Here is a 57,298-nt window from a genome sequence, read left to right on the forward strand (position 1 = left end):
GCGAAGGTTTGCACCAAGCTATTGAAGCAAAAGAAGGCGTAGAAATTCAAAATGAAAGTATGACACTCGCAACAATTACGTTCCAGAACTATTTCCGTATGTATGAAAAGTTATCTGGTATGACTGGTACAGCGAAAACGGAAGAAGAAGAATTCCGTAGTATTTACAATATGAATGTTATCGTAATTCCAACGAATAAAGATATTATTCGTGATGACCGTGCTGATTTAATCTTCAAATCAATGGAAGGCAAATTCAATGCAGTTGTTGAGGATATTGTAAATCGTCATAAACAAGGGCAACCTATTCTTGTCGGTACAGTTGCAATTGAAACATCAGAGCTTATTTCAAAAATGTTAACACGTAAAGGTGTACGCCATAACATTTTAAACGCGAAAAACCATGCGCGTGAAGCAGATATCATTGCAGAAGCTGGTATGAAAGGTGCTGTAACGATTGCGACGAATATGGCTGGTCGTGGTACGGATATTAAGCTTGGAGACGATATTAAAAACGTTGGTCTAGCAGTTATCGGTACAGAGCGTCACGAAAGCCGTCGTATTGATAATCAGTTACGTGGTCGTGCTGGTCGTCAAGGGGACCCTGGTGTAACGCAGTTCTACTTGTCTATGGAAGATGAACTAATGCGCCGATTCGGTTCTGACAATATGAAAGCGATGATGGATCGTCTTGGTATGGATGATTCACAGCCGATTGAAAGTAAAATGGTTTCTCGTGCGGTAGAATCTGCACAAAAACGTGTAGAAGGAAATAACTATGATGCACGTAAGCAGTTACTGCAGTACGATGATGTACTTCGTCAGCAACGTGAAGTTATTTACAAACAGCGTCAAGAAGTAATGGATTCTGAGAATTTACGCAGTATTATTGAAGGTATGATGAAATCTACAGTAGAACGTGCTGTTGCGCTTCATACACAAGAGGAAATTGAAGAAGATTGGAACATTAAAGGTCTTGTTGACTACTTAAATGCCAACCTTCTGCAAGAAGGCGATATAAAAGAAGAAGAGTTACGTCGTCTTGCTCCAGAGGAAATGAGCGAGCCAATTATCGCGAAATTAATAGAGCGTTACAACGACAAAGAAAAGCTTCTGCCAGAAGAGCAAATGCGTGAGTTCGAAAAAGTTGTTGTATTCCGTGTAGTAGATACGAAATGGACAGAGCATATTGATGCGATGGATCACCTTCGTGAAGGTATTCATTTACGTGCTTACGGTCAAATTGATCCACTTCGTGAGTATCAAATGGAAGGATTCGCAATGTTCGAGTCAATGATTGCTTCTATTGAAGAGGAAATTTCTCGTTACATTATGAAAGCTGAAATTGAACAAAACTTAGAGCGTCAAGAAGTTGTTCAAGGTGAAGCTGTTCATCCATCTAGCGATGGCGAAGAAGCGAAGAAAAAACCAGTTGTAAAAGGTGACCAAGTAGGCCGCAACGATTTATGTAAATGTGGTAGCGGTAAAAAATATAAAAACTGCTGTGGTATCGGGAAGTAATACAGGGCGGTAGCCCAGATTGCTTTGCAAAATTTTACATCAAAAATGTATAATTAAGAAAGTTTAAACTCTCTCCGTCATAAGTGGAGAGAGTTTCCCTTGTTCTCATAAGAAAGTAACAGCAATTACATAGAGGTGAAGGAAATGGAATTAGTAGAAATTAGACAAGAATTAGAGAAAATGGCTAAGAGATTAGCGGCTTTTAGGGGGTCTCTTTGACCTTCCTACTAAGGAGAAACAAATTGCAGAGTTAGAAGAGACAATGATGGGTGCAGGATTTTGGGATGACCAACAAGGCGCACAAGCTGTAATTAACGAAGCTAATGCACTGAAAGAGATGGTTGGAAAGTTCCGTCAGTTAGATGAGACCTTCGAAAATTTAGAAATCACGCATGAGCTTTTAAAAGAAGAGTATGATGAAGATTTACATGAGGAGCTTGAATCAGAAGTGAAAGGCTTAATTCAAGAAATGAATGAGTATGAGCTTCAGCTACTACTAAGCGATCCTTATGATAAAAATAACGCTATTTTAGAATTACACCCAGGTGCTGGTGGAACAGAGTCACAAGACTGGGGTTCTATGTTATTACGTATGTACACACGTTGGGCTGAAAAACGTGGGTTTAAAGTAGAAACGGTTGACTACTTACCAGGTGATGAAGCTGGTATTAAGAGTGTTACTTTATTAATTAAAGGTCATAACGCTTACGGTTATTTAAAGGCAGAGAAAGGTGTACATCGTCTTGTACGTATCTCGCCATTCGATTCTTCAGGCCGTCGTCATACATCGTTCGTATCTTGTGAAGTCGTACCTGAGTTCAATGATGAAGTTGAAATCGAAATACGTTCAGAAGACTTAAAAGTTGATACGTACCGTGCAAGTGGTGCAGGTGGACAGCATATTAATACGACAGACTCAGCAGTTCGTATTACACATACACCAACAAACACAGTTGTAACATGTCAGTCAGAGCGTTCACAAATTAAAAACCGTGAGCACGCGATGAAAATGTTAAAAGCGAAATTATACCAAAAGAAATTAGAAGAGCAACAAGCGGAGTTAGATGAAATTCGCGGTGAACAAAAAGAAATCGGATGGGGTAGCCAAATTCGTTCTTACGTATTCCACCCGTATTCTCTTGTGAAAGACCACCGTACAAATACAGAGGTTGGTAACGTGCAAGCAGTTATGGATGGAGAAATTGATCCATTTATTGATGCTTACTTACGTTCTCGCATCTAATAAGCGAAAAAAAGCCAACAAAGTTGTCGGCGTATGCTGAGGATAATCGAGGATATAAAGAATTTGATTTTATTTCTATAGATGAAGTAAAGAGGAAGAGAAGTTGGAAACGACAACTTCTCTTTTTGATGAGATTATATGTAGCATACAATGTTGTATATTGTATTGTAAAAAGTAGAGAATAGTAAAACAGAGTGGCAATAGAGTAAGACTTGAACAGAACTTTTCTGATTTTCTGTTCAACAAGAATTCTTTATAGAAGTTTTTATGTTGTTCACAGAATTGAAACAACTTATGAAAGCTTTATATTATCAGGGTTTTTACTGTATTTTTGAAAAATATGAAATATACCTTAGTTTTTCTATATAAAGATAATGCTTATAATGAAAATGAGTGTGTTAGGAATGAAAAGAATATCAACAATGGGGAGCGATAGAAGTGAAAAAGAAATTGTTGGCTATTGCGTTAGGAACATCAGTCGTTTTTGCTTTAGGAGCATGTGGAAATAAAGAAGAGAGTAAGCCTTCGAAACAATCTGCAAGCACAGATAGCGCAGAGCAAATTTACCAAAAAAGTTGTATAGGCTGTCACGCGAAAGATTTATCGGGAGCAACTGGACCGGATTTACGAAAAGTGGGACAGAAATATGATGCAGCAGAGATTGAAAAGATTATTGAAAAAGGTCGCGGTTCCATGTCACCAGGAATTATTCAAGGTGAGGATGCGAAAAAAGTAGCTGAGTGGTTAGCTGAACATAAATAAAAAGGGTGAACTGGACGGGTTGGTTATATAATCTTATCCCAAAATGATTTTGGGTAAGAACTATGACGACTCGTTTCCTTTTTTTTTGATGTAACATAACTGTAACAAAAATGTATCCGAACTGGAAACCGTTTGATGTTACAATGAGGTTTGTAGAATTTTGCTGAAATATATTACATAGAGTAGCGCTGCTAATAAAAAGCATGAATGGAAGCTACCTTCAACAAGAGTGGTTAAGCGAGAATAAAAGGTTATCTTTTATTTTCAGATGTACAGAAAAGTATTTCGAAAAAAATCATTAAGTATTGGGTGATAAATAATGATAAAAATGACGAATGTTTATAAGGAGTACCCGAATGGTATGAAAGCCATTGCTGGTCTCACAGTTAACATTAAACAAGGTGAGTTTGTATACGTAGTTGGACCGAGTGGAGCCGGGAAATCTACATTTATTAAAATGATGTATCGTGAAGAGAAGCCATCTACAGGATCAATTAATGTAAATGGACTTGTTATTGAAACATTAGCAGAAAGAGATGTTCCATATTTCCGTCGTCAATTAGGCGTAATTTTCCAAGATTTTAAATTACTACCTAAGTTAACGGTATATGAGAATGTTGCGTTTGCTTTAGAAGTAATTGAAGAAGAAAAAGAAGCCATTCGTGAGCGTGTAACAGAAGTTTTAGGTCTTGTAGGTCTTGAGGATCGTGCAGACGCACTACCAAGTGAACTTTCGGGCGGAGAGCAGCAACGTGTTGCGATTGCGAGAGCAATTGTTAATAGACCAAAGGTTGTAATTGCTGATGAGCCAACAGGTAACTTAGATATTGAAACAGCTCTTGATATTATGAAGATTTTTACGCGTATTAACGAGCGTGGTACAACGATTGTTATGGCGACACATAACTCAGATATCGTAAATACAATTCGTCATCGTGTAATCGCGATTGAAGGCGGAAAAATTGTTCGAGATGAGATTGAGGGAGGATACGGATATGAAGGCTAAGACCCTTAGTCGACATTTGCGAGAAGGTGTAAAGAATCTATCACGTAACGGATGGATGACATTTGCTTCTGTTAGTGCAGTAACAGTTACATTATTACTTGTAGGTGTCTTTTTAACAGCGATAATGAATATGAACCATTTTGCGACGAAAGTAGAGCAAGATGTAGAAATTCGTGTACACATTGATCCAGCAGCAAAAGAAGCTGATCAAAAGAAATTAGAAGATGATATGAGTAAGATTGCAAAAGTAGAATCTATTAAATATTCTTCTAAAGAAGAAGAGCTAAAACGCTTAATTAAAAGCTTAGGTGATAGCGGAAAAACGTTTGAGTTATTTGAACAAGATAACCCACTTAAAAACGTATTCATTGTAAAAGCAAAAGAACCAACAGATACAGCGACAATCGCGAAAAAGATTGAGAAAATGCAGTTTGTAAGTAATGTTCAATACGGTAAAGGTCAAGTTGAAAAATTATTTGATACTGTAAAAACAGGACGTAATATCGGGATTGCGTTAATTGCAGGTCTTTTATTCACAGCGATGTTCTTAATCTCTAATACAATTAAAATTACAATTTATGCTCGTAGTACAGAAATCGAAATTATGAAACTGGTAGGTGCAACAAACTGGTTTATTCGTTGGCCGTTCTTATTAGAGGGATTATTCCTAGGAGTATTAGGATCAATTATTCCAATTGGCTTAATTCTAGCTACGTATAATTCACTACAAAGTGTGTTTAACGAAAAACTTGGCGGAACAATTTTCGAACTTCTACCATACAGTCCTTTCGTATTCCAATTAGCTGGTTTACTAGTGTTAATCGGGGCTTTAATCGGTATGTGGGGAAGTGTAATGTCAATTCGTCGCTTCTTAAAAGTATAAAAAGTTGCAAACATAATTCGTACAAGCTTATCATATAGTAGAAATAGGTAAAGGCATCACACACTGTGTGATGCCTTTTGCTACACCACCTGTGTGTTTTGGAAAGGGGAATTCCGCATTGAAACGTAGAGTTGCAATTATTGGAATGGTTGTTGCATTTTTAATTGGTGCTGGCGGAATGTTTGCAGGTATGTCTTTATTTGGGGTTAACCCAGCAGAAGTAACGCAAACAATTTCGAGTGGAAACGCTAGCACCTCACAAGGGAATTTGGCAAAAATTAATGAGGCGTATGCACTAATTGATTCACGTTATGTGGAAGACGTGAAGGATGACAAGTTAGTCGAAGGTGCAATACAAGGCATGTTGTCTACGCTGAAGGACCCTTATTCCACGTATATGGATAAAGAAACGGCTAAACAGTTTAGTGAATCACTTGATCCTGAGCTAGAGGGGATCGGGGCTGAGGTGAACAAAACGGACGGTAAGCTTATTATCGTATCTCCAATTAAAGGCTCACCGGCAGAAAAGATTGGAATTAAACCGAATGACCAAATTTTATCTGTAGATGGAAATAGTGTGAAAGATTTATCACGTGAAGAAGCAGTATTAAAGATTCGTGGTAAAAAAGGAACGACTGTCGCGATTGAAATTAAGCGTGCAGGAGTAGCTGATCCGATTGTATTTAAAATTAAGCGTGAAAAAATTCCAATCTTCACGGTGTTTAGTTCTGTGAAACAAGAGAGCGGAAAAGATATCGGTTATATGCAAATCACTTCTTTTGCTGAAAATACAGCGAAAGAATTTAAGGATCAGTTAAAAGAGTTAGAGAAGAAAAACATAAAAGGCTTAGTTATTGACGTGCGTGGTAATCCTGGTGGCTACTTAAATAGTGTAGAAGAGATACTAGGGGAAATTATGACGGATAAAAAGCCGATGCTACAAGTAGAGCAACGAAATGGTGAGAAAAAGAAATTCTCTACGGAACTGAAAGAGAAAAAGCCATATCCAATTTCAGTATTAATTGATAACGGAAGTGCTTCTGCTTCAGAGATTTTAGCGGGTGCGCTAAAAGAGGGAGAAGGATACGATTTAATTGGTGAAAAAACGTTTGGTAAAGGTACTGTTCAGCAAGCCGTTCCATTTAAAGATGGCAGCAACATTAAATTAACGATGTTTAAATGGTTAACACCGGATGGAAACTGGATTCATAAAAAAGGAATCGCGCCAACAGTAGAAGTGAAGCAACCAGATTATTATCATGCGACACCAATTCAAATTGAAAAGACACTTTCATACAATTCAAATGATGTGCAAGTAAAACACGCGCAAGAAATGCTTAAGAGTTTAGGATATGTACCAGGGCGTGAAGATGGATACTTTAGTAAAGAGACAGAATCAGCGCTGAAAGCATTCCAAAATGCGAATGAGATGGAAGCGACGGGACAGCTTGATAAAAAGACAGCTGAGGCGATTCAAACTAAAATTATTGAAAAAATCCGTTCTGGAGAAAATGATCTACAATTACAGTCCGCATTAAAATTAATAGTGAAATAAAGTGAAACTTTAATCAGTGGGGGTTTTCTTCATCCCCACTAATTATTAGTTGAACCAATCGGACTTTTATGGGCAGTGGATCCCCCACCTAAATTCTTTGCTTTCGCTGAATTTTGAGGTGGGGGTCTTACTGCCCATTAAAGCGAAATAAAAAGAAATACAGGCAGTTTGCTGCCTGTATTTTTTTGTGTTAAACAAACGTTTGTCCAGTTATGATAATATAAAAAGAAAGAATGATATAAATGGTGGTGAATGAGTTCGTGGAGGCATGGATTTTTGAAATAATGCGGGCAGTTGGACGTTTTTTCTTACACCCTGCTGTCTATGTATTTTTAATAAGTAGTATCTTCGTTGGATACTTACGTATGTTACGAGAACGAAAGGATTTTTCCTTTAAAGTTTATGATATTTGGTTTGAACTGCGAACATCTCTATTTGCGGGAGTTGGATACGGATTAATCGTATCTATTCTTACAATTGGACTTGGCCTTGTCGTTTCCAAAGCGAGCTTATGGGTCATCTTACTTTGGACGTTATTATTTGGATTAACTGCTATGTATCGATATTTATCAGCAGCTTATACATTTAGTATCGCAATTGTATGCGTTCTAGTATCTTCTAAGCTACCAGTTTCCTTCTTACAGCTTGGAGAAGGGGAAGAGAGTACGATTGTATCTCTTGCTATTTTACTAGGTGTCATGCTCGTTGTAGAGGGCTTGTTGATTTCTAAAAATGCAGTAGGATATTCTACGCCGAAGATTAGGAAGGGTAAGCGTGGGCTAAAGATTGGTTTACACGAATCAAAGCGTTTATGGATCGTTCCTATTTTTATTCTTATACCAGGTGATGCAGTAACGCAGTTTATTTCATGGTGGCCTGTCGTTTCAATCGGTTCACATACCTATTCTCTATTCCTCGTTCCATTTTTAATTGGATTTATGAGAAAGATTAGAAGTTATGAGCCAACGGAAGCTTTATTATTTACAGGAAGGCGTGTCTACGGATTAGCAGGAATTGTACTTGTTTTAGGAATCGCAAGTTATTGGTGGCACGTACTTGCCATTATCGCAATGGGAGTCGCAATGCTTGGGCGTTTCACAATTTCCATGCAAGAAAAAATTGCCGATGAGACGAGACCGGCGTATTTCGCTGCACGTAATGATGGACTTGTTGTATTAGATACAATCCCGAATACAATTGGGGCAGAGCTGAATTTACTGCCTGGAGAAGTGATTACGAAAGTAAATGGAGTCATTCCAAGAAGCGCTGAGGAATTTTATGATGCGCTTCAAACGAAGACGACAGGAGCATTTTGTAAATTAGAAGTATTAGATACAAATGGAGAGCTTCGCCTTGCCCAAACGGCATTATACGCCGGAGGACATCACGAATTAGGAATTGTGTTTGTTCAGCAGGAGCATGAGTGGGATTCGGAAGCGATGTAATAGAAGAAAGGGTATCACCTTGTGGTGATACCCTTTTTGGTTGTGGGGGCGGGATTAGTAGTAAATGAAATTTATATCGGTGATTATTCAAATATATCGAATTTATGAAAAAAACGACAACCATCGCAAACATTCTTTTTAGTTTCATAGACGGATAACTTGAATAATTATTTGATAATGGTTATCATTTAGGGAGTCTTTTTAATTTTGGAAAATGGAGGTAAGATATGCTACGTAAATTTTTTTCTTACTATAAACCGTATAAAGGTTTATTTATACTCGACTTTTCTTGCGCAGTTGTCGCAGGGTTACTAGAACTTGGCTTCCCGCTTATCGTAAATCAATTTATTGATAAGTTATTGCCAGGACAAAACTGGACGCTTATTTTATGGGCTTGTTTCGGTTTACTTGCAGTGTATATATTAAATGCAGGCTTACAATATGTCGTTACATATTGGGGACATATGCTTGGTGTTAACATTGAAACGGATATGAGACAGAAATTATTTGATCACATTCAAAAGCTATCATTCAGATTTTTTGACAATAATAAAACAGGTCATTTAATTTCACGTCTTACAAACGACTTAATGGAAATTGGGGAAATTGCTCACCATGGGCCAGAAGATTTATTTATCGCTGTTATGACTTTAGTTGGGGCATTCTCATTTATGATGATGATCAACTGGAAGTTAGCGTTATTAACGTTCTTCGTTATTCCATTCCTATTGTGGTTGGCACTTTACTTCAATAAAAAAATGACAGGTACGTTTAGACGTTTATTCTCAGACGTTGCTGATTTCAATGCATGTATTGAGAACAACGTTGGCGGTATCCGTGTTGTACAAGCATTCGGAAATGAAAAGTTTGAGAAAGAGCAATTTGCTGTAAACAATGCTCGTTTCCGTACAACGAAATTAATGGCGTATAAAATTATGGCGTTAAATTCATCGATTAGTTATATGCTCATGCGTCTCGTAACGCTCTTCGTCTTAATATGCGGTACATGGTTTGTTCTGCAAGGTGAATTAACGTACGGTGGATTTATCGGATTCGTTCTATTAACGAATATTTTCTTCCGCCCAATTGAAAAAATTAATGCGGTAATCGAAAGCTATCCGAAAGGGATCGCTGGTTTTAAGAGGTATGTAGAGCTTCTTGAAACAGAGCCAGATATTGTAGATGCTAAAGACGCGATGGAAGTTAAACATGTACATGGTGATATTCAATATAGCAACATTACATTCGGATATGAAAATAAAGAACCGATTTTAAATGATATTAGTTTGAAAATACATGCAGGTGAAACAGTTGCTTTCGTAGGACCATCAGGAGCTGGAAAAACGACGTTATGTAGTCTATTACCACGTTTTTATGAACAATCGTCTGGATCGATTCAAATTGATGGTATTGATACGAAAGATATGACGTTATCTTCACTTCGTAAGCAAATTGGAATTGTGCAGCAAGATGTGTTCTTATTCTCAGGAACAATTCGTGAAAATATTGCTTACGGAAACTTAAAGGCGTCAGAAGCTGAAATTTGGCAGGCAGTAAAACGTGCGCAGTTAGAAGACTTAATTTACTCACAACCAGACGGTTTAGATACCGTTATCGGTGAGCGTGGGGTGAAACTTTCTGGTGGACAGAAGCAGCGTCTAGCGATTGCTCGTATGTTCTTGAAAAACCCGCCAATTTTAATATTAGATGAAGCGACTTCCGCATTAGATACAGAGACGGAACTGGCGATTCAAAAATCACTTGCTGAACTATCTGTGGGCCGTACAACATTAGTTATTGCTCACAGACTTGCAACGATTAAAAATGCAGATCGTATCGTCGTTGTAAATAAAGATGGTATTGCAGAACAAGGTTCACATGATGAATTAATTGAACAAGGCGGAGGATACAGCAGGTTATACGAAGCACAGTTCAGTTCGTAAATATAATTTCTGCTGAATTAGTGCACCATAAGTAAGTGAAAATCTTATATGGGAGGCTATGAAGCATGATTGTAACAACAACGTCTACAATTCAAGGAAAAGAAATTATTGAGTATATCGATATCGTCAATGGAGAAGCGATTATGGGCGCGAATATCGTTCGTGACCTTTTCGCCTCTGTCCGTGACGTTGTCGGCGGTCGTGCGGGCGCTTATGAAAGTAAATTAAAAGAAGCGCGCGACATTGCAATGGAAGAGATGAAAACTTTCGCAAGACAAAAAAATGCGAATGCAATTGTTGGTATCGACGTGGATTACGAAGTAGTTCGCGAAGGAATGCTAATGGTTGCAGTGAGCGGAACTGCTGTCCGTATTTAAAGTGAAAAAGCCGTGCTGATGCACGGCTTTTTCACTTTTATTAATGCTATTCTATGTCGAAGTTCCAATATTTCTTGGGAAATGCGGAAGGCCCTGTCGATATATAAGGAAGACATTAGAGCGCTTCTTTACATTTCTGGATTTGAACTAATAATGTTTCGTATTCTTGTTCGAGAGATGGGATATCATCGTGATGATTTGGCATGGAAATTCGGCCGATAATTTCTGTTAATTTTGTTTGTAATCGTAATAATTCTTGTTCAGTTACGTTTACAGAATCCCCGGTGGTTCTTTTTGTGTATTGCTCGTAATTACCGTGGAATATTCTTGGTTCACTCTCATCTACTTGTAGAATATGGTCTGCAACAGAGCGAATAAAGGCACGGTCATGGCTGATGAAAAGTATTGTGCCAGGATATTCTTGTAACATGATTTCTAATTCTTCTTGCGTCGCTAAGTCTAAATAGTTTGTCGGTTCATCGAGCAGAAGCATATTATAGTTTCCTAAAAATACTTTTGCGAGTGCGACCTTCATTCGTTCGCCGCCACTTAAGACATGTACAGGTTTATGAACATCTTCACGGCGGAATAAAAGCCGTGCAAGTATTGTTCGAACGAATGCTTCTGTATAGTTGGTTTCTTCTAGAACGTTCTCTAAAATGGTTTTATCTGTTTTTAAAATTGATAGTGTTTGTTCAAAGTATCCAATTTTACAACTTTTCGAAAGCTGAATGCCACGCTCGTTTGCGAGAAGCACGTTGAACAAAGTTGTTTTGCCGCTTCCGTTTGCACCTAAAATAGCAAGTTTTGCACCAGGGACAATAGTTCCATTCATATTTTTAAATAGTGTGCGGTCGCCTATTTTCTTTGTTGCTTTATTGAACTGTACTGCCACTTTACTATGAATGGGTGTATGGTATTGCACGTCAAACTGAGTCTGAGAAAGATCCTTTGGCTTTTCTTTCTTTTCTAGTTTTTCGAGACGTGTTTCTAGTGCTTTCGCTGCTTTGCTAACCTGTTCTTGGCCATGAGCCCCGCTTAACTTATAAAGTTTAGATTCAGATGAACTGAAGCGAGTTGGGATTTTTGTCATATTAGAAGCACGTTGCTTTTTTTGTGAAATTGATTGCTCTAAACGATTTTTTTCTTGTATATATTGATCATATTCTGCTTGTTTTTGTGTTCGTTCACGTTCTTTTTGCTTTCGATAGTTGGAATAGTTTCCTTTATACTCTTGAATCGTCCCGTCTTCAATTTCAATAATTTTTGTACATATATTATCTAGAAATTCACGATCATGCGATATTAAAACAAGTGACCCTTTATAAGATAAAAGTGCCTTTTCCAATTGCTCTGTACCAACCATATCTAAGTGGCTTGTTGGTTCATCAGCAAATAAAATTCCTGCATCTTGTTCGAGAGCATGAGCAATCTTTAGCCGCATTCGTTCACCACCGCTCATTGCATCTGTAACGTTTGAAATACTCCATTTTCCTTTTGCGAGAGCAGAAGTGGTTTCCGGTAGTTCCTCGCTAAGTTGAGGAATGATGCTGATAGAACTATGATGAGTTACTATGCCTTTGTCAGCTTCTATTTCTTTACTTAATATTTGTAATAACGTAGATTTACCAGCTCCGTTGACTCCGACAATTCCTATGCGATCCTGTGCTTGAATTTCCAGTGACGGTAACGTAAATAGTGTGCGATCACCAAAGCTCTTTTCAATATTGCGTGCGAATAAAATAGTCATAAAAAAACCTCCCTAGTTTCACTAGAGAGGATAAACGTCGCCCTTGCATGTAAAAAATCGTACATAAATAAACGATTTTTTTACATGATCGTTTCGAAAGAAAGTATCGACAAATGGACAGACTAATCCCCTGCTAGTTTTCATCATTTTTTGTTCACTATTTGTGATGGATGAAATAAATAAGAGAATTAGAACTTCATTGGTCAAAGTACCTTCCTTTCATAATGTTACTTTTATTGTATGCGCATACAAAATGGTTTGTCAAACTTATTTCTATTTACTATTTTTGAACTTATTATTATACAATTGTACTTTTGCTAGAGCCTCAGCATCATTTTTGATTTCATCCAATCCATTCGCATCCCCAATAACATACCCTTCAAATGATGAACCAACAAAATCAAAGATATATTGGAACTGAGCAATAAGCGGTAATGCTTTCAGCTTTGGATTGTCTCCGCCAACGATGACAACGTACATTTTTTTACCTTTCATTTTTTCTTTGAAATGAAGAGATGTATCACGCAAGCTTTGTGACCAGCGATCGACGAAGTTTTTCATATGACCGCTCATTCCATACCAGTATAGCGGTGTAGCAAAGATAATTGTGTCGTGCTCTAACATACGCTCGATTAACTGCTCGTAGTCATCATTTACAGGTTGGAATCCTTCTGCATCATGGCGCTGATCTATGATTGGGTGGACGATATGATCACGCAAGTAAATTTGTTCTGTTTCAATTCCATCAATCACCATATGTGATAAAGCTTCTGTATTTCCGTTTTGTCTTGAACTGCCATGTATAACAAACATGTAATCATCCCTTTTCTTTTGTTTGCTTTAGGAGTGAAACGTGTTTTTGCAAATTCGTTTGAATGCTAGAAAGTAATGAGATTTGCTTCGTTACTTCATTAAGTTTATCTTCATAAAGCGTAAGGATACTGCTGCAAGGATTTTCGTACAGGTGCGGCTCTATTTCGAGGCAGCGCAGCATCCTTGCCGTCTCTTCTAAATTTAAGCCAATTTGTAAGTACATTTGAATAAGCTCCACTTTTTCGATGGCACTTTCATCAAAGTCACGGTAGCCATTTGCGAGGCGCTTAGAAGGGAGTAATCCCTTTTCTTCATAATGTCTTAGTGATCTTTCGCTAACCCCGGTTTCTTTTGATAACTCTCCAATTCGCAATGTGTTTCACCCCTTGTACATGTATTGTAAACCTTCACACTAATGTGAAGGTCAATGCTGTTTTTTCGCAAAAGAGTCTACATAATTTAAAAACACCTGAATAGCTTTAGACGGGATGAAGTATTTGCCGCGCACGATGGAGAATGGACGGATGAGTTGTTCATTTGGAACTTCGACGTGGAATAGCTCTTTTGCCAGTAACTCTTTCCGTACAGTCCAATCAGAAAGTATAGCGATGCCAAGCCCGGCACTAACTGCTTCTTTCACGCTTTGGATACTACTGAATGTAAAGAAGCGCTTCAATTTTAAATGGTGTTGATGAATAAAGCGGTCACTATAAGCGCGTGTTCCAGAACCACTTTCTCTTAATACCCATACTTGATCTTGGAGTGTGCTTTCATTTATTTCATTTGTGCGGAGCAGTGGATGATTTGGCGGGACGACGAGCTTCATTTCATCTTGCATAAACGTTTCAACGTCCACGTCGGCGTATACGACTTGCCCTTCGACTAAGCCGATATCGATTTGATTAGAGCGAAGGCTTTGCAAAACGTCTTCTGTATTTGAGATAAAGGTATGAACTTCAACGTGTGGATTTTCATTCGCATAGTTAGCCAGTATTTTTGGAAGTAAGTATTCGCCAATTGTGAAACTAGCACCGATGCGAAGAGTTCCTGTTACAACGTTATGTAGCTCGTTAATTTCTTGCTTAGCATCTTCATAAAGAGAGAGCATTTGTTTTGCGTGTATATATAATATGTTTCCAGCTTCCGTCACTTGAACGTGCTTCGGAGAGCGCTGAATAAGTGTAGTGCCAAATTCGTTTTCTAAGTTGCGTATATGCATACTTACGCCAGGTTGTGAAAGGTTTAATAATTCTGCTGCACGGGAGAAATGCTTCTGTTCAACGACAGTAACAAATATTTTTAAAATGTCTACGTTCATGTAATGGGCTCCTTTCTTTTTCTATCATCTTATCATAAGTATTTCTGATGATAGAGATTCAATATTGATATTAAACTTATTATAGAAACTCTCTTATAATATAAGTAGAAAGAACATGCATGTTCCAATACGATTATTGGAGTGGTACAAAGTGGAACAAACACTTGTTATACAAAAGAAGAAGGGCTTTGGATTTTCGCAAGGTATTGGGATTACGTTATTAATCGCAATTGCCGCGAAATATTTAGCAGAGCTTCCATTTTTAAATATTATGGGACAATTAGTAATTGCTATTCTAATTGGGATGGTTTGGCGCGCAGTCATTGGAGTTCCACAAGAAGCGATAGCTGGAACGAACTTTGCGAGTAAGAAGTTGCTGCGCTTTGGGATTATCTTACTTGGAATGCGGTTAAATCTTGTTGATATTGCGAAGGCAGGGCCGAAAGTATTGGTCATCGCTGCCGTTGTTATTACATTTACGATTTTCGTTGTATATGGGCTAACGAAAGTATTTAAGGTAGAAAAGAAACTCGGAATTTTAACAGCGTGCGGAACAGCAATTTGCGGCGCGGCTGCGGTCGTGGCAATTGCACCGCAAGTGAAAGCGAAGGATGAAGAAACGGCAGTTGGGGCAGCAATTATTGCAATTTTAGGTACAATATTTACACTTATTTATACGCTATTATACCCAGTGCTTGGCTTCTCACCGTACGGTTACGGTGTATTCTCAGGTGCGACGCTGCATGAAATCGCCCATGTCATCGCAGCTGCGGCGCCAGGAGGAAGTACGGCTGTAGACATCGCAGTTATCGTGAAATTAACGCGCGTTGCAATGCTTGTGCCAGTAGCGATTTTAATTGGATTATGGTTTGGTAAGAGTGAAGGTAGCGAGGAAAAAAAATCGTGGCGTGACCTTCCAATTCCGTGGTTCATCTTCGGATTTTTAGCGATGAGTGCAGTGCATTCGCTCGGGGTTATACCAGAAGTTGTTGCCGGATACATCGTTGTTCTTGCTTACATGCTTATTGCAATGGCGATGGCGGGGCTTGGTTTAAATGTAGAGTTTAAAACGTTCCGTAAGTTAGGAAGTAAGGCATTCGTGGCGGGGCTGATCGGCTCGGTTTTCCTTTCTATTCTTGGATACGTTCTTGTATATGCATTAGGATTTATGTAGTAGGACGAAGAAGCTGTTCCAAAAGATATTTTTGGAACAGCTTTTTTATGTTTATAGTGCTACGGGTGTCGATATATTAAAAAAATAGCTGATATAAATTTAATTACGCTTGTACTTTGTTAGAGAAGGTGATCAGTGAAACGTTTTTCTAAAATTTGTAAAGATATCTTTACTTATAACTGGAAAATATTTATAATTAAAGTAAAGATATCTTTACTTTCGAAGGTGGAGCCTATGGGTGTGAAAAATAAAATAAAAGAGTTAAGAAAGCAACATCATATAACGCAAGTTGAAATGGCAAAGGCGATGCAGGTGACGCGGCAGACGATTGTGGCGATTGAAAACCATCATTATAACCCGAGTCTAGAGTTATCCCTAAAAATCGCCAAATATTTTGGGGTGAAGGTGGAGGAAATATTTACGCTAGAGTAAGGTGAGAAAAAATGAACGATACTAAAAAGTTATTTATCGGTGCGACTTTTGGATTGTTTTTGGGAGACATTGTAGTTCATAGTATGAATCCGGCTATACCAATTTTACCGCTCGTAGTGAGTAACGTTTTAGCAATTGTATTTTTGATGATGTATTCGTATTACAAAAAGCGTAAGTACAAAAAAGAAGAACTTCCAGATATAGATGAGCGAGTAAATGAAAATATAAAAAAATATGTAAATGTCTCATTTGTATTCGCGTTTCTATTGCTTATTGTTTATATTGTTGCGAGTAAAGCAATAGGCAGAGCTGTTATACCAGTGCAAGAAATATTTATGATATGTAGTTTCTTATTTGCGGGTAGTCTCATCATAGGAGTCATGATAGGGAAACGAGCATAGCGATAGGAGGAATGAAAAATGCAAGATGAGTTTGAGAGATTTCAGTCAGATAAAGCGTTTAAATATGTAGGGTTATTTTTTACGATTAGTTTAGCGATATGGAGTTTATATAATTTAATTGTTGACGGAAATACTGGTATGCCATTTGTTTTATTTGTAATAGGGCAGTGGGTGTATTTTCTTGTGAACTATTGGCCGAAGTGGAAATATAGAAATCAAAAAGAGGCTGATCATGTATGAGTAAGTAAGATATTATACCGTTCATAGGAAGTTTGTTTTTAGCGGGTCTTGTTTTAAATATGAGTTTAATGATTTTAAGTATTTCGTGGGGAACAATCTTCATATCGAATGTAGCACTAGTCATTTTATATAGTATTGCGGAATATAGAGAACAGAAGCGTTTGAAAGAAGAGGGAGTACCGTCGATTGATGAGCGAGTTGTGAATAAGATGAAGTCATATTTTACGATTAGTATTACAAGCTTCGTGTTCTTGTTCATTATGTATCTTTGTTTAAATAAGTATTTAGATAGGCAAGCAGTACATGTAAATGAGTTGTTATATATTGCTATTTTTGGCTTATTAATAAGTATGGCATCGACGAGTGTGTTAGCAACAAGGAATAGATAGAAAAAGGGGAACTGGGATGGGATTACCGGTATTATGTGTCGCTACGGCTATTTTTGCTTTGTTTTGGGGAATGCAGAACTTCTCTCGTTATCCAGTGCCAAGCATTTGTATTATGATTGGCACTGTAGGTTTATCATATTATTTATTAGTTTCAGCTCATTATCATAAAACAGCAACGAGTGTTGTTGTTGGAGCACTTATTTTATTTTGTGGGCGTGCTGTACAAAAAGGGTTATTTCCGTAAAAGCTGTTTATACAAAGAGTATAAACAGCTTTTTGTATTTTTTTTACAAAAGGCTTGAAAGTGACGTTACGTCATCTTTTATAATGAAGAGGAAGAGGTGATGGTAGTGATTTCAATACAACAATTGACGAAAGAAACAGGGGTAACAGTACGTACATTACGTTATTATGATCAAATAGATTTATTAAAGCCGAGCGGGAAAACAGAGGGTGGACATCGGTTATATAGTGAAACTGATGTCATTCGACTACAACAAATTTTATTTTTAAAGGAAATGGGCTTTTCATTAAAAGAGGCTGCGAATATGTTAGTAAAAGGTGACCTTAACTTAAAGGGTTCTCTTGAAAAACAACTTCGGTTTGTACAGGAAGAACAAAAGAAATTCAATCGAATGGAGCGTGTTTTACAAGCTGTTGTTTATTCGGTAGATGTGGAAGGGGAACTTGATTGGAAAGTTATGTTTGAACTGATCCAGCTTTCGAAACAGTCGTCTCGTATACGTGAAATATTTCAAAATGAAGTATTTTCAAAGGAAGAACAAAAATTGCTTCATAACTTGCCAAATATGAGTGAAGAAGATCCGAATGTTTTAGAATGGGTAGATTTATTAAAGCAATTACGTACTTTTATGAAAGACGGCAAAGAAGCAGCGAGTGATGAGGTACAAGGCGCAACGAAGAGATTAATGCAGAAATGTTTAGAAATGGCCAATGGTGACGAAGCGTTTTTAGATAAGTTATGGGAAGTTAGAAAATCGAAGGAAGATTCACAGAAAATGAGCATGTATCCAATTGAAGAAGAACTTTTATTATATATGGAAGAAGCTTTTCGTATATATGATGAAAAGGAGATGGATAAATGAGTATACTTGCAGAATATCGTTGGTATTTTTTAATTGGGGCAGAGATTGTATTTTGGTTATCGGCTATCGGCTTCTTTTTACTTCGTTACGGATTCCGTTTGAAGAAGGCAAGCTTTATTATGGGGATTGTACTACTCGTAAATGAAGTGTTCATTTTAACCTTAGGAGTAGTGGATTATTACCAAACAGGAAAGTTCTCTAACTTTCAAATCATTACGATAATTATTTTATTGTATGCAGTTTTCTACGGGAAAAAGGATTTGAAGAAGCTTGATATGTTTGCGCAAAAGCTAGTTGCGAAATGGCGGAATGAACCAGCGCCAATTATGGAAGAGCACGTAGAATTAACAGGTATGGCCTATGCGAAACAGGAAATAAAAAATTGGTTATTACATCTTGTTTTATTCGTTGTTGTGCATATTTTCTTTTTCTTTCTGTACGGTTTTGTCCCGTTTGAACAATGGCATAATTGGTTAGAAACGGGGATTGTTTTAAATGAAAAAGCAAGTCGTGTTAGCCAAGTTTGGGCGATTATACTTTTAGTGGATACAGTTATTTCATTTTCATATGTTCTTTTCCCGAAGAAGGAAAAAGAAAAAGAGAAGCTACTTTCATAGAGGAAAGTAGCTTTTTCTAGTATACCAATAGTTTGTATAGGAGAGGATAACAATAGGAAAAACAGGTTTTATATGCTTATTTCTCTTTAGTTTAGTAGCATGCTCACAACCTAACATTGACATTGATAAGAAGAATGATGTCATTGTAAAGAGAGCAGGAATTTCCAATCTAGATAAATTTGAAAAGTTCGTTTTGAATGTTGACCAAGGGAAAGTTGATAAAATAAGAATTGTGCAGTATACCCATGAAGGTGATCCGATTTTTCAAACGGTAGAGCATAGTGAGAACGATATACTTTATGTGTTAGATAATAGAAAAGACCAATTTGCTGGTGAACATAAAGGATTACATAAAGATAGTTGCAAAAGTATTGTTAAAGAGCAGGGAGAATTAGAAATCACTTATAGGTTAATAGATTGTACGAGTAAAAATGGGCGCAATGGATATGATTTATTATATGTACCTAAAAAATAGAGTTAGTAGAGGAAGGAAGTTTTTACTCCTTCCTCTTTCTATGTATATATTGTCGAAAATTTTACCGAATATCTGTTCGTTTTCTTGGTTTTTTTATGAGCATTCGTGGTAAAATGGGAATACAGATTTTTTACGAGGAGGTCGGTTTTGTTTGGAACATCAATTTGAAATTATCTCAGCTTATTCCCCGCAAGGTGATCAGCCGGTAGCTATAGAAAAGCTTGTAGAGGGAATTAATAGTGGGAAGAAAAAGCAAGTGTTGCTTGGAGCAACAGGAACGGGTAAGACATTTACGATTTCAAATGTCATTAAAGAAGTGCAGAAGCCAACACTTGTTATGGCTCATAATAAAACGTTAGCAGGACAGTTATATAGTGAGCTGAAAGATTTTTTTCCGAATAATGCAGTTGAATATTTTGTTAGTTATTACGATTATTATCAGCCAGAAGCGTATGTGCCTCAAACAGATACGTTTATTGAAAAAGATGCGCAGATTAATGATGAAATCGATAAATTGCGTCACTCAGCAACATCTGCACTATTTGAACGGGATGATGTGATTATTGTTGCGAGTGTTTCGTGTATATATGGTTTAGGTTCTCCAGAAGAATACCGCGAGTTAGTTGTTTCACTTAGAGTTGGTATGGAAAAGGACCGCAATCAATTGCTTCGTGAACTTGTTGATGTGCAGTATGGACGTAATGACATTGATTTCAAGCGTGGTACATTCCGTGTGCGCGGAGATGTAGTTGAAATCTTCCCAGCATCACTTGATGAGCATTGTATTCGAATTGAATTTTTTGGCGATGAAATCGATCGTATTCGCGAAGTAAATGCGTTAACAGGTGAAGTATTAGCAGAACGTGATCATGTAGCAATCTTCCCAGCATCTCACTTCGTTACACGTGAAGAAAAGATGAAGGTCGCTATTGAAAATATAGAAAAAGAATTAGAAGAACGTTTAAAGGAATTAAATGATAATGGCAAGTTGTTAGAAGCGCAGCGTATAGAACAGCGTACACGTTATGATTTAGAAATGATGCGCGAGATGGGCTTTTGTTCAGGGATTGAAAACTATTCCCGTCATTTAACACTTCGTCCAGCGGGTGCAACGCCGTATACGTTATTAGACTATTTCCCGAAAGATTTCTTAATTGTTATGGATGAGTCGCACGTATCAGTACCGCAAGTAAGAGCGATGTATAACGGGGACCAAGCACGTAAACAAGTGCTTGTAGATCATGGATTCCGTCTGCCATCAGCTTTAGATAATAGACCGCTTACGTTTGATGAGTTTGAAGGGAAAACAAATCAAGTTATTTACGTTTCAGCAACGCCAGGACCGTACGAGTTAGAGCAGGCACCGGAAGTAATAGAACAAATTATTCGTCCAACAGGGCTTTTAGATCCACCAATTGATATACGACCAATTGAAGGGCAAATTGATGATTTATTAGGAGAAATTCAAGATCGCATTGCAAAAAATGAACGTGTATTAATTACGACTTTAACGAAGAAGATGTCAGAGGATTTAACAGACTACTTAAAAGATGTAGGAATTAAAGTGAACTATCTTCACTCTGAAATTAAAACGTTAGAACGTATTGAAATTATCCGTGATCTTCGCCTTGGTAAGTTTGACGTACTTGTCGGTATTAACTTATTACGAGAAGGATTAGATATTCCAGAAGTATCACTTGTAGCTATTTTAGATGCTGATAAGGAAGGATTCTTGCGTTCAGAGCGTTCATTAATTCAAACAATCGGTCGTGCAGCACGTAATGAAAACGGCCGCGTTATTATGTATGCAGATCGTATAACAAGATCAATGGGAATTGCAATTGAAGAAACGCAGCGTCGTCGTACTATACAAGAAGCTTACAATAAAGAGCATGGTATTACGCCGAAAACGATTCAAAAAGGCGTGCGTGATGTTATCCGTGCAACGACAGCTGCTGAAGAGCCGGAAATGTATGAAGCGGCACCAGCTAAGAAGATGACGAAAAAAGAGCGTGAAAAGACAATTGCGAAGATGGAAGCAGAGATGAAAGAAGCAGCAAAAGCGTTAGATTTCGAGCGTGCAGCTGAATTAAGAGATTTACTATTAGAATTAAAAGCGGAAGGGTGAACAGAGTGAGCATAAGCAAGGATTTTATTGTCGTAAAAGGTGCTAGAGCACATAACTTAAAAAATATTGATGTAACCATTCCGAGAAATCAGCTTGTTGTTGTGACGGGATTGTCTGGTTCAGGGAAATCATCATTAGCGTTTGATACGATTTATGCAGAAGGGCAGCGCAGATACGTAGAATCGTTATCTGCGTATGCGCGTCAGTTTTTAGGACAAATGGATAAGCCGGATGTAGATACGATTGAAGGATTGTCACCAGCGATTTCAATCGATCAAAAAACAACGAGTCGTAATCCACGTTCAACAGTCGGAACGGTCACGGAGATTTATGATTATTTACGTTTATTATTTGCGCGAATTGGTACGCCAATTTGTCCGAATCATGGTATTGAAATTACGTCACAAACAGTAGAGCAGATGGTAGACCGTGTACTTGAATATCCTGAACGTACGAAATTACAAGTGTTAGCTCCTATCGTTTCTGGGCGTAAAGGTGCACATGTGAAAGTGCTTGAAGATATTAAGAAGCAAGGGTATGTTCGTGTACGTGTTGATGGTGAAATGCTTGATGTATCTGAAGATATTGCGCTAGATAAAAATAAGAAGCATTCGATTGAAGTTGTAATTGACCGTATTGTTGTAAAAGAAGGGATTGCAAGCCGTCTTGCGGATTCTCTTGAAAGTGCATTAAAGCTTGGCGGGGGCCGAGTGTTAATTGATGTAATGGGAGAAGAGGAACTTCTATTTAGTGAACATCATGCTTGTCCGCATTGTGGTTTTTCAATCGGAGAATTAGAGCCGCGCATGTTCTCATTCAACAGTCCATTCGGGGCATGTCCTTCTTGTGATGGACTTGGTTCAAAGTTAGAGGTAGATTTAGAACTTGTCATTCCGAATTGGGATTTATCATTAAATGAACATGCGATTGCGCCTTGGGAACCGACAAGCTCACAATATTACCCGCAGCTTTTACAATCTGTATGTAATCATTACGGCGTTGATATGGATATGCCTGTGAAAGATATACCGAAAGATTTATTTGATAAAGTGTTGTACGGAAGCGGTGAAGAGAAAGTTTATTTCCGCTATGTAAATGAATTTGGTCAAGTAAAGGAAAATGAGATTTCATTTGAAGGTGTTATTCCAAATATCGAACGTCGTTATCGTGAAACGAGTTCTGATTATGTTCGTGAGCAAATGGAGAAATATATGGCAGAGCAAGCTTGTCCGAAGTGTAAAGGTGGACGCTTAAAGCCTGAGAGTTTAGCTGTTTTCGTTGGTGATAAAACGATTGCTGATGTAACGAAGTATTCTGTTCAAGAAGTACAGGAATTCTTCTCGAATGTGGAGCTAACGGAGAAACAACAAAAAATTGCTCATTTAATTTTAAGAGAAATCCAAGAGCGCGTTGGGTTCTTAGTGAACGTCGGTTTAGATTATTTAACGTTAAGTCGTGCCGCAGGAACTTTATCAGGTGGTGAGGCGCAGCGTATTCGTTTAGCGACACAAATCGGTTCTCGTCTGACTGGCGTACTTTACATTCTTGATGAGCCTTCAATCGGCTTGCATCAGCGCGATAACGATCGTCTTATTCGTACGTTGCAAGAGATGCGTGATTTAGGGAATACGTTAATTGTCGTTGAACATGATGAAGATACGATGATGGCTGCTGATTATTTACTTGATATCGGACCTGGTGCAGGTATTCACGGTGGTCAAGTTGTATCAGCGGGTACGCCAGCTGAAGTGATGCAAGATGAGAATTCGCTAACAGGAAAGTATTTAAGCGGTAAAGAGTTTATTCCAGTTCCACTTGAAAGACGTAAAGGTGACGGACGTAAAGTGGAAATTATCGGTGCAAAAGAGAATAACTTAAAGAATGCAAAGATGTCATTCCCGCTTGGTACGTTTGTAGCGATAACGGGTGTATCTGGTTCCGGTAAAAGTACGATGATTAATGAAGTACTATATAAATCATTAGCACAAAAGTTATATAAAGCGAAAGCGAAGCCAGGTACTCATAAAGAAATTAAAGGTCTTGAGCATTTAGATAAAGTAATCGATATCGATCAATCGCCAATCGGGCGTACACCACGTTCTAATCCAGCGACGTATACAGGTGTATTCGATGATATTCGTGATGTGTTTGCACAAACGAATGAAGCGAAAGTGCGTGGATATCAAAAAGGACGTTTCAGCTTTAATGTAAAAGGTGGACGTTGTGAAGCGTGCCGTGGTGATGGGATTATTAAAATCGAAATGCACTTCTTACCAGACGTATACGTTCCATGTGAAGTTTGTCATGGTAAACGTTATAACCGCGAAACGTTAGAAGTGAAGTATAAAGATAAGAACATTTCTGAAGTGTTAGGGATGACAATTGAAGATGGAGTAGAGTTCTTCGCTAATATCCCAAAAATTAAGCGTAAACTTCAAACGCTTGTAGATGTAGGTCTTGGTTATATGAAATTAGGACAGCCAGCTACGACGTTATCTGGTGGTGAAGCGCAGCGCGTGAAGCTAGCTTCTGAATTACACCGTCGTTCTACTGGGCGTACGTTATATATTTTAGATGAGCCAACGACTGGTTTGCATGCACATGATATCGCGCGTCTTCTAGAAGTGCTGCAACGCCTTGTTGAAAGTGGCGAGACAGTTCTTGTTATTGAACATAATTTAGATGTAATTAAAACAGCTGATTATATCGTTGACCTTGGACCAGAGGGCGGAGATAAAGGTGGGCAAATTGTTGCTTCCGGAACGCCAGAGCAAGTAGTAAAAGAAGAACGCTCGTATACAGGTAAGTATTTAAAAGAGATTTTAAATCGCGATAAAGCAAGAATGAAAGAGAAAATAAAAGAAGTAGAGTTATCTCAATAAGTGTATTACGAAAAACCGAGTGGAAATGACACTCGGTTTTTCGTTCATAGGGGGAAAAGATGGAGTTTACAGATGTTTTAAGAAAGAAAAACATGAAGGTAAGAGAGTTTCAAAGTTGGGGTGTTTATTTTCGGAAGCGCTGGGAGGATAACTTTGCAAATCATGTAAGTGATGAGGAAAAGGAAGACATCTTTCTGTATGGTGATAAGTATGCATGTGGGTTTCTTTGGCACATATTTAGTTATGAGAAAAAGAAGTGTTTAGAGGGTGAAGAAGCGGAGAATGCGTTTCATAATGAAGTGAAAAAGGATTGCTATATATTCTATCAACATTGTGATGATGTACTGCTAATAAAAGATACGAGTTTATTACATATGGAGGATATATTGTGTGAGAGGGACGATATGTATAAAGGCGATATCTATATTGTAGATAAAGAGTTCACTTGGACTTTTGTAAAAACTCATGAACATAGATGGTATGGCCCTTATTTTGCGAGGAAATGTTAGTAGGTATACAAGCAGGAAGAGTAGAATAAGTTGATATAAGTGTTTGTATGATACTTGCGTTTATAATCTATTAGCGTATGATGAAATATATATGTCAAAAGGATGTGTAAGAAAATGAGATGGATTGTATCACTTCTTGTAAATAGCGTTGTGTTAATCGCTGTATCGGGACTTTTAAAAGGGATTGCGCCAGACGCGTTTTACGTAGCAAATATACAGACTGCAATTATTGCGAGTATTATCTTAGCTGTTTTAAATGTGTTCGTAAAACCGTTTTTAATTTTAATTACGCTACCAATTACTCTTGTAACTTTCGGGTTCTTCTTAATTGTTATTAATGCGATTACGTTAAAAATAGCAGATTCATTATTAGGAGATGCGTTTAATATATCAGGGTTTGGTGTAGCAATCGTTGCGGCAATTTGTATTTCAATTTTTAATATGATTATTGAAAAGGCAATTGTGGAACCTTTATATGAAAAAAAGAGAAAATGACAAAAAGAAAAACATTTCATGATGTGCATGAAATGTTTTTTTCTATTTATTAGAAACCGTATTTCTTGTTTCCAGAAAAAAATGGTACAATATCCGGTAGAATGGAATTTTACATCAAATGAGACTGAACCCGCAGCGGAGTGGAGGTTTATACATATGCCGAAAGTAAGGACAAAAGATTTAATTGAACAATTTCAATTGGAGTTAATAAGTGGTGAAGAAGGAATTCATCGTCCGATTGATACAAGTGATTTATCACGACCTGGAATTGAAATGGCAGGATTTTTCACATATTATCCAGCTGATCGCGTGCAGCTTCTTGGAAAGACGGAGCTTACGTTCTTTGACACATTAACGTCAGAGCAAAAACAAGAGAGAATGAAAGCGCTTTGTACTGAGGAGACGCCATGTATTATTATAACTCGGAATCAAGATGTACCAGATGAGTTATTGCAAGCATCACGTGAATCAGGCATGCCTTTATTACGTTCTGCTCAAACGACAACAAGATTATCAAGTCGTTTAACAAATTATTTAGAAGGTAAGTTAGCACCAACAACAGCTGTACATGGTGTGTTAGTAGATATTTACGGTGTTGGTGTTTTAATTACAGGTCAAAGTGGTGTCGGTAAAAGTGAGACAGCTCTTGAGCTTGTAAAACGTGGTCACCGTCTTGTTGCGGATGATAGTGTAGAAATTCGCCAAGAAGATGAAGACACATTAGTAGGAAGCTCACCAGATTTAATTGAGCATTTATTAGAAATTCGTGGTCTAGGTATCATTAACGTTATGACGTTATTCGGTGCAGGGGCAGTGCGAAATTATAAGCGTATTACACTTGTTATTAATCTTGAAATTTGGGATCAAAAGAAAAATTACGATCGCTTAGGTCTTGATGAAGAGAAGATGAAGATTATTGATACAGAGCTTACGAAGATTACACTTCCAGTTCGTCCTGGTCGAAACTTGGCTGTTATTATTGAAGTAGCAGCGATGAACTTCCGTTTAAAACGTATGGGAGTCAATGCAGCACAACAGTTCTCTGAACGATTAATGAGTGCGATTGAGTTAGGAAATCAGGAGTAAACTTTGGAGAGGGAGGTCATACATATGCTGTTAGGTTCTGTACCACAGCTTGACCGTGTAGCGATCCAACTTGGGCCGTTTCCTGTATATTGGTACGGGATTATTATCGGTACAGGCGTGCTATTAGGTCTTTGGCTAGCAACTCGCGAGGGAGAAAGACTAGGTATTCCAAAAGATACATTTGTTGACCTTGTATTAATTGCAGTACCGATCGCTATTCTATTTGCGAGAATGTACTATGTTATTTTTGAATGGGAATATTACGCGCAAAACCCGAGTCAAATTATTAATATTCGTCAAGGTGGCTTGGCGATTCATGGTGGTTTAATCGGGGCTGTTATTACAGGGATTCTTTTTGCGAAACGACGCGGGGTTTCATTCTGGAAGTTGGCTGATATTGCTGCGCCAAGTATTTTACTAGGACAAGCAATTGGTCGATGGGGAAACTTTATGAACCAAGAGGCGCATGGTGATGAAGTAACGAGACAGTTTTTAGAAGGACTTCATTTACCGGATTTCATTATTAATCAAATGTATATTGAGGGTGTGTACTATCACCCAACGTTTTTATATGAATCATTATGGAATTTTGCAGGTGTCATTTTATTACTTGCATTACGAAAAGTGAATTTACGACGCGGGGAATTATTCTTCACATATTTAATTTGGTATTCAATAGGGCGCTTCTTCGTAGAAGGCTTACGTACAGATAGTTTAATGTTAGGACCACTTCGTATCGCACAAGTAATGTCAATTGGACTTGTTGTTATTTCTATTATTTTCATTATCGTGAGACGAAAAATGGGGCAAGCTGATAAAAGATATTCGGAAAATTAGAGAAAAGTAGCATCTTATTATAAGATGCTGCTTCTTTCATATTCAGGAAAGAGAAGGGACTAAGGCAATGAGAATAAATACAGTGTTATTTGATTTAGATGGAACTTTAATTAATACAAATGAACTTATTATTTCTTCTTTTTTACATACGTTACATACATATTATCCAAGTCAATATAAGCGTGAAGATGTATTGTCATTTATTGGCCCTTCTTTACATGATACTTTCAGCAAGATTGATGAAAACAAGGTTGAAGAGATGATTACATGTTATCGTCAATTTAACCATGATCATCACGATGAATTAGTGGAAGAATATGAAACTGTATATGAAACAGTTCAAGAGTTGAAGAAGCAAGGTTATAAAGTTGGTATTGTTACAACGAAAGCGAGACAAACAGTTGAGATGGGATTAAAGTTGTCAAAGCTTGATGAATTTTTTGATGTGGTCGTGACAATTGATGATGTGGAGCATGTGAAACCACATCCAGAACCACTTCAAAAAGCGCTTGAGTTATTAGATGCGAAACCAGAAGAAGCATTGATGGTTGGGGATAATCACCATGATATTGTTGGCGGACAAAATGCGGGCACGAAAACAGCTGCTGTCTCATGGACGTTGAAAGGTAGAGCGTATTTAGAGGCTTACAAGCCGGACTTTATGCTAGATAAAATGAGTGATTTGCTACCAATTTTGTCTGATATGAACCGTTCATAAAGGTCCAAGTAAGTTAGTAGGGGGCTGTTTCCCTACTAACTTACAGTTTCACTTTTTAGTAGAGGAGCGAGTTAAGTGCGACGGACAACGCGCTATCCTGTTTCGGGAGAAAATTCATTATGGAATGTGTATAAAACAGTTTCTTTTTGGAAGGTAATGAAAAACTTTATTATTATCCAAATTGCGCGTTATACACCATTTTTATCCGTCAAGAATTGGTTATACCGTACGTTTTTACGGATGAAAGTCGGAAAGAAAACATCATTTGCACTTATGGTAGTGCCGGATATTATGTTCCCAGAAAAGATAACTGTGGGAGAGAATTCAATTATCGGCTATAATACAACGCTTTTAGCACATGAATATTTAATTCGCGAATATCGACTTGGAGAGATCGTCATAGGAAATGAAGTGATGATTGGAGCAAATACGACTATATTACCAGGTGTGAAAATTGGGGATGGCGCGATTGTTTCAGCTGGCACACTTGTTCATAGAGATGTCCCAAGTGGTGCTTTCGTGGGTGGAAATCCAATGCGTGTTATTTATACGAAAGAAGAAATGGATGCTAGAGAAGGTTGATGCTAAAAATGTAACATTTCTCTTCTTTTTTAATGAATAAAAAGGAAATAATTGAGTATAATATACTGTTTTGTTTTTTACGGAATCGTTTATACTTATAGATAGAAGAATGTGTGAACGAAGAAAACAAAAAACTGGAGGATATATGGGGAAAAATCAAGGAATATATAAGGAGAACGGACAAGTTATCTCTTTTAATCAATTATCGGACTTCTTTTATAAAAAAGGGATGAGGGCTTACAAAGGACAGAAATTGCAAGATGCAATTAAATATTTTCGAAGAGCGGCACAAAGTGAGAAGGAGCCGTTTATTTTATGCCAATTAGCAACAGTATTATCTGAGGCTGGTGAATATCAAGAGTCGAATCAAATCTTCTTTAAGCTTGTTAGATCTAATCCAGAACTTGAACAATGCTATTATTTTATTGCAAATAATTATGCATATATGGGGCTATTTCAGCAGGCGAAAAAGTATGCGGATCGCTATTTAGAAGTTGCAGAAGAGAAGGAATTTGTAGAAGATACATTAGAATTACTTGAAATTATGGAAGAAGAAGCGATGGGTGAGGAAGAGATTGAGGATGAAGACGATCTAATTGTTATGCAAGAAGAAGCGAATCGTTATATTCGTAACGGACAATTGGAAGAAGCAATTGCTACATTGGAAATTGTTACAAAAGATTATCCGGAATTTTGGTCGGGTCATAATAATTTAGCCATTGCACATTTTCAATCTGGTAATGTAGATAAAGCTCTGAAGTTAACGGAAATGATTTTAGAGAAAAATCCTGGTAATATACATGCGCTTTGTAATACGCTTATTTTCCTATATTCAATTGGAGAGCATAAACAAGTAGAAGCGTTAGCGGAGCAGTTAGTTTCAGTATATCCGATTTCGTTCGAGCATCGTTTGAAACTTGGAACGACACTTGCAACAATTGGTCATTTTGAGCCTGCATATAAATGGTTCAAAGTATTAAAGCGTCAAGGATATGAGGGAGACGTTAGTTTTTATTATTGGTTTGCATATTCTGCTTATATGGTGAAAGATCAGCAAGTAGCCGAAAAAATGTGGCAGCATGTTGTAGAATTGCACCCTGATAAAAAGGGAAAAGAACCGTGGAATGCGCTGAATTTAGCAGATGAAGGACAAAACGTATTATTTGAAGAATTACGAAAATCATTTCAACAAAGTGCGACGCTAGAGGAACAAATGCTAGCTTTATATTTAATGAATGAATTGTCAACGCCAGAGAAGGTGGGATTCTTCTTTGATGTAACGCAGGCGAAGAACGGTGTTCCAATCGTATCGCAACTTGCAAAGTATTTCTTTTTACTTAATAGCCATAAGAGCATTCCAGCTGATTTACAGCAATTTGAACAGTGCGCGCAAATTGCGGATGCTTTATATAATTATACGAAAAAAGATGATGAATTAATCGAAGAGTGTTTACAATTTTGGTTTTGTACGTTCATACGTTTATATACATCTGGGACAGTTTTTACAAATGTATACGGCTGGTCAGCTGCTGTTGAATATATCGTACGCAGCGAACAAGGAAATAAGATGACACAGTCGGAGCTTGGGGATGTATATAATGTATCTGTAGCGACTGTTCGAAAGTATGTGCAGGCTGTTAAACGTACGCACACATAGGGTAAGCAAATCATTGGGAAAAAAATGATGCTAACAGTATAATGAGGGTAACTTAATTGTGTAGGAATGAATAGGAGTGAATAGTGTGTCAGAAGAAAAAATTTATGATGTCATTATTATTGGTGCAGGACCAGCTGGTATGACAGCTGCAGTATATACATCTCGTGCGAATTTAAGCACATTAATGCTTGAGCGTGGTATCCCAGGTGGCCAAATGGCAAACACAGAGGATGTAGAGAACTACCCAGGTTATGAGTCTATTTTAGGACCAGACTTATCAAATAAAATGTTCGAGCATGCGAAGAAATTTGGTGCTGAATATGCATACGGTGATGTGAAAGCAGTCATCGATGGTAAAGAATACAAAACAATTATTGCTGGTAAAAAAGAATATAAAGCACGTGCAATTATCGTTGCAAGCGGTGCAGAGTATAAAAAAATTGGTGTGCCAGGCGAAACAGAACTTGGCGGCCGTGGTGTATCATATTGTGCAGTATGTGATGGGGCTTTCTTTAAAGGAAAAGAACTTGTAGTTATTGGTGGTGGAGATTCTGCTGTTGAAGAGGGTGTATTCTTAACACGCTTCGCATCAAAGGTAACAATCGTTCACCGTCGTGACACTCTTCGTGCACAGAAAATTTTACAAGATCGTGCTTTCCAAAACGAGAAAGTTGATTTCATTTGGAATCACACTATAAAAGAAATTAACGATGCAAATGGTAAAGTGGGAAGCGTAACACTTGTAGACGTAAACAGTGGAGAAGAGAAAGAAGTCAAAACTGATGGCGTGTTCATATACATCGGTATGTTACCACTATCAAAACCATTTGTTGAACTAGGTATTACAAATGAAAATGGTTACCTTGAAACAAATGAGCGTATGGAAACGAAAGTTCCTGGTATTTTCGCAGCTGGAGATGTTCGCGAAAAAATGCTACGTCAAATTGTAACTGCAACAGGTGATGGTAGTATCGCAGCACAAAGTGCACAACATTACGTAGAAGAATTATTAGAAGAACTAAAAACAGTATCAGAAAAATAAGGGATAATATGCCTTTTGAGAAGAAAGCTACCGATAGGAGCTTTCTTTTTTTTATGAAAATGTCAAAGTTTTGTCAAAAAATATTGGGATTATAAGCTTTCTTATTGATATACTGGACTTTACGGAAAAATCACTATAAGAAATGAGGAATTTATTCAGTATGGAATGGCGTAATATATATCGTGGATTTTGTATGGGCGTTAGTGATTTAATTCCTGGTGTGAGCGGCGGTACAATCGCTGTTGTGTTAGGGATTTATGAACAATTGCTTGCGGCAATTAGTGGATTCTTTAGTCGCGAATGGAAAAAACATTTAGGGTTTTTAATTCCCCTTGCAGCTGGTGTGGCAGCAGCGTTTTTAACGTTAAGTCACGTTATTAAATATTTACTTGCAAATCATTATGAACCGACTCAATTTTTCTTCCTCGGTTTAATTATTAGTATATTACCGATGTTAATGAGAGAAGCTGATGCAAAGTCGTCGTTTAAAGGTAAGCACATTGTTTTATTAATAGTTGCAGCAATTCTTGTTGCGATCACAGCTTTCTTTAAACCAGATAAGGCAGCAGATCCAATTACGACGTTAACAATTTTAAATGCAATTGGTTTATTTTTCGCGGGCTGGATGGCTAGTATGGCTATGTTGCTTCCTGGAATTAGCGGATCATTTATTTTATTAATTATTGGTGTGTATCCGACAGCAATTAATGCTTTAACTACACTGAACTTACCTTTAATCGTAGTTATCGGTGCTGGTGTTATGGCGGGGTTTGTTGTAAGTAGTAAAGGAATTAGTTTCTTGTTAGATCGTTATAAAAGTATGACATTTGCGGCAATTATTGGACTTGTTATCGGCTCGATTGTAATTGTGTTCCCTGGTATTCCAACTGGAGGATTTTCAATTATAAGTTCAATTATTACCTTTATTTTAGGATTTGCGATTGTTACTTATTTCGGTAAGAAATAAGGACTTTAATCCCCTTGGCGATAAAAATCGTTAAGGGGATTTTTCATGCTATTCATTGAAAGTCTAGGCATTTACATTGCTTGTTCTAGAAAGCTTTTTTAAAATTGTTGAGTAGCATGTGCTTAGCGAAAGAGGACTGGCTCCTTCGTTGTAGCAAACTGTTTTTGATAGTATAATGAAATGAGTATGCAGTGAGAAATTTACTGCAAGTAGCTGAGGTGAAGAAACATGCAAAGAGTGACAAACTGTGTGTTAATTAGAGATAATGAAGTACTCTTACTCCAAAAACCTCGCCGAAATTGGTGGGTTGCACCAGGCGGGAAAATGGAGCGTGGTGAGACAGTAAGAGATTCCGTTGTTCGCGAGTATCGTGAAGAAACAGGTATTTATTTAAAGAACCCAGCGTTAAAAGGGGTCTTCACCTTTGTCATCCAAGAAGGTGATAAAGTTGTTTCTGAATGGATGATGTTCTCCTTTTTAGCGACAGATTTTGCAGGAGAAAACAAATTAGAGAGCGAAGAAGGCATCATTGGTTGGCATACATTTGACAAAATTGATGATTTAGCAATGGCACCAGGAGATTATCACATTATTGATTATTTAATTAAAGGAAATGGCATAATCTACGGTACATTTGTATATACCCCAGATTTTGAGTTGCTTTCATATCGATTAGATCCGAGTTAAACCGTCAAGGAGAGGATAAGATGACAGAGAATAATGATATAAAAATGGTAATTATTACAGGAATGTCTGGAGCTGGAAAGACAGTAGCTTTACAAAGTTTTGAAGATTTAGGATATTTCTGTGTAGATAATTTACCACCGATGTTATTGCCGAAGTTTATTGAGCTTATGGCGGATTCAAAAGGGAAAATGAATAAAGTGGCACTTGGCGTTGATTTACGTGGCCGAGAGTTTTTCGAACATTTATGGGGAGCGCTTGATGATTTATCAGAACGTACATGGATTATTCCTCATATTTTATTCTTAGATGCGAAAGATGGCACGCTTGTAACTCGTTATAAAGAAACGAGACGTTCGCATCCACTTGCACCAACTGGTTTGCCGTTAAAGGGAATCGAGATGGAGCGTGGCTTATTAACTGATATGAAGGCGCGAGCAAATATTGTGCTGGATACATCGGATTTAAAACCGAAAGAATTACGTGAAAAAATTGTTCATCTGTTTTCAACTGAAACTGAGCAAGCATTTCGTGTAAATGTTATGTCATTTGGATTTAAGTACGGTATTCCAATTGATGCAGATTTAGTATTTGATGTTCGTTTTTTACCAAATCCATATTACATTCCACATATGAAGCCATTAACAGGACTAGATGAAGAAGTTTCATCGTATGTGCTGAAATTTAATGAGACACATAAGTTTTTAGAAAAATTGACGGATCTTATTACTTTCATGCTGCCTCATTATAAAAGAGAAGGCAAGAGTCAACTTGTAATTGCAATTGGATGTACAGGTGGACAGCATCGTTCTGTTACGCTTACAGAATACCTTGGGAAACATTTGAAACCAGAGTATAGCGTTCATGTATCTCATCGTGATGTGGAGAAGAGAAAGGGCCATTAAGGGATGAAAAAAGAGAGAAAACCTAAAATTGTTATCATGGGAGGCGGTACTGGACTCTCTGTTTTATTACGAGGATTAAAACAATATCCAGTTGATATTACAGCAGTTGTTACAATCGCTGATGATGGTGGCAGTTCAGGTAGATTACGTGATGAGCTCGAAATTCCACCCCCAGGTGACATTCGTAACGTACTTGTTGCGTTATCAGATGTAGAGCCGCTGGTGGAAGCTTTATTTCAGCATCGTTTCACAACGGGAGACGGGCTGAAAGGTCATGCGTTAGGAAATTTATTATTAGCGGGTATGACCTCGATTACAGGAGACTTCTTCCATGCGATTACGGAAACGAGTAAAGTGTTAAATGTCAGAGGTCGTGTGTTACCGGCAGCTAACCAAAGTGCGGTACTTCATGCGGAACTAGAAGATGGAGAAATTGTAACAGGTGAATCAAAGATTCCTTATTCCGGGAAGAAGATTAACCGCGTCTTTTTAACTCCAGAAGATGTAGAGCCGTTACATGAAACGTTGGCTGAGATTAAACGAGCTGATTTACTTGTTTTTGGTCCAGGAAGTTTGTATACGAGTATATTACCGAATTTAGTTGTTAACAAAATCGGGGACGCTGTTCTTGCTGCAAAAGCGAAGAAGGTATATGTGTGTAATGTTATGACGCAAGCTGGTGAAACGATGGGATATACTGCGTTTGACCATGTGCAGGCGTTACATGATCATTTAGGTAAACCATTTATCGATACTGCAATTGTAAATAACCGTGATATTCCTTGTGAATTACGTCAGTTGTATGAGGAAGAAATGTCGGCACCAGTTGTAGTAGATGAAGAGCGTTTTACAGAGAGCAATATTGATGTCATTCAAGATCAATTAGCGAAGTATGATGATCGTGTTGTAAGGCACGATACATTAAAACTAGCTTCTATTTTATATTCACTGTTGTAGATGTACGTTGCCTCGTTTGAGGTAACGCTCATCATTTCATATAGGACAAGATTTTTGTTCCAAAGTAATCGTATAAGGAGGTGTTGACTGTGTCATTTGCATCAGAAACAAAGAAAGAGCTAACGAATCTTGAGGTGAAGGAATGCTGTGAGAAAGCAGAATTATCAGCGTTACTTCGAATGAACGGATCGCTTTCTTTTTCAAACCGTCGTCTATCTATCGATATTCAAACGGAGAATGCGGCAATCGCAAGAAGGATTTATACGCTTTTGAAAAAAGGATATGACGTGACGGTAGAATTACTTGTTCGTAAAAAAATGCGATTGAAGAAAAATAATGTATATATTGTGCGGCTTGTTGAGAAGTCTCGCGAAATATTAGCTGATCTTCATATTGTTCGAGATGACTTTTCGTTAATTCGAAATATATCCCAGGAATTAATCGAGAAGAAATGTTGTAAACGATCGTATTTACGAGGTGCATTTTTAGCAGGTGGTTCAGTAAATAACCCAGAAACATCATCTTATCATTTAGAGGTCTTTTCGTTATATAAGGAACATAATGATGCTATATGTGAATTGATGAACGGATTTGATTTAAATAGTAAGACGTTGGAAAGAAGAAAAGGGTACATTACGTATTTGAAAGAAGCAGAAAAGATTACGGAGTTTTTAAATATTATAGGCGCTCATAATGCACTTTTAAGATTTGAAGACATTCGAATCGTTCGCGATATGCGTAATTCAGTAAATCGTTTAGTGAACTGCGAAACAGCCAATTTAAATAAAACAATTGGTGCAGCGCTAAGGCAGATTGAAAATATCCGTTATATTGATGAGACAGTTGGTCTTGATATATTACCAGATAAACTGCGAGAAATTGCACAATTACGAAGAGATTATCAAGATGTAACATTGAAAGAGTTAGGCGAGATGGTATCCGGGGGGAAAATTAGTAAATCGGGTATTAATCATCGTTTGCGTAAAATCGATGAGATTGCAGAGAAATTACGCGCGGGGGAAGCGGTAGCAAAAAAATAAGAGGTTAAAGGGGAAATGGAGCTGTGGTTCAAAAACGAGTTAAGGTTTCATTAAAAAACGGTTTACAAGCACGTCCGGCTGCGTTGTTTGTACAAGAGGCCAATCGCTTTCATGCGGATATCTTCATCGAGAAAGATGGAAAGACAGTGAATGCAAAGAGCATAATGGGGATTATGAGCTTAGCAATTGGAACTGGTAGCATGATAACAATTACAACAGAAGGTTCAGATGCAGAAGAAGCTTTAGAAGCATTAGCTGCATATATACAATAAGAAGCTATCGCGCATGTGCGATAGCTTTTTTGTTTTGTTATTTGGTGTTGGGAGTCGGGTATGTAGGGGGTGCATGCTTGTCGAGGATTGTCGGTAAGTCGATAAGTTGTGTCGAATCGTCGATATATTAAAATAATCGCCGATATATTTAGGGGTATACTAGGTGGGGTATGTGAGCGGGGAACAATATATAAAAGAAGCGCCCAATTATAGGGCGCTTCCGCTTTTAGTCTATCCAGCTCCAGCGGCTAGAATCTCCGGTCGTTTCGCCCCTTCATTCGAGGCAAAAAGCGCCTCGGAATCAGGGGCTCCATCGCCCTGCGATTCTGAACGAGCCGCTTCCGCTTTTAGTTATTAACGATTTGTAAAGATCTTATCGATTAAGCCGTATTCTAGAGCTCTTTCAGCTGTCATGAAGTTGTCGCGGTCTGTGTCGCGTTGTAGTACTTCAAGTGGTTGACCTGTGCGGTCAGCAAGAATTTGGTTTAGTTTTTCACGTAAGAATAGGATACGTTTTGCAGCGATTTCGATTTCAGTCGCTTGACCTTGTGCTCCGCCAAGTGGTTGGTGAATCATTACTTCACTGTTTGGAAGTGCATAACGTTTTCCTTTTTCACCTGCTGCAAGTAAGAATGCACCCATAGATGCAGCCATACCGATACAGATTGTTGATACTTGTGGTTTAATAAATTGCATTGTATCGTAAATTGCCATACCTGCTGTGATAGAACCACCAGGGCTATTGATGTAGATGTGAATATCTTTTTCTGGATCTTGAGATTCCAAGAATAAAAGCTGGGAAACGATTGAGTTAGCTACATTGTCATCAATTGCACTACCAAGCATAATGATGCGGTCTTTTAATAGTCGAGAGTAAATATCGTAAGCGCGTTCTCCACGATTTGTTTGTTCAATTACTGTAGGAATTAAATTCATCTGTTATTTCCTCCTTCTAAAGCTTTCTTAGTCTTATAATACAATTATGGTCAATAAAGGTCAAACGAAACCACTTTAAATCAAAAAAATATGTAGTTGTACCATGAATTATTCGCTATGTTTTTGAAATTCCCTGCTTATGTATCTTCAACATCATAACCGAATTACATAAATTTAAACGTTATAAAAACTGTAGAAAAAAAGAAAAGAACGCCTTTTTATTGAAGCGTTCTTTTGATATTTATTCTTTTAAAAGATAGGTTACTTTATTTAAAATCTTTTCGATTTGTTTCGCGTTTTTACTATACATATCGCTCGCTGATTTCGACTTTGTTTCTAGGGAAAATAGTTCAAGATCAGCATGACATTTTTTTAAAGATGCTAATAATAAAGGCTTATTTTGAGGAGAAGGCATTTGTAGTTTGTCATTATAAATGTCGATAGTAAGTTGTCCGTATGAATCCACTTGACCGAGAAAGACATTTTCAATAACAACACCGAGCTTTTCTAGCTCAGAATGTAACCAAGCACGGTTATGCCCACTTGCTGAAAGGGGGCCGTCTAGTACATTCCCATCCATAATAACAGTTTGTGGTTCTTTTTCATTTGGTACTTTTAAACCGAGATCTTTTGCAGTAAGTGGTTGAGCATCTTTCTTTAATAATACATTTAATTCTCCGCTCGGTTCTAAGACAGCAAATTCAACTTCAGCTATACTGAATGCACCATTTCCTCTAAGAAGTTCAAGTAACTCATCACTTGTGTATTTTTCTTTCTTTAAATTATCCTCAAGTACTTTGCCATCTTTTATTAACACTGTAGATTTTCCTTCAAAAAAATCTCTAGCAGTTTTGTTTTTCAAGGAAAGAATTCCAACGAAAAAAGGTACCGAGGCGAAAATAAGTATTGCAAAGACACCATGGAAAAACTTTTGATCAAGCCCTGTAGCTATTTGAGCAGCGATATCACCGATTGTCATTCCCGCTATGTATTCAAAAAAGGAAAGCTGAGAGATTTGCCTTTTTCCTAAGCACTTTGTAATAGTGAATAAAATAATTAATATGAATACAGAGCGAAGGATGACAAGTGTCCATTCCGGTAGGTGAGACATAGTCATTTCCTCCAGTCTACTTAAAACCCTCTATATTGAGGTTCTTCACGTTCTAATACTGAAACTCTATCCTGTAAATCAGCGATGACACTGTCCATTTCTAACATACATTCATGAAATACACGTTTTGCTTCGTTATCTGTAGAATTTAGTGAAAGGGAGCTTAAACTTGCTTGAGCGCCCCTTACACTAGCAAGGCAAGTTTTAACGCTAGCGATAACTGTCATACGAACACCTTATCCTTTCGGTTTGAATAGCAAAGCTCCAATGAAGCCGAAAATAATAGCTGCGGATACGCCGGCGCTCGTTACTTTAAACATGCCGGTAATGACGCCAACGATGCCGTGTTTTGCAGCTTCTTCCATTGCGCCGTGAACGAGGGCATTACCGAAACTTGTAATAGGTACAGTTGCCCCGGCTCCAGCAAAATCAATTAATGGTTCATACAAATTGAATCCGTCTAATATAGCTCCGGCAACTACGAGTGTTGCCATTGTATGAGCGGGTGTAAGTTTTACAACATCAAACATAAGTTGGCCGATTACACATATGAGTCCGCCGATGACGAAAGCCCAGAAAAAAATCATTGCGTTGCACCTCCAAATTCAATCGAAACGGCGTGAGCGATACACGGAATCGTTTCTTCTTGTTGGAATGTAAGTGGAGATAGTAAAGCGCCTGTCGCAACGACAAGTATTTTTTTGAACTCTCCTCTTTTCATTCGGTTTAATAAATGACCGTACACGACTGTTGCGGAACATCCCGGTCCGCTAGCACCAGCTATGACAGGTTGCCCTTCTCTATAAATGAGTATGCCGCAATCTTGAAACTGTTCGCTCGTTACTTTTGTTCCGTGTTTATGTAGTAGGTCATAAGCAATTTCGCGACCGACATGTCCAAGATCACCTGTTACAATTAAATCGTAATAAGAGGCGTCAATTTGTCGTTCGCGTAAATGGGCTTCAATCGTATCGACAGCTGCTGGGGCCATCGCACCACCCATATTAAAAGGATCTGTTAATCCCATATCAATCACTCGCCCGATTGTGGCAGAAGTTACCCTAGGACCATGTCCAGTGTCGCTTAAAATAGCCGCACCTGCCCCGGTTACTGTCCATTGTGCGGTAGGCGGTTTTTGACCGCCGTATTCAGTTGGATATCGGAACTGCTTCTCTACAGCAGCGTTATGACTAGATGCCCCAGTTAATAAATATTTTGCACCTTTTGCATTTACAATGCTTGCCCCGAGTGCTAATCCTTCCATAGAAGTAGAACAAGCGCCAAATAATCCGAGATATGGTGTGCCGAGTGTGCGGCAGGCAAAGCTTGTTGGAGTGATTTGATTAATTAAATCTCCTGCAAGTACGAATTGAATATCGTCTTTACGAAGTTCTGCTTTTTCAGTAGCGCGGCTACAAGCTTCTTCGAACAAAATTTTATGTGCTTTTTCATAGGAATCCTGGCCGAGCCATAAATCTTCATGAAGGATATCGAAGTCTTCTGGAATGTTTCCTTTTGCTTCAAATGGCCCGCCAACGACTCCTGTCGAAATAATAACTGGTTTGTTTTCAAATACCCATGTTCGGTGTCCTTGTAACATTTATAGCCCTCCCCATTGAACGAGAATCGTTTTAATAAGTGCGATGACGAAAGCTGAAAATACACCAAACAAAATAACGGAGCCGGCTAATTTAAACATATTTCCTCCAACGCCGAGTACGAACCCTTCTGTTCGGTGTTCGATACATGCGGCAATAACAGAGTTACCAAATCCAGTAACGGGTACAGCTGTGCCTGCTCCAGCAAACTGCCCAAAGCGGTCATATATACCAAAACCAGTTAGTAACATGGAAATGAAAATGAGAGTTGCGACTGTTGGATTTCCTGCTGAACGCTCAGTGAAGTCAAAATATGTGATATAAAACGTAGAAATGAGTTGTCCGATGAAGCAAATAAAACCACCGACGAAAAAGGCTTTAATACAATTTTTCAAGACAGGACGCTTCGGTTCGCGTTCTTGCTCGAATTTTTTATACTCTTGTTGCACAGGGGTTAAGTTCTTATCTTTACTAGACATTGCGATCCTTCCTTTTCTATTAAAAAGCGTTAAGTGTTAGACTCCATTTTTTTCCCAATGAGTTTTAATTGCTTATTGATCTCGTCTTTAGATACTTCTTTTTTCTTAATTTTGCTCTCAAGCTTTTCGAGTAACATAAAGATTTTTTTATCAGTACTTACACGAACATCGAAAGTAGGATGCTCATCACTTAGCTGTTTTTGAAGCTTCTTACGCAGAGGCTTTAATCCAAACCTTTCGTGATGCTCAGGTAGAACTGCTATGTAGAGATCCAAATTTGAATTCACTGCTGTGCTTTTTGTAATTTCATCCATAGCGAGAGCCCTTTTCTTGGCTCCTTGTGATATAGATTGATTAAAGGATTCCGTACTCGTCTTTGTTAGTTTGGGACCTTTTTCTTTCTCCGTTCGTTTTGCTTCTTCTTTCACTTTTTTATCTAAGGGACTATTATCACATCCGGTAAAAGAGCTAAATAGAAGGGCAAATAATGCGGTTATGAGACCGAGTTTTCGCATGATTATCATTCCATTTCTATTGCAATATGTAATGTGATAGAAAAAGGATGACTGCATATCATCCTTTTTCTATTTCACAGCATGACTAATCTGTTATTGCTGTGAGTATTGTGGTTCTTCTTGTTGGACTTCTTCAACGCGTGGATTTAAAGAATCGATAATCGTTTGCGTTTGCTCTGCAGCTGTTTGGAAAAGTTGCTTTGCTTGTTGGTTATCCGTATCAAGAGCGAATCCCTCTAAGCTAGCTTGTGCACTTTTTAATCCAGAAACAGTTTGCTTTAGTTTTGTAATTACAGTCATTGAATGAAGCCCCCTTTGGAATATCAATTCAAAGATTATAATTTGTGAGTTGGGATGAATTTATGATTGGAAAATTTAGGGGATAGTACTTTGTTAATATATTCCTAACTAAGATTCATAAAGGATTACAGGGATATTTTTATTGATTTAGATGGATTTTATTGCTATTATTATGAAAAGAAAATGAACTATTTTCTATAATCATGCGCCCATAGCTCAGTCGGATAGAGCGGTGGTTTCCGGTACCACGTCTGCCGGGGGTTCGAATCCCTCTGGGCGCGTTATGTATTGTTGGTGTTACGTGTTGAAAATAAATAGTAAATTTAAAACAACCTCTTGTATGTGATTAGAAATAATTGTGTATAGGGGGTTTTTGTTATGGCCCTACAAGGTACTTCTGTTAATTTTGTAATGAGTTTATACTAAAATTATCTAAAAATTATAGTATGAGGGGATTGCAGGTGCGTAAAATTAGTGGATATTTAAGTATTTTAGGGGATAACGAACGTAGAACCGTTGCTGTGTCTGATTCTGGTGAAATTACAGGCGATGAAATGTTGAAATTCATGTTAAATATGGAAGTGCACTATAAAGAAATTGATAGGGATTGTTTTGGACCTAATCACTATTTGCCTAGCGGAGACTACCATAAGGATTTAATAGCGATTGTCTTTACGGCTGAAATGATGTTAGACGACATGGAATTAGAAGGTGAATGGCCTGCTGAAGAAGGGGGTGTTATATTTAACGAAGCATAATGAATCTATCTGCATAAAAAGGTCTGCACTTACAAATATAAGTGCAGACCTTTTTTATTAATACTTGTTATATCTGATAATAAGATTTACTATTAGTATGTGGTAATAATTTTTATCGCGCTATTATTTTCTTTCAATATTATTCAAATTTCGGTTGTAAGTTGTAAATCTCATTAATACATATAAATTAATAATATTTTGGAATGGGTGTCTGTGATAGCATTCTCCTTTTACCAAACTTATTGTACAATAGAAACAAGGGGGAGATTAGTTTGAAGGCAAGTCTTTTACAAGAACAAAGCTTACGTTTGGCAATGACACAAGAGTTAAGGCAAGCGATTACAATGCTCCAGTATAATGTACAAGAATTATCGGAGTTTTTGTATGAGCAATCGTTAGAGAATCCCCTTATTGAGTTAGGTGGTTTTGAGAGGGAGAAGAAAAAGAGCTCTAACAACAGTAAAAGTACCAGCAAACAAATCGAGAATCAGATGGAAATCTACAGTGTGGATTCAACAACGATTCAGCAACATTTATTAAATCAAATACAGTATTATAAAATAGATGAAGAAGAGCGAAAAATAGCTTCTTTCATTATTATGAACATGGATGGAAATGGGTATTTACAAGAAACGAACGAAGAGTTAGCGGATCTCCTTTCCGCACCGATTCATGAAGTCGCCCGCTTTGTAGAGCTTGTCCAATCACTCGAGCCAGCAGGGGTAGGAGCGCGTAATATTCAGGAATGTCTAACTTTACAATTGAAGCGCTTACAAAGACGGAATGGATTAGCGGAAGAGGTTATAGAGGATCACTTCGCTTATTTCGTGAAGAAAGATTGGCGAAAGCTCGTTCAAGTGTTGAAGTGTAGTAATGAAGAATTGCAATCGGCGGTGAACTGTATTACGTCATTACAGCCGAAACCAGGTCTTGCGTTTTCTTCTGATAAACCGCTTTATATTGTGCCTGATATGGCGGTGAAAAAAGATGGTGATCGTCTCGTTTTACAAATGAACGAGAGAAATATGCCGAGAATTGAAATTCATTCTGAGTATAGTGCGCTTCTGAATAATAGTGAAAGTGAAGTAGCATCTTATGTATCAGAAAAGTATCAGCATGTGCAGTGGATTATGCGCAGTTTAAAACAGAGAAAACAAACGCTTCTGCAAGTGATGACTATTATTATGGAAAAACAACGTGATTTCTTCTGGGAAGGTCCAGAATATTTAAAACCGCTTGCTTTAAAAGAGGTAGCGGAAGAGTTAAGTGTGCATGAATCTACAATTAGTCGTGCAACGCGAAATAAATATGTGCAAACACCACATGGTTTATTTGAGATGAAATCTTTCTTTAGTAATGCTATTTCGACTACTGAAGATGAAGCAGTTTCTACAAAGCGTGTGAAACGATTTATCCAAACGCTTGTTGAGGCGGAGAATAAGAAAAAGCCACTTTCAGATCAAAAGATTTCAAAATTATTAGAAGAAGAGCATGAAATCGTTATTTCTCGAAGAACAGTGGCGAAGTATAGAGAACAAATGCACATTCCAGCGTCATCATTACGAAAAACGATCGGATAGGTGAAGAATATGAAAGTTGTACTGTATACAAAAAAAGATTGTGGCCTTTGCGTGCAGGCGAAACAAGTTTTAGAGGAAGTACAATGTGAATATTCTTTTCAAATCGAGGAAATAAATATATATGAAGATAATGACCTTTTAGAAAAATATCACCTAATGATTCCGGTGGTAGAAATAGGCGGAAAACAAGTAGAATATGGTAACATTCACAAAGGTGTCATAATAAACTATATAAAGAATGCAGTTAAGAGTTGAATAAGTTTCTATCTCCTGTTACAATAATACACGTAGCAGGGATTATTTTTTTAACCTATGTGGGACACAAAATGTCACTACGGGACGTAAAGTGACCACGAGGAAAAATGAACCAATGTAGTGAGGAGAAAAGATATGCGCTCATGGATTCAGAACACAAAAAAATTATTACCTGATCTGCTACCTGTTATGCAAAAGAGAATGCAAATTCTTCAATACATTAGGCTCATGCAGCCGATTGGAAGAAGAAACTTGTCAGCAAGTCTCGGTATGACAGAACGAGTATTGCGAAGTGAAGTTCAAGTTTTGAAAGAACAAAACTTAGTTCACGTCGCTTCTTCTGGAATGACTTTGACAGAAGAAGGAACAGCTTTAGTTCTTGCTTTGGAAGACTTTATGAAAGAAATTTCCGGGTTAAAGGTTTTAGAAAAGCAACTTAAGGAAACATTAGACTTGGATGAAGTTTTCGTTGTCCCTGGTGATAGTGATGAATCACCTTGGGTCAAACTGGAGATGGGCCGTGCTTGTGTGACTTGTATAAAAGACCGTCTGACAGCGAATAATATCGTTGCTGTGGCTGGAGGAACTACGCTAGCTGCTGCTGCGGACATGATGCAGCTTGATTGCAAAGATTTACATATGCTATTTGTCCCAGCGCGTGGTGGAATTGGAGAGGGTGTCGAATTAGAAGCCAATACCATTTGTGCCAAGATGGCACAAAATACGATGAGTAATTATCGCTTATTGTATGTTCCAGACCATGTTAGTAGCGAAGCATATGCGTCTATTGTGACAGAGCCTTCCGTGAAAGAAGTTCTTGAGTTGATTCGATCTTCCAATATCGTCATTCATGGAATAGGTGATGCGTTAACAATGGCACGTCGCAGAAATACTTCAGAAGCAGATTGGTTAAAGATTCAAGCAAGCGAAGCAGTAGGCGAAGCTTTCGGTTACTACTTTAATGAACAAGGAAATGTTGTTCATAAAGTAAGAACAGTTGGTATGCAACTTGAGGATTTACAACATGTATCTCACGTTGTTGCAGTCGCTGGAGGTTCTTCAAAGGCAAAGGCAATACAGGCTGTAATTAAACAAGGGCACACTTCAATTCTAATTACAGATGAAGGTGCAGCAAAACAGTTAACAAAGGGTATTACCCTTTAATATAATCCCCCAAGGAGGAAATTCAAATGACTAAAATTGGTATTAATGGATTTGGACGTATCGGACGTAACGTATTCCGCGCAGCTCTTAACAACTCTGAGGTAGAAGTAGTAGCAATCAACGACTTAACAGATGCTAAAACATTAGCTCACCTTTTAAAATATGACACAGTTCACGGAACTTTAAATGCAGAAGTATCTGCTAACGAAAACAGCATCGTTGTTAACGGTAAAGAAATTAAAGTTATCGCTGAGCGTGACCCAGCTCAATTACCATGGAGCGACTACGGAGTAGAAGTAGTAGTAGAATCTACTGGCCGTTTCACTAAAAAATCAGACGCTGAAAAACACTTAGGTGGATCAGTTAAGAAAGTTATCATCTCAGCTCCAGCTTCTGACGAAGATATCACTGTAGTTATGGGTGTTAACCACGAACAATATGATGCAGCTAACCACAACGTAGTATCTAACGCTTCTTGTACTACAAACTGTCTAGCTCCATTCGCTAAAGTATTAAACGAAAAATTCGGCGTAAAACGCGGAATGATGACAACAATTCACTCTTACACTAACGACCAACAAATCTTAGACTTACCACACAAAGATTTACGTCGTGCTCGTGCAGCAGCTGAAAACATGATCCCAACATCTACTGGTGCAGCTAAAGCTGTAGCATTAGTATTACCAGAACTTAAAGGTAAATTAAACGGTGGCGCTGTACGTGTTCCAACTGCTAACGTTTCTCTTGTTGACTTAGTTGTTGAACTTGACAAAGAAGTAACAGTTGAAGATGTAAACGCAGCATTCAAAGCAGCAGCTGAAGGCGAATTAAAAGGTATCCTTGGATACAGCGAAGAGCCATTAGTATCTATCGACTATAACGGATGTACAGCTTCTTCTACAATCGATGCATTATCTACAATGGTAATGGAAGGTAACATGGTTAAAGTACTTTCTTGGTACGATAACGAAACTGGTTACTCTAACCGCGTAGTAGACCTAGCAGCATACATGACTTCTAAAGGTCTTTAATTCTTAATTATATAAGTAATCAATGACAAAACGAGGGAGAGGGTTTGTTCCCTCTCTCTCTTCTTTCGTTTTAAAAGCAAATGTGTTAAGCTTTTGAGTGGGTTTTGTCAATCCTAACTAGTAGTCGGAGGGAAATCCAATGAACAAAAAATCAATTCGTGACGTAGATTTAAAAGGTAAGCGTGTATTTTGCCGCGTTGATTTCAACGTACCTATGAAAGAAGGCAAAATTACAGATGAAACTCGTATCCGTGCAGCTCTTCCTACAATTCAATATTTAGTAGAGCAAGGTGCGAAAGTTATTTTAGCAAGTCACTTAGGCCGCCCAAAAGGTCAAGCAGTAGAAGAATTACGTCTTACTCCAGTAGCAGCACGTTTAGGCGAGCTTCTTGGTAAAGATGTTAAAAAAGCAGACGAAGCATTCGGACCAGTTGCACAGGAAATGGTTGCAGCAATGAACGAAGGCGACGTATTAGTTCTTGAAAACGTACGTTTCTATGCGGGCGAAGAAAAGAACGATGCAGAACTTGCGAAAGAATTTGCAGCTCTTGCTGATATCTTCGTAAACGATGCATTCGGTGCAGCTCACCGTGCTCACGCTTCTACAGCAGGTATCGCAGACTACCTACCAGCAGTATCTGGATTATTAATGGAAAAAGAGTTAGATGTACTTGGAAAAGCACTTTCTAACCCAGAACGTCCATTCACAGCTATCATCGGTGGTGCGAAAGTAAAAGATAAAATCGGTGTAATTCGTCATCTATTAGACAAAGTAGATAACTTAATCATCGGTGGCGGACTTGCTTACACATTCGTTAAAGCTTTAGGTCATGAAATTGGTCTATCTCTATGTGAAGACGACAAGATCGAACTAGCTAAAGAATTTATGCAACTTGCAAAAGAAAAAGGCGTAAACTTCTACATGCCAGTTGATGTTGTAATCACAGAGGAATTCTCTGAAACTGCAACAACTCAAATCGTAGGTATCGACTCTATCCCTTCTACTTGGGAAGGCGTGGACATCGGTCCTAAAACACGTGAAATTTATGCAGATGTAATTAAAAATTCTAAGCTTGTTGTATGGAATGGACCAATGGGTGTATTCGAAATGACTCCATTCGCAGAAGGTACAAAAGCAGTAGGACAAGCATTAGCAGATGCAGAAGATACATACTCTGTTATCGGCGGTGGTGACTCTGCAGCAGCTGTTGAAAAATTCGGTATGGCTGATAAAATGAGCCACATTTCTACTGGCGGCGGTGCGTCATTAGAATTCATGGAAGGCAAAGAGCTTCCAGGTGTAGTTTGTCTTAACGACAAATAAGTAGCAGCCAAAGAAAAAGGACGGTGCAAAGCATGCGTAAACCAATTATCGCAGGTAACTGGAAAATGAATAAAACTCTATCTGAAGCAGTTAGCTTCGTAGAGGAAGTTAAAGGTCAAATCCCAGCAGCTTCAGCTGTTGATGCAGTAGTTTGCTCTCCAGCTCTATTTTTAGAGCGTTTAGTAGCAGCAACTGAAGGAACTGATTTACAAGTAGGTGCACAAAACATGCACTTCGAAAAAAATGGTGCATTCACTGGCGAAATTAGCCCAGTAGCACTTAGCGACTTAAAAGTAGGCTACGTAGTACTTGGCCACTCTGAGCGTCGTGAAATGTTTGCTGAAACAGATGAGTCAGTAAACAAAAAGACTCTTGCAGCATTTGAACATGGTTTAACACCAATCGTATGTTGTGGTGAGACTTTAGAAGAGCGCGAAAGCGGAAAAACATTTGATCTAGTAGCAGGTCAAGTGACAAAAGCACTTGCAGGTTTAACAGAAGAGCAAGTTAAAGCAACTGTTATCGCTTATGAGCCAATCTGGGCTATCGGTACAGGTAAATCTTCTTCTTCTGCAGATGCAAACGAAGTATGTGCGCACATCCGTAAAGTTGTTGCAGAAGCTGTTTCTACAGAAGCTGCAGAAGCTGTTCGTATTCAATACGGCGGTAGCGTAAAACCAGAAAACATTAAAGAGTATATGGCACAATCTGACATCGACGGCGCTTTAGTTGGCGGTGCTAGCTTAGAGCCTGCTTCGTTCTTAGGTCTTCTGGGGGCGGTAAAATGAGAAAGCCAACAGCTTTAATCATTCTTGATGGTTTCGGACTACGTGAAGAAACTCATGGGAATGCTGTAGCACAAGCTAAGAAACCTAATTTTGATGGTTACTGGAACAAATTCCCTCACACAACGCTTACAGCTTGTGGTGAGGAAGTAGGCCTTCCAGAAGGTCAAATGGGTAACTCTGAGGTTGGTCACTTAAATATCGGTGCTGGCCGCATTGTATATCAAAGCTTAACACGCGTAAACGTTGCAATTCGTGAAGGTGAGTTCGATCAGAACGAAACTTTCCAAAATGCAATTAAAAGCGTAAAAGAAAAAGGTACTGCTCTTCATTTATTCGGTTTACTTTCTGATGGTGGTGTGCACAGTCACATGAACCATATGTTTGCTCTTCTTCGCTTAGCAGCAAAAGAAGGCGTGGAGAAAGTTTATATCCATGCATTCTTAGACGGCCGCGATGTTGGACCACAAACAGCAAAAGGTTATATCGATGCAACAAATGAAGTAATTAAAGAAACAGGAGTAGGACAATTCGCGACTATCTCTGGTCGTTATTACTCTATGGACCGTGACAAGCGTTGGGATCGCGTAGAAAAATGTTACAGTGCTATGGTGAATGGTGAAGGCCCTACTTATAAATCAGCAGAAGAGTGTGTAGAAGACTCTTATGCGAACGGTATCTATGATGAATTCGTATTGCCGTCTGTAATTGTTAACGAAGATAACACGCCAGTTGCAACAATCAATGATGATGATGCAGTTATCTTCTATAACTTCCGTCCAGACCGTGCAATTCAAATTGCTCGTGTATTTACAAACGAAGACTTCCGTGAGTTCGATCGTGGTGAAAAAGTACCTCACATTCCTGAATTCGTTTGTATGACACATTTCAGTGAAACTGTAGATGGTTACGTGGCATTCAAGCCAATGAACCTTGATAACACATTAGGTGAAGTTGTTGCGCAAGCGGGATTAAAGCAACTTCGCATCGCGGAAACTGAAAAGTATCCGCACGTTACATTCTTCTTTAGCGGTGGTCGTGAGGCTGAATTCCCAGGAGAAGAGCGTATTTTAATTAACTCACCGAAGGTTGCAACGTATGACTTGAAACCTGAAATGAGCATTTACGAAGTAACGGACGCTTTAGTAAATGAAATCGAAAATGATAAACATGATGTTATCATTCTTAACTTTGCAAACTGTGATATGGTTGGCCATTCTGGGATGATGGAACCAACAATTAAAGCAGTAGAAGCAACTGACGAATGTTTAGGAAAAGTTGTAGAAGCGATTCTTGCAAAAGATGGTGTAGCACTTATTACTGCTGACCATGGTAATGCTGATCAGGAGTTAACTGCTGATGGTGGACCAATGACAGCTCATACAACTAACCCGGTTCCTTTCATCGTTACAAAAAATGATGTAGAGCTTCGTGAAGGTGGTATTTTAGGAGATATCGCTCCAACAATGCTTACGCTTTTAAATGTGGAACAACCGAAAGAAATGACAGGTAAAACAATTATTAAATAATTTGCTTATATAAAAAGGAGAGAATTTATTATGTCAACAATTATTGATGTTTATGCTCGCGAAGTCCTTGACTCTCGTGGTAACCCAACTGTAGAAGTAGAAGTTTACACAGAAAGCGGCGCTTTCGGACGCGCTATCGTACCAAGTGGTGCATCTACTGGTGAGCACGAAGCAGTAGAATTACGTGACGGTGACAAATCTCGTTACCTTGGTAAAGGTGTTCTAAATGCAGTAAACAACGTTAACGAAGCAATCGCTCCAGAAATCGTTGGTTTCGACGTAACTGACCAAGCTGGTATCGACCGTGCTATGATCGAATTAGATGGCACTCCAAACAAAGGTAAACTAGGCGCTAACGCTATCCTTGGTGTATCTATGGCAGTAGCTCACGCTGCAGCTGACTTCGTAGGTCTTCCATTATACCGTTACCTTGGTGGATTCAATGCAAAACAATTACCAACTCCAATGATGAACATCATCAACGGTGGTTCTCACGCTGATAACAACGTAGACTTCCAAGAGTTCATGATCTTACCAGTTGGTGCTCCAACATTCAAAGAATCAATCCGTATGGGTGCTGAAGTATTCCATGCACTTAAAGCTGTATTACATGACAAAGGTCTTAACACTGCAGTAGGTGACGAAGGTGGATTCGCTCCAAACCTTGGTTCTAACCGTGAAGCATTAGAAGTAATCATTGAAGCTATCGAAAAAGCTGGTTACAAAGCTGGCGAGAACGTATTCTTAGGAATGGACGTTGCTTCTTCTGAGTTCTACAACAAAGAAACTGGTAAATATGACCTTGCAGGCGAAGGCCGTACTGGCTTAACTTCTGCAGAAATGGTTGATTTCTACGAAGAGCTTTGCAAAGACTTCCCAATCATCTCTATCGAAGATGGTTTAGACGAAAACGACTGGGATGGTCACAAATTATTAACTGAGCGTATCGGTGATAAAGTACAATTAGTTGGTGACGACTTATTCGTAACTAACACTCAAAAACTTGCTGAAGGTATCGAAAAAGGTATCTCTAACTCAATCTTAATTAAAGTTAACCAAATCGGTACTTTAACTGAGACTTTCGAAGCTATCGAAATGGCTAAACGTGCTGGTTACACAGCAGTTGTATCTCACCGTTCTGGTGAAACTGAAGATGCTACAATCGCTGACATCGCAGTTGCAACTAACGCTGGCCAAATCAAAACTGGTTCTATGAGCCGTACTGACCGTATTGCTAAGTACAACCAATTATTACGCATCGAAGACGAACTAGGCGAAATCGCTGTTTACGATGGTATCAAATCTTTCTACAACATCAAACGATAATTGTAGAAAATAACGACAGACCGTGAGAAATCACGGTCTGTTTTTTTATGTTAAAATTGCTCACCCGTCATAAGTGACATGAAATGTTTAAAGAAGCGGTTATAATCAAAATCAATTGCGATTTGATGACTCGGCCAATCAATAAATGGCTTAGATTCTCCTAAAGAACGAAATTCCCCTATGCTTGTTCCTTGTGCATAAGATTCTGTCATGACAACGATAGGTGACTTGTGATATGTAAACATAGAGTTATCAAGTAAAGCGAGTATTGGCATTGTGTCATGGAAGGGGCTCCCCTTTAAATGCGGTAAGGCGTCTTTATAAAATCCGTAGTAATAATGATTGAATAACGGTTTGACGAGTGGGGCTTTTCCTTTTGCTTCAATGTATTCAGCCATTTCTGGTGTAATGATGGAATACTGAGTGACGTTTAATGGATAGATGTACATATTAGGTGAGGATTGAAGGACTATATTAGCAGCGGTAGGATCGCCATAAAAGTTTGCTTCGGAAATAGGGGTAACATTACCAGGATGTAAAAAGGCACCGCCCATTACGTAGTAAGATTTAACTTGCTTCATGAGCTGTTTACATAAGATGAATAAAATTGCTAGGGAGGTAAGTCTGCCTAAACTAACAATGATTAATTCATCTTTATACTGTTCAATAAGAGGAATGACTTCGAAAAAATTCTCCATTTCTCCGTTAGTCACATATCCCTTTGGAATAATTGGCCCGAGCCCTTGTTTCCCGTGTACTTCCGTAAAGAAAGCAGGAGGGGCGCCAGTAAGTGGGCGTTCTGATCCACCAAATATCTTGATATTTCTATCCTTTGCTTCGTTCTTAAGAAAATGAGCGTTATGTACGGCCATTTCTTTTGGAACATTGCCGTAATCAGCAACAATGCCGACGATTTCTATTTCATCAATAAAGAATGCTAAGAGGAGAGCCATCGTATCATCAATCCCAGGGTCACAAAAAATAAGAACTTTTTTTGGCATATGTTCACCACCTATCTTGTTTATCCCGTAAAAGCCTGATTGTAGGGATGAAGAAAACCATCACTAATGAAAGTTTCACTTTATATATATGTAAGCTTAAGGATAAAAAGATTATTTTATTGAAATAACAACGTTATAAATTCAGAAAATAAAAACTTTTTATATTAGGTCAAGGTTTTTGACTTAATTTCTATGCGGAAATCCAGTCATATCAAGGTTGTAAGCGTCTAACATAAGCTGTTTTTGCTGTCAAGTTGATAAATTGCAGCTTTTTACAATTTATACTATGATAAAGATATTAAGAGAAGATCGTATAAACATGAGGGATGATGAACATGAAATTTACAAAGATTCTTGTCCAAATTGCTGCTCTTTACGTCTTGTATATGGTTGGAACTTGGTTACAAGAAGTGTTAAATATTCCGATTCCAGGAAGTTTGATTGGAATGTTCCTCTTACTTGTTTTACTTAGCCTAAAAGTCCTTCCAGTGAAATGGTTCGATTTAGGAGCAGAAACACTCGTTGCTATTATGCCGTTTTTATTAATTCCGCCAACACTTGGCCTAATGAATTACGGTGCTTTTTTTATGAGTAAAGGAATTTCTCTTTTCATTACAATTGTAGCGAGTACATTTTTAATTATTATTGTCGCAGGGCATACAGGACAATATCTTGCGAATAGAAAGGAAAGAGAGTCGCGATGAGCCAAATATTAATCGGAATCGGTTGGGTTCTTTTTACGGTGCTATTATACCAATTATCTAAAAAAATCTATAAATTATTTCCAACACCATTCACCATTCCAATGCTTGTAGCAACAGGATTAATGGCTTTCTTATTTATCATGCTTGATATACCATATCAACATTATATGGAAAGCGGTGGTGGCTGGATTGCAAAACTGCTGGGACCCGGTGTTGTAGCATTTGCAATTCCTCTTTATAAGCAACGTCACGTTCTGCAAAAATATGTTGTACCGATTGCTGGTGGCGTATTAGTAGGGACAACAGTTGCAATCGCAAGTGATTTTGCCATTGCATCACTTATGGGAACAGATAAAAGCTTAATTTTATCTTCTTTACCAAAATCGGTGACAATGCCAGTTGCGATGAGTGTTTCAGAGCAAGTTGGTGGTGTACCGTCATTAACAGCAGCTTTCGTTGTTATCGCAGGTATTACTGGAACGATTACCGGCCCACTTTTATTAAAATGGAGCCGCGTTACAAACTCAGTTGGTAAAGGTATCGGATTTGGATGTGCTTCTCATATTATGGGTGTAATGAGAGCGATGAAAAATAATGAACATGAAGGTGTTATTGGATCGGTAACAATGACATTAACAGCAATTTTGACATGTTTGCTCGGGCCGTTATTTGCAATGATGTTTATGTAATAGAAGAAAAGCGAGAGCGACTCTATAGCTCTCGCTTTTCTATAGAATTTATGCTACAGTTAAAATAACTGAATCTTTGTAGGAGGTACGCCAAGTGCATACGTTATTATCCGTTTTACTTATTATTGTATCGATTTTAATGATTGTTATGGTACTTATGCAGTCTAGTAATAGCTCAGGCCTTTCAGGTGCAATTTCAGGCGGTGCAGAGCAATTATTTGGTAAGCAAAAAGCACGTGGAATTGAAGCGGTATTAAACCGTATTACAATTGTTTTAGCTGTTCTATTCTTCGTATTAACAATTGCTGTTACGTACTTAAATTTATAGAATTGAAAGAAGAAGCGTTAGTAAGATGTACTAATGGTTCTTCTTTTTTTATTTTGCCATTTGAAAGATGTTTCTAATTAGATTATAGAAATATAAATATGGTACACTAGATATAGAAAGAATACGACTAGATTACAGAAGAGAAAGAGGAGAAGTACATGATGAAATTAGCATCTCCGAAACCATTTACATTTGAGGGTGGAGACCGCGCTGTTTTATTACTACATGGTTTCACAGGAAACTCAGCTGATGTACGTATGTTAGGGCGTTTCTTAGAGAAGAAAGGCTACACTTGTCATGCGCCAATTTATAAAGGGCACGGTGTACCACCAGAAGAGCTTGTTCATACAGGTCCTGAAGATTGGTGGCAAGACGTAATGGAGGCATATCAGCTTTTAAAAGATAAAGGCTTTGAGAAAATTGCTGTTGTTGGATTATCACTTGGCGGCGTATTTTCTTTAAAATTAGGTTATACAGTACCTGTTTTAGGTGTAGTACCAATGTGTGCACCAATGTATATTAAGAGTGAAGAAACGATGTACCAAGGTATATTGGCATATGCCCGCGAATATAAAAACCGTGAGCAAAAATCACCAGAGCAAATCGAACAAGAAATGTTGGAATTCCAAAAGACACCGATGAATACATTAAAAGCATTACAACAATTAATTGCTGACGTACGTAACAATGTGGATATGATTTATGCACCTACATTTGTTGTACAAGCACGTCATGATGAAATGATTAATACAGATAGTGCTAACATTATTTATAACGGTGTAGAATCTACGTTAAAAGACATTAAATGGTATGAAGACTCTACGCATGTCATTACACTTGATAAGCAACGTGACGAGCTACATGAGGATGTATATAACTTCTTGGAGCAACTAGATTGGTAAGATCTAGTTGCCTCTTTTTTTCATAAGGAATTTTTTGTGAAAACTGTAAAAATCATTAGGGGAGTATTAAATTTTCGCTTTATACATCCCCAGTCTTTCGGATACACTAAATAATATAAGGGTTTAAAGGAGGTATTTCTGCTTGGAAGAAATCATACAAGAAAATATTGATAAGTTGTTATTATTTATGAGAGAAGAAGCGTATAAACCGCTAACGATACAAGAGTTAGAAGAGGCATTTGGAATTGAAGGTTCTGAGGGCTTTAAAGATTTTGTAAAGGCACTTGTAACGATGGAAGAGAAGGGACTTGTTATTCGCACACGTAGTAACCGTTACGGTCTTCCTGAAAAGATGAATTTAGTACGCGGTAAATTAATTGGACATGCACGTGGCTTTGCATTCGTTGTACCAGAAGAGAAGAAAACCGGAGACGATGATCTTTTCATCCCACCTACAGAGTTAAACGGTGCACTTCATGGCGATACAGTATTAGCGCGTGTTAGCGCACAATCAAGTGGATCACGCCAAGAAGGTTCAATTGTACGTATTTTAGAGCGCGGCACGAAAGAACTAGTTGGTACATATACAGAATCGAAAAACTTTGGATTTGTTGTACCTGACAATAAGCGCTGGACGAGTGATATCTTTATCTTGAAAAGTGCATCAATGGGTGCTGTAGAAGGCCATAAAGTAGTTGTGAAAATTACGAGCTATCCAGAGAATCGTTTAAGTGCAGAAGGTGAAGTTATTCAAATTCTAGGTCATAAAAATGATCCAGGAGTAGATATTTTATCAGTTATTCATAAACATCATCTACCTTTAGCATTCCCTGAAGAAGTGATGGAGCATGCAAACAGTGTACCAGAAACGATTTCAGAAGAAGATTTAAAAGATCGCCGTGACCTGCGTGACCAAATGATCGTAACGATTGACGGTGCAGATGCGAAAGATTTAGATGACGCTGTTACAGTAACGAAGCTCGAGAACGGTAACTACAAGCTTGGCGTTCATATTGCGGATGTAAGTCATTACGTTCAAGAAGGTTCTCCAATTGATGTAGAAGCAGCGGAAAGAGCAACGAGTGTATATCTTGTTGACCGTGTAATTCCGATGATTCCGCATCGTCTATCTAACGGTATTTGTTCGTTAAACCCGAAAGTAGACCGTCTGACGTTATCTTGTGAAATGGAAATCAACAACTTAGGTGATGTTGTAAAGCATGAGATTTTCCAAAGTGTGATTAAAACGACAGAGCGTATGACGTATGCTGACGTAAGAAGCATTTTAGAAGATGAGGACGAAGAGTTAATCAAACGCTATGAGCCGCTCGTACCGATGTTTAAAGAGATGGGTCAATTGGCACAGATTTTACGTGAAAAACGTATGCGCCGCGGTGCAATCGACTTTGACTTTAAAGAAGCGAAAGTATTAGTAGATGAAGAAGGTAAACCGACAGATGTTGTCATGCGTGATCGTTCTGTATCAGAGAAGTTAATTGAAGAATTTATGCTTGTTGCGAACGAAACAGTAGCAGAGCATTTCCACTGGATGAACGTACCATTCATGTACCGTGTCCATGAAGATCCGAAAGAAGATAAGCTGGAACGTTTCTTCGAGTTTGTAACAAACTTCGGATATGCAGTAAAAGGACGTGCGAATGAAATACATCCTCGTGCGCTGCAACAAATTCTTGAAATGGTTCAAGGACAGCCGGAAGAAGTAGTTATTTCAACAGTAATGCTTCGTTCAATGAAGCAAGCGCGTTACGATGCGGATAGCTTAGGACATTTCGGTTTATCAACTGAGTTCTACACACATTTCACATCACCAATTCGTCGTTACCCAGATACAATCGTTCATAGATTAATTCGTGAATACATCATTAACGGTAAAGTCGACAATGAAACACAAGCAAAATGGCGTGAAAACTTACCTGAGATTGCAGAGCACTCTTCTAATATGGAACGCCGTGCTGTTGAAGCAGAACGTGAAACAGACGAAATGAAAAAAGCAGAGTATATGGTTGATAAGATCGGCGAAGAGTATGACGGTATGATTAGCTCTGTAACAAACTTCGGTTTATTCGTAGAGCTTCCAAATACAATTGAAGGTCTTGTACACGTTAGCTACTTAACGGATGATTACTACCGTTATGACGAGAAACATTTCGCAATGATCGGAGAACGTACAGGTAACGTATTCCGCATCGGAGACGAAATTACAATTCGCGTTATTAACGTAAATAAAGACGAGCGTGCAATCGACTTTGAAATCGTTGGCATGAAAGGTACGCCTCGTCGTAAGTTCAAAGATCGTCCAGTCGTTATCGAACAGCCAAGAACAGGCAGAAAGAAACGCGGTGGACGTAGCGAGCGCAGTGATGAGCGCGGCGGAGAACGTGGTACAGGTAGAAAATTCGACCGTGGTGGCAAAGGAAAAGGAAGAGGATCAGCTTCTGCTTCTGCTTCCACTTCCACGTCCGCTAGTCAGCCAGGGAAAAAAGATGGTAACGGTAAGAAGAAAAAAGCATTCTTCGAAAATGTACCAGGATTCAAGAAGAAAAAGAAAAAGCGTACGTAAGACAAGGATGGCTTCGCTGTGATAAAAAGCGGGGCTTTTTCTTCTTTATTGGTGGCTTGAGAGCGAGCCACTTTTGCTTTTTAATGGAATCCAGCTACAGTGGCTAGAATGTTCGGCGGCTTCGCTTCTTCCCGAGAGGCAAAGAGCGCCTCAAGGTCAGAAGCTCCATCCACCTCACATTCTGAGCGAGCC

Annotated in this window: 61 protein-coding genes and 1 tRNA gene (1 of these 62 only partly in view); 49 read left to right on the top strand and 13 right to left on the bottom strand. The window is 38.2% G+C overall.

The window, feature by feature from the left end:
• The 9 genes from secA to DM800_RS09690 form a co-directional block, all read left to right on the top strand.
• Window positions 1-1,520, top strand: partial view of a preprotein translocase subunit SecA gene (secA, locus tag DM800_RS09645; protein WP_048542521.1) — the 3' portion only. It extends 988 nt beyond the left edge of the window; only the last 1,520 of its 2,508 coding nucleotides appear in the window; its start codon lies off the left edge, out of view; it ends in the stop codon at window positions 1,518-1,520.
• Between the two features lie 144 nt (window positions 1,521-1,664).
• A protein-coding gene (gene prfB, locus DM800_RS09650; protein ID WP_096001656.1) for a peptide chain release factor 2 occupies window positions 1,665-2,763 on the top strand; the annotation gives its coding sequence in 2 pieces (ribosomal slippage) (window positions 1,665-1,736 and window positions 1,738-2,763; 1,098 coding nt in all).
• A gap of 438 nt (window positions 2,764-3,201) precedes the next feature.
• Window positions 3,202-3,525 (top strand): cytochrome c551, encoded by a 324-nt coding sequence (gene cccB / locus DM800_RS09655; protein WP_000727965.1) that lies wholly within the window; start codon window positions 3,202-3,204, stop codon window positions 3,523-3,525.
• Between the two features lie 319 nt (window positions 3,526-3,844).
• Window positions 3,845-4,531 (top strand): cell division ATP-binding protein FtsE, encoded by a 687-nt coding sequence (gene ftsE / locus DM800_RS09665; protein WP_000594325.1) that lies wholly within the window; start codon window positions 3,845-3,847, stop codon window positions 4,529-4,531.
• On the top strand, window positions 4,521-5,414 hold the full coding sequence (ftsX, locus tag DM800_RS09670) for a permease-like cell division protein FtsX (protein WP_087983949.1): 894 nt from the start codon (window positions 4,521-4,523) through the stop codon (window positions 5,412-5,414). The genes ftsE and ftsX overlap by 11 nt, the downstream gene beginning before the upstream one ends.
• Before the next feature lie 118 nt (window positions 5,415-5,532).
• Window positions 5,533-6,969, top strand: coding sequence for a S41 family peptidase (locus DM800_RS09675; RefSeq protein WP_000830301.1), 1,437 nt, complete (start codon window positions 5,533-5,535; stop codon window positions 6,967-6,969).
• 260 nt (window positions 6,970-7,229) lie between these two features.
• The gene (locus DM800_RS09680) at window positions 7,230-8,414 is read left to right on the top strand and encodes a PDZ domain-containing protein (protein ID WP_147786788.1); all 1,185 of its coding nucleotides are present in this window, start codon (window positions 7,230-7,232) and stop codon (window positions 8,412-8,414) included.
• Window positions 8,415-8,641: 227 nt separating this feature from the next.
• The gene (locus tag DM800_RS09685; RefSeq protein ID WP_087983947.1) at window positions 8,642-10,357 is read left to right on the top strand and encodes an ABC transporter ATP-binding protein; all 1,716 of its coding nucleotides are present in this window, start codon (window positions 8,642-8,644) and stop codon (window positions 10,355-10,357) included.
• A 65-nt stretch (window positions 10,358-10,422) separates the two neighbouring features.
• A complete protein-coding gene (locus DM800_RS09690) occupies window positions 10,423-10,734 on the top strand; it encodes a heavy metal-binding domain-containing protein (RefSeq protein ID WP_000637523.1) in 312 nt (103 codons plus the stop codon).
• Between the two features lie 115 nt (window positions 10,735-10,849).
• On the opposite strand, the gene abc-f is transcribed toward DM800_RS09690, so the two are convergent.
• The 4 genes from abc-f to DM800_RS09710 all read right to left on the bottom strand — a co-directional run bounded on the left by abc-f (window position 10,850) and on the right by DM800_RS09710 (window position 14,615).
• Window positions 10,850-12,484, bottom strand: a complete 1,635-nt coding sequence (gene abc-f / locus DM800_RS09695; RefSeq protein ID WP_147786789.1) for a ribosomal protection-like ABC-F family protein — start codon at window positions 12,482-12,484, stop codon at window positions 10,850-10,852.
• Between the two features lie 273 nt (window positions 12,485-12,757).
• Window positions 12,758-13,297, bottom strand: coding sequence for a flavodoxin family protein (locus tag DM800_RS09700; protein WP_147786790.1), 540 nt, complete (start codon window positions 13,295-13,297; stop codon window positions 12,758-12,760).
• A 4-nt stretch (window positions 13,298-13,301) separates the two neighbouring features.
• Window positions 13,302-13,670: a MerR family transcriptional regulator gene (locus tag DM800_RS09705; protein WP_046955576.1), complete on the bottom strand. Its 369-nt coding sequence runs from the start codon at window positions 13,668-13,670 to the stop codon at window positions 13,302-13,304.
• 51 nt (window positions 13,671-13,721) lie between these two features.
• Window positions 13,722-14,615, bottom strand: coding sequence for a LysR family transcriptional regulator (locus DM800_RS09710; RefSeq protein WP_087983943.1), 894 nt, complete (start codon window positions 14,613-14,615; stop codon window positions 13,722-13,724).
• A 151-nt stretch (window positions 14,616-14,766) separates the two neighbouring features.
• Here DM800_RS09710 and DM800_RS09715 point away from each other — a divergent pair, with 151 nt between their 5' ends.
• The 25 genes from DM800_RS09715 (at window position 14,767) to DM800_RS09835 (ending at window position 36,210) form a co-directional block, all read left to right on the top strand.
• Window positions 14,767-15,789, top strand: a complete 1,023-nt coding sequence (locus DM800_RS09715; RefSeq protein WP_142398693.1) for a YeiH family protein — start codon at window positions 14,767-14,769, stop codon at window positions 15,787-15,789.
• 234 nt (window positions 15,790-16,023) lie between these two features.
• Window positions 16,024-16,221, top strand: a complete 198-nt coding sequence (locus tag DM800_RS09720; RefSeq protein ID WP_000538359.1) for a helix-turn-helix transcriptional regulator — start codon at window positions 16,024-16,026, stop codon at window positions 16,219-16,221.
• An 11-nt stretch (window positions 16,222-16,232) separates the two neighbouring features.
• Window positions 16,233-16,622, top strand: coding sequence for a hypothetical protein (locus DM800_RS09725; protein ID WP_147786791.1), 390 nt, complete (start codon window positions 16,233-16,235; stop codon window positions 16,620-16,622).
• 18 nt (window positions 16,623-16,640) lie between these two features.
• Window positions 16,641-16,862 carry a hypothetical protein gene (locus DM800_RS09730; RefSeq protein ID WP_147786792.1) on the top strand — a complete coding sequence of 74 codons (222 nt, stop codon included), beginning with the start codon at window positions 16,641-16,643 and terminating at the stop codon, window positions 16,860-16,862.
• A gap of 59 nt (window positions 16,863-16,921) precedes the next feature.
• Window positions 16,922-17,251: an ATPase gene (locus tag DM800_RS09735; protein WP_255446962.1), complete on the top strand. Its 330-nt coding sequence runs from the start codon at window positions 16,922-16,924 to the stop codon at window positions 17,249-17,251.
• A gap of 16 nt (window positions 17,252-17,267) precedes the next feature.
• Window positions 17,268-17,495, top strand: coding sequence for a hypothetical protein (locus DM800_RS09740; protein ID WP_098094256.1), 228 nt, complete (start codon window positions 17,268-17,270; stop codon window positions 17,493-17,495).
• 100 nt (window positions 17,496-17,595) lie between these two features.
• Window positions 17,596-18,357: a MerR family transcriptional regulator gene (locus DM800_RS09745; protein ID WP_147786794.1), complete on the top strand. Its 762-nt coding sequence runs from the start codon at window positions 17,596-17,598 to the stop codon at window positions 18,355-18,357.
• Window positions 18,354-18,974 carry a hypothetical protein gene (locus tag DM800_RS09750; RefSeq protein WP_147786795.1) on the top strand — a complete coding sequence of 207 codons (621 nt, stop codon included), beginning with the start codon at window positions 18,354-18,356 and terminating at the stop codon, window positions 18,972-18,974. Before DM800_RS09745 ends, DM800_RS09750 begins: the two co-directional genes overlap by 4 nt.
• A 46-nt stretch (window positions 18,975-19,020) precedes the next feature.
• Window positions 19,021-19,449, top strand: a complete 429-nt coding sequence (locus DM800_RS09755) for a DUF4362 domain-containing protein (protein WP_137035897.1) — start codon at window positions 19,021-19,023, stop codon at window positions 19,447-19,449.
• Window positions 19,450-19,600: 151 nt separating this feature from the next.
• Window positions 19,601-21,577: an excinuclease ABC subunit B gene (gene uvrB, locus DM800_RS09760; RefSeq protein ID WP_048542497.1), complete on the top strand. Its 1,977-nt coding sequence runs from the start codon at window positions 19,601-19,603 to the stop codon at window positions 21,575-21,577.
• A gap of 11 nt (window positions 21,578-21,588) precedes the next feature.
• Window positions 21,589-24,459 carry an excinuclease ABC subunit UvrA gene (uvrA, locus tag DM800_RS09765; RefSeq protein WP_147786804.1) on the top strand — a complete coding sequence of 957 codons (2,871 nt, stop codon included), beginning with the start codon at window positions 21,589-21,591 and terminating at the stop codon, window positions 24,457-24,459.
• A 59-nt stretch (window positions 24,460-24,518) separates the two neighbouring features.
• On the top strand, window positions 24,519-24,968 hold the full coding sequence (locus DM800_RS09770; protein ID WP_088608597.1) for a DUF4275 family protein: 450 nt from the start codon (window positions 24,519-24,521) through the stop codon (window positions 24,966-24,968).
• 114 nt (window positions 24,969-25,082) lie between these two features.
• Window positions 25,083-25,463 carry a phage holin family protein gene (locus DM800_RS09775; protein ID WP_001267307.1) on the top strand — a complete coding sequence of 127 codons (381 nt, stop codon included), beginning with the start codon at window positions 25,083-25,085 and terminating at the stop codon, window positions 25,461-25,463.
• 156 nt (window positions 25,464-25,619) lie between these two features.
• Complete coding sequence (gene hprK, locus DM800_RS09780) at window positions 25,620-26,549, top strand: HPr(Ser) kinase/phosphatase (protein ID WP_001127247.1); 930 nt, start codon at window positions 25,620-25,622, stop codon at window positions 26,547-26,549.
• A gap of 24 nt (window positions 26,550-26,573) precedes the next feature.
• Window positions 26,574-27,386, top strand: coding sequence for a prolipoprotein diacylglyceryl transferase (lgt, locus tag DM800_RS09785; RefSeq protein ID WP_000924234.1), 813 nt, complete (start codon window positions 26,574-26,576; stop codon window positions 27,384-27,386).
• A 67-nt stretch (window positions 27,387-27,453) separates the two neighbouring features.
• Window positions 27,454-28,104 (top strand): pyrophosphatase PpaX, encoded by a 651-nt coding sequence (gene ppaX / locus DM800_RS09790; RefSeq protein WP_048542493.1) that lies wholly within the window; start codon window positions 27,454-27,456, stop codon window positions 28,102-28,104.
• 75 nt (window positions 28,105-28,179) lie between these two features.
• Window positions 28,180-28,686, top strand: a complete 507-nt coding sequence (locus tag DM800_RS09795) for an acyltransferase (RefSeq protein WP_088608596.1) — start codon at window positions 28,180-28,182, stop codon at window positions 28,684-28,686.
• A gap of 145 nt (window positions 28,687-28,831) precedes the next feature.
• Window positions 28,832-30,343 carry a tetratricopeptide repeat protein gene (locus DM800_RS09800; protein WP_147786796.1) on the top strand — a complete coding sequence of 504 codons (1,512 nt, stop codon included), beginning with the start codon at window positions 28,832-28,834 and terminating at the stop codon, window positions 30,341-30,343.
• A gap of 85 nt (window positions 30,344-30,428) precedes the next feature.
• Window positions 30,429-31,385, top strand: coding sequence for a thioredoxin-disulfide reductase (gene trxB / locus DM800_RS09805; protein ID WP_001288065.1), 957 nt, complete (start codon window positions 30,429-30,431; stop codon window positions 31,383-31,385).
• A 160-nt stretch (window positions 31,386-31,545) separates the two neighbouring features.
• Entirely contained in the window at window positions 31,546-32,352 is an 807-nt protein-coding gene (locus tag DM800_RS09810) for a DUF368 domain-containing protein (protein ID WP_000455195.1), read from the top strand.
• 228 nt (window positions 32,353-32,580) lie between these two features.
• Window positions 32,581-33,039 carry an NUDIX hydrolase gene (locus DM800_RS09815; protein WP_001190080.1) on the top strand — a complete coding sequence of 153 codons (459 nt, stop codon included), beginning with the start codon at window positions 32,581-32,583 and terminating at the stop codon, window positions 33,037-33,039.
• 20 nt (window positions 33,040-33,059) lie between these two features.
• Window positions 33,060-33,941: an RNase adapter RapZ gene (gene rapZ, locus DM800_RS09820; RefSeq protein WP_000138461.1), complete on the top strand. Its 882-nt coding sequence runs from the start codon at window positions 33,060-33,062 to the stop codon at window positions 33,939-33,941.
• 3 nt (window positions 33,942-33,944) lie between these two features.
• A complete protein-coding gene (locus tag DM800_RS09825) occupies window positions 33,945-34,898 on the top strand; it encodes a gluconeogenesis factor YvcK family protein (protein ID WP_000712182.1) in 954 nt (317 codons plus the stop codon).
• Between the two features lie 89 nt (window positions 34,899-34,987).
• The gene (whiA, locus tag DM800_RS09830; protein WP_000006569.1) at window positions 34,988-35,938 is read left to right on the top strand and encodes a DNA-binding protein WhiA; all 951 of its coding nucleotides are present in this window, start codon (window positions 34,988-34,990) and stop codon (window positions 35,936-35,938) included.
• A gap of 23 nt (window positions 35,939-35,961) precedes the next feature.
• On the top strand, window positions 35,962-36,210 hold the full coding sequence (locus DM800_RS09835; protein ID WP_000250305.1) for an HPr family phosphocarrier protein: 249 nt from the start codon (window positions 35,962-35,964) through the stop codon (window positions 36,208-36,210).
• A gap of 354 nt (window positions 36,211-36,564) precedes the next feature.
• Here the strand turns inward: DM800_RS09835 and clpP are convergent, their stop codons facing one another.
• The 8 genes from clpP to DM800_RS09875 form a co-directional block, all read right to left on the bottom strand.
• A complete protein-coding gene (gene clpP, locus DM800_RS09840; RefSeq protein ID WP_001049163.1) occupies window positions 36,565-37,146 on the bottom strand; it encodes an ATP-dependent Clp endopeptidase proteolytic subunit ClpP in 582 nt (193 codons plus the stop codon).
• 241 nt (window positions 37,147-37,387) lie between these two features.
• A complete protein-coding gene (locus DM800_RS09845; protein WP_147786797.1) occupies window positions 37,388-38,257 on the bottom strand; it encodes a DUF421 domain-containing protein in 870 nt (289 codons plus the stop codon).
• Window positions 38,258-38,277: 20 nt separating this feature from the next.
• Window positions 38,278-38,484 (bottom strand): DUF1657 domain-containing protein, encoded by a 207-nt coding sequence (locus tag DM800_RS09850; RefSeq protein ID WP_087983999.1) that lies wholly within the window; start codon window positions 38,482-38,484, stop codon window positions 38,278-38,280.
• Window positions 38,485-38,493: 9 nt separating this feature from the next.
• Window positions 38,494-38,844: a stage V sporulation protein AE gene (gene spoVAE, locus DM800_RS09855; protein ID WP_000575924.1), complete on the bottom strand. Its 351-nt coding sequence runs from the start codon at window positions 38,842-38,844 to the stop codon at window positions 38,494-38,496.
• On the bottom strand, window positions 38,841-39,857 hold the full coding sequence (gene spoVAD, locus DM800_RS09860; protein ID WP_087983063.1) for a stage V sporulation protein AD: 1,017 nt from the start codon (window positions 39,855-39,857) through the stop codon (window positions 38,841-38,843). Before spoVAD ends, spoVAE begins: the two co-directional genes overlap by 4 nt.
• Window positions 39,858-40,334 (bottom strand): stage V sporulation protein AC, encoded by a 477-nt coding sequence (gene spoVAC / locus DM800_RS09865; protein ID WP_000095399.1) that lies wholly within the window; start codon window positions 40,332-40,334, stop codon window positions 39,858-39,860.
• A 29-nt stretch (window positions 40,335-40,363) separates the two neighbouring features.
• Window positions 40,364-40,849 carry a YhcN/YlaJ family sporulation lipoprotein gene (locus tag DM800_RS09870; protein ID WP_046955592.1) on the bottom strand — a complete coding sequence of 162 codons (486 nt, stop codon included), beginning with the start codon at window positions 40,847-40,849 and terminating at the stop codon, window positions 40,364-40,366.
• A gap of 93 nt (window positions 40,850-40,942) precedes the next feature.
• Window positions 40,943-41,149: a DUF1657 domain-containing protein gene (locus tag DM800_RS09875; protein WP_000216160.1), complete on the bottom strand. Its 207-nt coding sequence runs from the start codon at window positions 41,147-41,149 to the stop codon at window positions 40,943-40,945.
• 205 nt (window positions 41,150-41,354) lie between these two features.
• Here DM800_RS09875 and DM800_RS09880 point away from each other — a divergent pair.
• The 10 genes from DM800_RS09880 (at window position 41,355) to eno (ending at window position 50,901) form a co-directional block, all read left to right on the top strand.
• Window positions 41,355-41,430: transfer RNA gene (locus DM800_RS09880), tRNA-Arg, on the top strand.
• Window positions 41,431-41,610: 180 nt separating this feature from the next.
• Complete coding sequence (locus DM800_RS09885; protein WP_147786798.1) at window positions 41,611-41,907, top strand: hypothetical protein; 297 nt, start codon at window positions 41,611-41,613, stop codon at window positions 41,905-41,907.
• Window positions 41,908-42,179: 272 nt separating this feature from the next.
• Window positions 42,180-43,487, top strand: a complete 1,308-nt coding sequence (rpoN, locus tag DM800_RS09890; protein ID WP_088064784.1) for an RNA polymerase factor sigma-54 — start codon at window positions 42,180-42,182, stop codon at window positions 43,485-43,487.
• A 9-nt stretch (window positions 43,488-43,496) separates the two neighbouring features.
• Window positions 43,497-43,742 (top strand): glutaredoxin family protein, encoded by a 246-nt coding sequence (locus tag DM800_RS09895; protein WP_000869731.1) that lies wholly within the window; start codon window positions 43,497-43,499, stop codon window positions 43,740-43,742.
• 135 nt (window positions 43,743-43,877) lie between these two features.
• Entirely contained in the window at window positions 43,878-44,906 is a 1,029-nt protein-coding gene (gene cggR, locus DM800_RS09900; RefSeq protein ID WP_147786799.1) for a gapA transcriptional regulator CggR, read from the top strand.
• 26 nt (window positions 44,907-44,932) lie between these two features.
• Window positions 44,933-45,937, top strand: coding sequence for a type I glyceraldehyde-3-phosphate dehydrogenase (gap, locus tag DM800_RS09905; protein ID WP_000161234.1), 1,005 nt, complete (start codon window positions 44,933-44,935; stop codon window positions 45,935-45,937).
• A gap of 139 nt (window positions 45,938-46,076) precedes the next feature.
• Window positions 46,077-47,261: a phosphoglycerate kinase gene (locus DM800_RS09910; RefSeq protein ID WP_001036333.1), complete on the top strand. Its 1,185-nt coding sequence runs from the start codon at window positions 46,077-46,079 to the stop codon at window positions 47,259-47,261.
• A gap of 32 nt (window positions 47,262-47,293) precedes the next feature.
• On the top strand, window positions 47,294-48,049 hold the full coding sequence (gene tpiA, locus DM800_RS09915) for a triose-phosphate isomerase (RefSeq protein ID WP_001231043.1): 756 nt from the start codon (window positions 47,294-47,296) through the stop codon (window positions 48,047-48,049).
• Window positions 48,046-49,575, top strand: a complete 1,530-nt coding sequence (gene gpmI, locus DM800_RS09920; protein WP_001231145.1) for a 2,3-bisphosphoglycerate-independent phosphoglycerate mutase — start codon at window positions 48,046-48,048, stop codon at window positions 49,573-49,575. The genes tpiA and gpmI overlap by 4 nt, the downstream gene beginning before the upstream one ends.
• Before the next feature lie 30 nt (window positions 49,576-49,605).
• A complete protein-coding gene (eno, locus tag DM800_RS09925) occupies window positions 49,606-50,901 on the top strand; it encodes a phosphopyruvate hydratase (protein ID WP_000103948.1) in 1,296 nt (431 codons plus the stop codon).
• Between the two features lie 50 nt (window positions 50,902-50,951).
• Here the strand turns inward: eno and DM800_RS09930 are convergent, their stop codons facing one another.
• Entirely contained in the window at window positions 50,952-51,902 is a 951-nt protein-coding gene (locus DM800_RS09930) for a nucleoside hydrolase (protein ID WP_147786800.1), read from the bottom strand.
• A 335-nt stretch (window positions 51,903-52,237) separates the two neighbouring features.
• Between DM800_RS09930 and DM800_RS09935 the strand changes: the two genes are divergently transcribed.
• From DM800_RS09935 to rnr, 5 genes are all read left to right on the top strand, one after another.
• On the top strand, window positions 52,238-52,606 hold the full coding sequence (locus DM800_RS09935) for a CidA/LrgA family holin-like protein (protein ID WP_075309614.1): 369 nt from the start codon (window positions 52,238-52,240) through the stop codon (window positions 52,604-52,606).
• Window positions 52,603-53,295: an LrgB family protein gene (locus DM800_RS09940; RefSeq protein ID WP_000078299.1), complete on the top strand. Its 693-nt coding sequence runs from the start codon at window positions 52,603-52,605 to the stop codon at window positions 53,293-53,295. Before DM800_RS09935 ends, DM800_RS09940 begins: the two co-directional genes overlap by 4 nt.
• Window positions 53,296-53,389: 94 nt before the next feature.
• Window positions 53,390-53,623, top strand: a complete 234-nt coding sequence (gene secG, locus DM800_RS09945) for a preprotein translocase subunit SecG (protein ID WP_000557263.1) — start codon at window positions 53,390-53,392, stop codon at window positions 53,621-53,623.
• 161 nt (window positions 53,624-53,784) lie between these two features.
• Window positions 53,785-54,525, top strand: a complete 741-nt coding sequence (gene estA, locus DM800_RS09950; RefSeq protein ID WP_000761972.1) for a carboxylesterase — start codon at window positions 53,785-53,787, stop codon at window positions 54,523-54,525.
• A 142-nt stretch (window positions 54,526-54,667) separates the two neighbouring features.
• Window positions 54,668-57,106, top strand: coding sequence for a ribonuclease R (gene rnr / locus DM800_RS09955; protein WP_147786801.1), 2,439 nt, complete (start codon window positions 54,668-54,670; stop codon window positions 57,104-57,106).
• The last annotated feature ends 192 nt before the right edge of the window (window positions 57,107-57,298 follow it).

This window comes from Bacillus sp. AY18-3, from assembly GCF_008042305.1.
Lineage (GTDB): Bacteria > Bacillota > Bacilli > Bacillales > Bacillaceae_G > Bacillus_A > Bacillus_A wiedmannii.

Coding starts and splice junctions, on each gene's coding strand:
- ftsE (WP_000594325.1), top strand. CDS start 3,845: ATGATAAAAATGACGAATGTTTATAAGGAGTACCCGAATGGTATGAAA.
- ftsX (WP_087983949.1), top strand. CDS start 4,521: ATGAAGGCTAAGACCCTTAGTCGACATTTGCGAGAAGGTGTAAAGAAT.
- DM800_RS09685 (WP_087983947.1), top strand. CDS start 8,642: ATGCTACGTAAATTTTTTTCTTACTATAAACCGTATAAAGGTTTATTT.
- DM800_RS09690 (WP_000637523.1), top strand. CDS start 10,423: ATGATTGTAACAACAACGTCTACAATTCAAGGAAAAGAAATTATTGAG.
- abc-f (WP_147786789.1), bottom strand. CDS start 12,484: ATGACTATTTTATTCGCACGCAATATTGAAAAGAGCTTTGGTGATCGC.
- DM800_RS09700 (WP_147786790.1), bottom strand. CDS start 13,297: ATGTTTGTTATACATGGCAGTTCAAGACAAAACGGAAATACAGAAGCT.
- DM800_RS09710 (WP_087983943.1), bottom strand. CDS start 14,615: ATGAACGTAGACATTTTAAAAATATTTGTTACTGTCGTTGAACAGAAG.
- DM800_RS09720 (WP_000538359.1), top strand. CDS start 16,024: ATGGGTGTGAAAAATAAAATAAAAGAGTTAAGAAAGCAACATCATATA.
- DM800_RS09725 (WP_147786791.1), top strand. CDS start 16,233: ATGAACGATACTAAAAAGTTATTTATCGGTGCGACTTTTGGATTGTTT.
- DM800_RS09730 (WP_147786792.1), top strand. CDS start 16,641: ATGCAAGATGAGTTTGAGAGATTTCAGTCAGATAAAGCGTTTAAATAT.
- DM800_RS09735 (WP_255446962.1), top strand. CDS start 16,922: ATGAGTTTAATGATTTTAAGTATTTCGTGGGGAACAATCTTCATATCG.
- DM800_RS09740 (WP_098094256.1), top strand. CDS start 17,268: ATGGGATTACCGGTATTATGTGTCGCTACGGCTATTTTTGCTTTGTTT.
- DM800_RS09745 (WP_147786794.1), top strand. CDS start 17,596: ATGGTAGTGATTTCAATACAACAATTGACGAAAGAAACAGGGGTAACA.
- DM800_RS09750 (WP_147786795.1), top strand. CDS start 18,354: ATGAGTATACTTGCAGAATATCGTTGGTATTTTTTAATTGGGGCAGAG.
- DM800_RS09770 (WP_088608597.1), top strand. CDS start 24,519: ATGGAGTTTACAGATGTTTTAAGAAAGAAAAACATGAAGGTAAGAGAG.
- DM800_RS09775 (WP_001267307.1), top strand. CDS start 25,083: ATGAGATGGATTGTATCACTTCTTGTAAATAGCGTTGTGTTAATCGCT.
- hprK (WP_001127247.1), top strand. CDS start 25,620: ATGCCGAAAGTAAGGACAAAAGATTTAATTGAACAATTTCAATTGGAG.
- lgt (WP_000924234.1), top strand. CDS start 26,574: ATGCTGTTAGGTTCTGTACCACAGCTTGACCGTGTAGCGATCCAACTT.
- ppaX (WP_048542493.1), top strand. CDS start 27,454: ATGAGAATAAATACAGTGTTATTTGATTTAGATGGAACTTTAATTAAT.
- DM800_RS09800 (WP_147786796.1), top strand. CDS start 28,832: ATGGGGAAAAATCAAGGAATATATAAGGAGAACGGACAAGTTATCTCT.
- DM800_RS09810 (WP_000455195.1), top strand. CDS start 31,546: ATGGAATGGCGTAATATATATCGTGGATTTTGTATGGGCGTTAGTGAT.
- DM800_RS09815 (WP_001190080.1), top strand. CDS start 32,581: ATGCAAAGAGTGACAAACTGTGTGTTAATTAGAGATAATGAAGTACTC.
- rapZ (WP_000138461.1), top strand. CDS start 33,060: ATGACAGAGAATAATGATATAAAAATGGTAATTATTACAGGAATGTCT.
- DM800_RS09825 (WP_000712182.1), top strand. CDS start 33,945: ATGAAAAAAGAGAGAAAACCTAAAATTGTTATCATGGGAGGCGGTACT.
- clpP (WP_001049163.1), bottom strand. CDS start 37,146: ATGAATTTAATTCCTACAGTAATTGAACAAACAAATCGTGGAGAACGC.
- DM800_RS09845 (WP_147786797.1), bottom strand. CDS start 38,257: ATGTCTCACCTACCGGAATGGACACTTGTCATCCTTCGCTCTGTATTC.
- DM800_RS09850 (WP_087983999.1), bottom strand. CDS start 38,484: ATGACAGTTATCGCTAGCGTTAAAACTTGCCTTGCTAGTGTAAGGGGC.
- spoVAE (WP_000575924.1), bottom strand. CDS start 38,844: ATGATTTTTTTCTGGGCTTTCGTCATCGGCGGACTCATATGTGTAATC.
- spoVAD (WP_087983063.1), bottom strand. CDS start 39,857: ATGTTACAAGGACACCGAACATGGGTATTTGAAAACAAACCAGTTATT.
- spoVAC (WP_000095399.1), bottom strand. CDS start 40,334: ATGTCTAGTAAAGATAAGAACTTAACCCCTGTGCAACAAGAGTATAAA.
- DM800_RS09870 (WP_046955592.1), bottom strand. CDS start 40,849: ATGCGAAAACTCGGTCTCATAACCGCATTATTTGCCCTTCTATTTAGC.
- DM800_RS09875 (WP_000216160.1), bottom strand. CDS start 41,149: ATGACTGTAATTACAAAACTAAAGCAAACTGTTTCTGGATTAAAAAGT.
- DM800_RS09895 (WP_000869731.1), top strand. CDS start 43,497: ATGAAAGTTGTACTGTATACAAAAAAAGATTGTGGCCTTTGCGTGCAG.
- cggR (WP_147786799.1), top strand. CDS start 43,878: ATGCGCTCATGGATTCAGAACACAAAAAAATTATTACCTGATCTGCTA.
- gap (WP_000161234.1), top strand. CDS start 44,933: ATGACTAAAATTGGTATTAATGGATTTGGACGTATCGGACGTAACGTA.
- DM800_RS09910 (WP_001036333.1), top strand. CDS start 46,077: ATGAACAAAAAATCAATTCGTGACGTAGATTTAAAAGGTAAGCGTGTA.
- tpiA (WP_001231043.1), top strand. CDS start 47,294: ATGCGTAAACCAATTATCGCAGGTAACTGGAAAATGAATAAAACTCTA.
- gpmI (WP_001231145.1), top strand. CDS start 48,046: ATGAGAAAGCCAACAGCTTTAATCATTCTTGATGGTTTCGGACTACGT.
- eno (WP_000103948.1), top strand. CDS start 49,606: ATGTCAACAATTATTGATGTTTATGCTCGCGAAGTCCTTGACTCTCGT.
- DM800_RS09930 (WP_147786800.1), bottom strand. CDS start 51,902: ATGCCAAAAAAAGTTCTTATTTTTTGTGACCCTGGGATTGATGATACG.
- DM800_RS09935 (WP_075309614.1), top strand. CDS start 52,238: ATGAAATTTACAAAGATTCTTGTCCAAATTGCTGCTCTTTACGTCTTG.
- DM800_RS09940 (WP_000078299.1), top strand. CDS start 52,603: ATGAGCCAAATATTAATCGGAATCGGTTGGGTTCTTTTTACGGTGCTA.
- estA (WP_000761972.1), top strand. CDS start 53,785: ATGAAATTAGCATCTCCGAAACCATTTACATTTGAGGGTGGAGACCGC.